Origin of the sequence: Cupriavidus agavae (genome assembly GCF_004217045.1) — a bacterium.
GTDB lineage: Bacteria > Pseudomonadota > Gammaproteobacteria > Burkholderiales > Burkholderiaceae > Cupriavidus > Cupriavidus agavae.
In genome coordinates, this window is record NZ_SGXM01000001.1 from 1,371,785 (window position 1) to 1,429,455 (window position 57,671).

At 65.4% G+C, this 57,671-nt stretch carries 44 protein-coding genes and 2 tRNA genes (1 of these 46 cut by a window edge); 18 read left to right on the forward strand and 28 right to left on the reverse strand.

Features of this window, described 5'->3' with window-relative positions; genetic code table 11:
- From EV147_RS06225 to EV147_RS06250, 6 genes are all read right to left on the reverse strand, one after another.
- Positions 1–611, reverse strand: partial view of an NADP-dependent oxidoreductase gene (locus EV147_RS06225; RefSeq protein WP_130390217.1) — the 5' portion only. The gene continues 403 nt to the left of window position 1, outside the view; the window shows 611 of its 1,014 coding nt (coding positions 1–611); it begins with the start codon at positions 609–611; the stop codon falls past the left edge of the window.
- Between the two features lie 51 nt (positions 612–662).
- Positions 663–1,094, reverse strand: a complete 432-nt coding sequence (locus EV147_RS06230) for a PaaI family thioesterase (protein WP_130390218.1) — start codon at positions 1,092–1,094, stop codon at positions 663–665.
- A 47-nt stretch (positions 1,095–1,141) separates the two neighbouring features.
- Complete coding sequence (locus EV147_RS06235; RefSeq protein ID WP_130390219.1) at positions 1,142–1,924, reverse strand: SDR family oxidoreductase; 783 nt, start codon at positions 1,922–1,924, stop codon at positions 1,142–1,144.
- Between the two features lie 26 nt (positions 1,925–1,950).
- Positions 1,951–3,810: an acyl-CoA dehydrogenase gene (locus tag EV147_RS06240; RefSeq protein WP_130390220.1), complete on the reverse strand. Its 1,860-nt coding sequence runs from the start codon at positions 3,808–3,810 to the stop codon at positions 1,951–1,953.
- 191 nt (positions 3,811–4,001) lie between these two features.
- Positions 4,002–5,180 (reverse strand): acetyl-CoA C-acyltransferase, encoded by a 1,179-nt coding sequence (locus tag EV147_RS06245; RefSeq protein WP_130390221.1) that lies wholly within the window; start codon positions 5,178–5,180, stop codon positions 4,002–4,004.
- 109 nt (positions 5,181–5,289) lie between these two features.
- Entirely contained in the window at positions 5,290–7,371 is a 2,082-nt protein-coding gene (locus tag EV147_RS06250; RefSeq protein WP_130390222.1) for a 3-hydroxyacyl-CoA dehydrogenase NAD-binding domain-containing protein, read from the reverse strand.
- A 509-nt stretch (positions 7,372–7,880) separates the two neighbouring features.
- On the opposite strand from EV147_RS06250, the gene EV147_RS06255 reads away from it, so the two are divergent.
- Positions 7,881–9,365: an amino acid permease gene (locus EV147_RS06255; protein ID WP_130390223.1), complete on the forward strand. Its 1,485-nt coding sequence runs from the start codon at positions 7,881–7,883 to the stop codon at positions 9,363–9,365.
- Positions 9,366–9,402: 37 nt separating this feature from the next.
- Here EV147_RS06255 and EV147_RS25900 read toward each other — a convergent pair whose 3' ends face one another.
- The gene (locus EV147_RS25900; protein WP_157994668.1) at positions 9,403–9,543 is read right to left on the reverse strand and encodes a hypothetical protein; all 141 of its coding nucleotides are present in this window, start codon (positions 9,541–9,543) and stop codon (positions 9,403–9,405) included.
- Between the two features lie 50 nt (positions 9,544–9,593).
- Positions 9,594–10,055, reverse strand: a complete 462-nt coding sequence (locus tag EV147_RS06260) for a hypothetical protein (RefSeq protein WP_130390224.1) — start codon at positions 10,053–10,055, stop codon at positions 9,594–9,596.
- A gap of 321 nt (positions 10,056–10,376) precedes the next feature.
- On the opposite strand from EV147_RS06260, the gene EV147_RS06265 reads away from it, so the two are divergent.
- Positions 10,377–11,018, forward strand: a complete 642-nt coding sequence (locus EV147_RS06265) for a DUF2778 domain-containing protein (protein ID WP_130390225.1) — start codon at positions 10,377–10,379, stop codon at positions 11,016–11,018.
- 315 nt (positions 11,019–11,333) lie between these two features.
- Here the strand turns inward: EV147_RS06265 and EV147_RS06270 are convergent, their stop codons facing one another.
- From EV147_RS06270 to EV147_RS06295, 6 genes are all read right to left on the reverse strand, one after another.
- The gene (locus EV147_RS06270) at positions 11,334–12,047 is read right to left on the reverse strand and encodes an ABC transporter ATP-binding protein (protein ID WP_130390226.1); all 714 of its coding nucleotides are present in this window, start codon (positions 12,045–12,047) and stop codon (positions 11,334–11,336) included.
- Entirely contained in the window at positions 12,044–12,823 is a 780-nt protein-coding gene (locus tag EV147_RS06275) for an ABC transporter ATP-binding protein (protein ID WP_130390227.1), read from the reverse strand. Before EV147_RS06275 ends, EV147_RS06270 begins: the two co-directional genes overlap by 4 nt.
- Positions 12,820–14,133, reverse strand: coding sequence for a branched-chain amino acid ABC transporter permease (locus EV147_RS06280; protein ID WP_130390228.1), 1,314 nt, complete (start codon positions 14,131–14,133; stop codon positions 12,820–12,822). Before EV147_RS06280 ends, EV147_RS06275 begins: the two co-directional genes overlap by 4 nt.
- Positions 14,134–14,136: 3 nt before the next feature.
- On the reverse strand, positions 14,137–15,084 hold the full coding sequence (locus EV147_RS06285) for a branched-chain amino acid ABC transporter permease (RefSeq protein WP_130390229.1): 948 nt from the start codon (positions 15,082–15,084) through the stop codon (positions 14,137–14,139).
- 153 nt (positions 15,085–15,237) lie between these two features.
- Entirely contained in the window at positions 15,238–16,497 is a 1,260-nt protein-coding gene (locus tag EV147_RS06290; protein ID WP_130390230.1) for a branched-chain amino acid ABC transporter substrate-binding protein, read from the reverse strand.
- A gap of 157 nt (positions 16,498–16,654) precedes the next feature.
- Entirely contained in the window at positions 16,655–18,280 is a 1,626-nt protein-coding gene (locus EV147_RS06295) for a 3-(methylthio)propionyl-CoA ligase (protein ID WP_130390231.1), read from the reverse strand.
- Between the two features lie 290 nt (positions 18,281–18,570).
- Here EV147_RS06295 and EV147_RS06300 point away from each other — a divergent pair, with 290 nt between their 5' ends.
- The 8 genes from EV147_RS06300 to EV147_RS25905 all read left to right on the forward strand — a co-directional run bounded on the left by EV147_RS06300 (position 18,571) and on the right by EV147_RS25905 (position 23,519).
- Positions 18,571–20,184: a protein adenylyltransferase SelO gene (locus EV147_RS06300; RefSeq protein ID WP_130390232.1), complete on the forward strand. Its 1,614-nt coding sequence runs from the start codon at positions 18,571–18,573 to the stop codon at positions 20,182–20,184.
- 67 nt (positions 20,185–20,251) lie between these two features.
- On the forward strand, positions 20,252–20,659 hold the full coding sequence (msrB, locus tag EV147_RS06305) for a peptide-methionine (R)-S-oxide reductase MsrB (protein WP_130390233.1): 408 nt from the start codon (positions 20,252–20,254) through the stop codon (positions 20,657–20,659).
- Positions 20,660–20,753: 94 nt separating this feature from the next.
- Complete coding sequence (locus EV147_RS06310) at positions 20,754–21,308, forward strand: septation protein A (protein ID WP_130390234.1); 555 nt, start codon at positions 20,754–20,756, stop codon at positions 21,306–21,308.
- A 37-nt stretch (positions 21,309–21,345) separates the two neighbouring features.
- On the forward strand, positions 21,346–21,660 hold the full coding sequence (locus EV147_RS06315) for a BolA family protein (protein WP_130390235.1): 315 nt from the start codon (positions 21,346–21,348) through the stop codon (positions 21,658–21,660).
- Between the two features lie 4 nt (positions 21,661–21,664).
- A complete protein-coding gene (locus tag EV147_RS06320; RefSeq protein WP_130390236.1) occupies positions 21,665–22,459 on the forward strand; it encodes a peptidylprolyl isomerase in 795 nt (264 codons plus the stop codon).
- 202 nt (positions 22,460–22,661) lie between these two features.
- Positions 22,662–23,003 (forward strand): hypothetical protein, encoded by a 342-nt coding sequence (locus tag EV147_RS06325; protein WP_130390237.1) that lies wholly within the window; start codon positions 22,662–22,664, stop codon positions 23,001–23,003.
- 124 nt (positions 23,004–23,127) lie between these two features.
- Complete coding sequence (locus EV147_RS06330; RefSeq protein ID WP_130390238.1) at positions 23,128–23,337, forward strand: hypothetical protein; 210 nt, start codon at positions 23,128–23,130, stop codon at positions 23,335–23,337.
- Between the two features lie 44 nt (positions 23,338–23,381).
- Positions 23,382–23,519 carry a hypothetical protein gene (locus EV147_RS25905; RefSeq protein WP_157994669.1) on the forward strand — a complete coding sequence of 46 codons (138 nt, stop codon included), beginning with the start codon at positions 23,382–23,384 and terminating at the stop codon, positions 23,517–23,519.
- Between the two features lie 65 nt (positions 23,520–23,584).
- On the opposite strand, the gene purL is transcribed toward EV147_RS25905, so the two are convergent.
- The 3 genes from purL to EV147_RS06345 form a co-directional block, all read right to left on the reverse strand.
- A complete protein-coding gene (gene purL / locus EV147_RS06335) occupies positions 23,585–27,631 on the reverse strand; it encodes a phosphoribosylformylglycinamidine synthase (RefSeq protein WP_130390239.1) in 4,047 nt (1,348 codons plus the stop codon).
- Between the two features lie 121 nt (positions 27,632–27,752).
- A complete protein-coding gene (locus EV147_RS06340; protein ID WP_130390240.1) occupies positions 27,753–28,337 on the reverse strand; it encodes a winged helix DNA-binding protein in 585 nt (194 codons plus the stop codon).
- A gap of 184 nt (positions 28,338–28,521) precedes the next feature.
- Complete coding sequence (locus tag EV147_RS06345; RefSeq protein WP_198680178.1) at positions 28,522–29,226, reverse strand: 4'-phosphopantetheinyl transferase family protein; 705 nt, start codon at positions 29,224–29,226, stop codon at positions 28,522–28,524.
- Positions 29,227–29,579: 353 nt separating this feature from the next.
- Between EV147_RS06345 and EV147_RS06350 the strand changes: the two genes are divergently transcribed.
- From EV147_RS06350 to pgi, 5 genes are all read left to right on the forward strand, one after another.
- Positions 29,580–30,551, forward strand: a complete 972-nt coding sequence (locus EV147_RS06350; RefSeq protein WP_130390242.1) for a TRAP transporter substrate-binding protein — start codon at positions 29,580–29,582, stop codon at positions 30,549–30,551.
- Positions 30,552–30,695: 144 nt separating this feature from the next.
- Positions 30,696–31,247: a TRAP transporter small permease subunit gene (locus EV147_RS06355; RefSeq protein ID WP_130390243.1), complete on the forward strand. Its 552-nt coding sequence runs from the start codon at positions 30,696–30,698 to the stop codon at positions 31,245–31,247.
- Positions 31,247–32,557 (forward strand): TRAP transporter large permease, encoded by a 1,311-nt coding sequence (locus tag EV147_RS06360; RefSeq protein WP_130390244.1) that lies wholly within the window; start codon positions 31,247–31,249, stop codon positions 32,555–32,557. The genes EV147_RS06355 and EV147_RS06360 overlap by 1 nt, the downstream gene beginning before the upstream one ends.
- 68 nt (positions 32,558–32,625) lie before the next feature.
- Positions 32,626–34,227 carry an NAD(P)H-hydrate dehydratase gene (locus EV147_RS06365; protein ID WP_130390245.1) on the forward strand — a complete coding sequence of 534 codons (1,602 nt, stop codon included), beginning with the start codon at positions 32,626–32,628 and terminating at the stop codon, positions 34,225–34,227.
- Positions 34,228–34,439: 212 nt separating this feature from the next.
- Positions 34,440–36,068 carry a glucose-6-phosphate isomerase gene (gene pgi / locus EV147_RS06370; RefSeq protein WP_130390246.1) on the forward strand — a complete coding sequence of 543 codons (1,629 nt, stop codon included), beginning with the start codon at positions 34,440–34,442 and terminating at the stop codon, positions 36,066–36,068.
- Positions 36,069–36,086: 18 nt separating this feature from the next.
- Here pgi and EV147_RS06375 read toward each other — a convergent pair whose 3' ends face one another.
- On the reverse strand, positions 36,087–36,785 hold the full coding sequence (locus tag EV147_RS06375; protein ID WP_130390247.1) for an ABC transporter ATP-binding protein: 699 nt from the start codon (positions 36,783–36,785) through the stop codon (positions 36,087–36,089).
- On the opposite strand from EV147_RS06375, the gene EV147_RS06380 reads away from it, so the two are divergent.
- Positions 36,784–37,494 (forward strand): arylesterase, encoded by a 711-nt coding sequence (locus EV147_RS06380; RefSeq protein WP_407923198.1) that lies wholly within the window; start codon positions 36,784–36,786, stop codon positions 37,492–37,494. The genes EV147_RS06375 and EV147_RS06380 overlap by 2 nt on opposite strands.
- Positions 37,495–37,581: 87 nt before the next feature.
- On the opposite strand, the gene EV147_RS06385 is transcribed toward EV147_RS06380, so the two are convergent.
- The 8 genes from EV147_RS06385 to mnmC form a co-directional block, all read right to left on the reverse strand.
- Entirely contained in the window at positions 37,582–39,528 is a 1,947-nt protein-coding gene (locus EV147_RS06385; RefSeq protein ID WP_130390249.1) for a SurA N-terminal domain-containing protein, read from the reverse strand.
- 306 nt (positions 39,529–39,834) lie between these two features.
- Positions 39,835–39,911, reverse strand: a tRNA-Asp gene (locus EV147_RS06390).
- A gap of 41 nt (positions 39,912–39,952) precedes the next feature.
- Positions 39,953–40,028: transfer RNA gene (locus EV147_RS06395), tRNA-Val, on the reverse strand.
- 209 nt (positions 40,029–40,237) lie between these two features.
- Positions 40,238–42,649, reverse strand: coding sequence for an endopeptidase La (gene lon / locus EV147_RS06400; protein WP_130390250.1), 2,412 nt, complete (start codon positions 42,647–42,649; stop codon positions 40,238–40,240).
- A gap of 265 nt (positions 42,650–42,914) precedes the next feature.
- A complete protein-coding gene (clpX, locus tag EV147_RS06405; protein ID WP_130390251.1) occupies positions 42,915–44,192 on the reverse strand; it encodes an ATP-dependent Clp protease ATP-binding subunit ClpX in 1,278 nt (425 codons plus the stop codon).
- A 267-nt stretch (positions 44,193–44,459) separates the two neighbouring features.
- Entirely contained in the window at positions 44,460–45,110 is a 651-nt protein-coding gene (clpP, locus tag EV147_RS06410) for an ATP-dependent Clp endopeptidase proteolytic subunit ClpP (RefSeq protein WP_130390252.1), read from the reverse strand.
- 108 nt (positions 45,111–45,218) lie between these two features.
- The gene (tig, locus tag EV147_RS06415; protein ID WP_130390253.1) at positions 45,219–46,568 is read right to left on the reverse strand and encodes a trigger factor; all 1,350 of its coding nucleotides are present in this window, start codon (positions 46,566–46,568) and stop codon (positions 45,219–45,221) included.
- Positions 46,569–46,722: 154 nt separating this feature from the next.
- A complete protein-coding gene (mnmC, locus tag EV147_RS06420; protein WP_130391207.1) occupies positions 46,723–48,729 on the reverse strand; it encodes a bifunctional tRNA (5-methylaminomethyl-2-thiouridine)(34)-methyltransferase MnmD/FAD-dependent 5-carboxymethylaminomethyl-2-thiouridine(34) oxidoreductase MnmC in 2,007 nt (668 codons plus the stop codon).
- Positions 48,730–48,864: 135 nt separating this feature from the next.
- On the opposite strand from mnmC, the gene EV147_RS06425 reads away from it, so the two are divergent.
- Positions 48,865–49,722, forward strand: a complete 858-nt coding sequence (locus EV147_RS06425; protein WP_130390254.1) for a 23S rRNA (adenine(2030)-N(6))-methyltransferase RlmJ — start codon at positions 48,865–48,867, stop codon at positions 49,720–49,722.
- Here EV147_RS06425 and EV147_RS06430 read toward each other — a convergent pair.
- Positions 49,697–50,035: a VanZ family protein gene (locus EV147_RS06430; RefSeq protein WP_130390255.1), complete on the reverse strand. Its 339-nt coding sequence runs from the start codon at positions 50,033–50,035 to the stop codon at positions 49,697–49,699. The genes EV147_RS06425 and EV147_RS06430 overlap by 26 nt on opposite strands.
- A 257-nt stretch (positions 50,036–50,292) precedes the next feature.
- Between EV147_RS06430 and EV147_RS06435 the strand changes: the two genes are divergently transcribed.
- The gene (locus tag EV147_RS06435) at positions 50,293–56,529 is read left to right on the forward strand and encodes an autotransporter domain-containing protein (protein WP_130390256.1); all 6,237 of its coding nucleotides are present in this window, start codon (positions 50,293–50,295) and stop codon (positions 56,527–56,529) included.
- A gap of 27 nt (positions 56,530–56,556) precedes the next feature.
- On the opposite strand, the gene waaC is transcribed toward EV147_RS06435, so the two are convergent.
- Positions 56,557–57,558 (reverse strand): lipopolysaccharide heptosyltransferase I, encoded by a 1,002-nt coding sequence (gene waaC / locus EV147_RS06440; RefSeq protein WP_130390257.1) that lies wholly within the window; start codon positions 57,556–57,558, stop codon positions 56,557–56,559.
- Positions 57,559–57,671: the final 113 nt, after the last annotated feature.

Below are 57,671 nucleotides of genomic sequence, written 5' to 3' on the forward strand. Positions count from 1 at the left end.
TTGGCGGCCTTGTAGTCGATGCAGGCGTCGAAGCCCAGCTCTCCGGTCACGTAGTCGCACTTGTCCTTGCCACCGGCCACGCCCACCACGTAGCAGCCGGCCAGCTTGGCCAACTGGCCCACCACGCTGCCGACCGCGCCCGAGGCGGCGCTGACGACGATGGTCTCGCCGGCCTTCGGCGCGATGATCTTGTTCAGGCCGTACCAGGCCGTGACGCCGGGCATGCCCACCGAGCCGAGGTAGGCCGACAGCGGGATGTGCGTGGTATCCACCTTCTGCATGCCGCTGCCGTCCGTGACGCCGAGTTCCTGCCAGCCGAACATGCCCACGACCTTGTCGCCCACGTTCCACTTGGCGTTCTTGCTGGCGATGACCTCGCCCACCGTGCCGCCGATCATGACTTCGCCCAGCGGCTGAGGATCGGCGTAGGACTTGCCTTCGCTCATGCGGCCACGCATGTACGGGTCCAGCGACAGGAAATGGTTGCGCACCAGCACCTGGCCATCGGCCAGTTCGGGCACGGGTACTTCTTCCAGGCGGAAGTTGTCGGGCGTGACGGCTGCGGTGGGGCGCGAGGCCAGGACGATACGCTTGTAGGTTTGGTTCGACATATGCGGTTCCTTCACTCGGTGGGAGGTAAGTCTGGACAGGGCGCGCCGGGATCAGCCGTCCGCGCCCGAATCGGCCGCCCCGCTTTCGCGCTTGGGCGGCATACGCTTGATGAACTTGAACGTGCCGGAGGCCTTCGAGACGATCTTGCCGTCGGCGTCGACAATCTCGCCTTCGCAGAACGCCATCGTCGACGTCCGGTGCACGGTCTGGCCGCGTGCGGTCAGCTTGCCGCGCCCGGGCGCCATGAAGCTGGTCTTCATCTCGATGGTGACCACGCCGCGCCCGTCGGGGTCCGACGAGCGGCCGGCGATGGCCATGGCCACATCGAGCAGCGTCATGATGACGCCGCCGTGGGCCATGTCCCAGCTGTTCTGGTGCCGCTGCTGGAGGTCAAGCTCGATCTCGCTGCGGCCGCCCTCCATGTAGTTGCAGAGGACGCCGAGATCGGCGAGGAATGGGATGTTGAGGGGGCGTTGGGACATAAGGGGACGAAAGTAGCGTGACCGGGATTATGCGCCTTGTCTGGCACTCAGACCGCGCTGACCCCGCCATCCACCGCCAGCACCTGCCCCGTAATGTGCTTGCCGGCATCCGACGCGAACAGCAGCGCGGCGCCCTTCAGGTCTTCATCGTCGCCCAGCCGGCGCAGCGGCACGCCTTCGCACATCTTGTCCACGCCGATCCGCTCCAGCGAGCCGCGCGTCATCTTCGACGGGAAGAAGCCCGGCGCCAGCGCGTTGACCGTGATGTTGTGCTCGCCCCATTCCGCGGCCAGCGTGCGCGTGAAATTGATCACCGCACCCTTGGACGTGTTGTAGGCAATGGTTTCCATCGAGCCCGGCGGGTTGCCGGCCAGGCCGGCGATCGACGCCACGTTGATGATGCGGCCATGGCGGCGCGGGATCATCGACAGCTTGCCGATCTTCTGTGACAGCAGGAACAGGCCCCGGATATTGAGGTTCATCACCTTGTCCCAGGCCTCGACCGGATGGTCTTCCGCCGGGGCGCCCCACGTGGCGCCGGCGTTGTTGACGAGGATATCCACATGGCCGAGCCGGGCCAGTGCCTCGTCGGCCAGCCGGGCGATCTCGTCGTCGCGTGCGGCATCGGCAGCGATGAACGAGGCGTCGATACCGCGCGCCTTCAGGTGCGCCTGCGCGGACTCCAGTTCATCGGCCTTGCGCGCCGACAGCACCACGCGGGCGCCCTGCTCGCCCAGCGCCTCGGCAATCTGCAGCCCCAGGCCGCGCGAACCGCCGGTGAGCAGCGCGGTGCGGCCCTTGAGATCGAACAGTTGCTGGATGGTCTTCATGGTTGTCTCCCCCTTTCTCTGTCTTGTCAGAACCAGCTGTCCTGCATGTCGAGCGTGGTGCGGTCCAGCGAGCCCAGCAGGTCAAACTGCGGGTACACCTTCGGCAGCTCGAACCGGAAGAAGTATGCCGCCGCCGCCAGCTTGCCGCGATAGAAGTCGGCGTCGTCACCGGCGGCCGAGGGCAGTGCCGCCTGCGCGACCAGCGCCTGTTCGAGCCAGATCCACGCCACCACCACATGCCCGAACGCTTCGAGGTACACCGACGCATTGGCCAGCGTCACGTTCGGATCGCCCGCCGCCCAAAGCGCCTGCGTGACCTCGGCCAGCCGGCCGGCTGCTGCGCCCAGCGCACGGGCCTGTTCGCCCAGCGTGGCGTCGCCAGCGGCCCGCGCCCGCGCACAGGTGTCCTGCACGCGCTTGCCGAGCAACTGGAAGGCCGCGCCGTCCTGCATCACGACCTTGCGGCCCAGCAGGTCCAGGCCCTGGATGCCGTGCGTGCCCTCATGGATCGGGTTGAGCCGGTTGTCGCGGTAGAACTGTTCGACGTTGTACTCGCGCGTGTAGCCATATCCGCCGTGCACCTGGATGGCCAGGCTGTTGGCTTCGAGGCACCACTGCGACGGCCAGCTCTTGGCGATCGGCGTCAGGATATCGAGCAGCAGCGATAGTTCGCGGTGCTTCGCGGCGTCCCCGGTGGCCTTGGCCGCATGTTCTTCGTCCACCAGCCGCGCGCAGTACAGGTTCAGCGCCAGGCCGCCCTCGACATAGCTTTTCTGCGCCAGCAGCATGCGGCGAACGTCGGCATGTTCGACCAGCCTGACCTGCGCCGAAGCCGGGTCCTTGCCCTGCGGCCCCACCGGACGGCCCTGCGGCCGGCTGCGCGCATAGTCGAGCGCATGAAGGTAACCGGTGTAGCCGAGCGCCACGGCGCCCAGCCCCACGCCGATCCGGGCCTCGTTCATCATGTGGAACATGCAGGCCAGGCCCTTGTGCGGCTCGCCGACCAGATAGCCGATGGCGCCGGCCTTGCCGCCCGGCTGGTACTTCATGCCCTCGCCGAAGTTCAGCAGGCAGTTGGTGGTGCCGCGATAGCCCATCTTGTGGTTCAGGCCGGCCAGCACCACGTCATTGTGCTCGCCGAGCGAGCCGTCCGGATTGACGAGGTACTTCGGCACGATGAAAAGCGAGATCCCCTTCACGCCGGGAATCAGCTTGCCATCCGGGCCCGGGATCTTGGCCAGCACGAGGTGGACGATGTTCTCCGACAGCTCATGCTCGCCGGCCGAGATCCACATCTTGTTGCCGCGCAGGCGGTACTGCTGGCCCAGCGGGGACTCGCCCTCGTAGTCGGCCCGCGTGGCCACGTCTGACAGCGACGAGCCCGCCTGCGGCTCCGACAGGCACATCGTGCCGAAGAAGCGGCCTTCCAGTTCGGGACGCACGAAGGTATCGACCTGCGCCGGCGTGCCGTGCGTCAACAGCAGATTCGAGTTGCCGATGGTCAGGAACGGGTAGGAGCTGGTGCCGACGTTGGCTGCCTTGAAATAGGCAAACGCAGCCTTTTCCAGCGTAACGGGCAGTTGCATGCCGCCGTAGTCGTAGTCCTGGCCGGCAGCCATCAGGCCGGCTTCGCAGAACGCCTTCAGCGCAGCCTTGACCTCGGGGATGATCGTGACGGTTTCGCCATCGAAATGCGGTTCGTGCGCATCGCTTTTCTTGTTGTGCGGCGCGAACAGGTCGGTGGCGATTTTCTCGCAGGTATCCAGCGCGGCGTCGAACGTCTCGCGCGAATGGTCTGCAAAGCGGGGAATCTGGGTCAGCGACTCGGCATCGAGCCATTCGTACAGGACGAAGTTGAGATCGCGTCGGGAAAGGATCAGCGACATGGAATGCGAGGCTCCGGGCTGAATCGAAAGGAAGTGGTTTGACTCCCCTCTCCCGCAAACAGGAGAGGGGTTGGGGGAGAGGGCCAGCGGTTCAATTTGCCATGACCGGCAAGCAGAACCCCCTTCCCTCTCCCCCTGCCCCTCTCCCAGAGGGAGAGGGGAAACTACATACAGGCAGTAAGAAAAAACGCTTACAGCACCTCGAACAGCCCGGCAGCACCCTGGCCGCCGCCGATGCACATCGTCACCACGACGTACTTGACGCCACGGCGCTTGCCTTCGATCAGCGCATGGCCGACCAGGCGCGCGCCCGACACACCGTACGGATGGCCCACGGCGATCGCGCCGCCGTTGACGTTCAGGCGATCCATCGGGATGCCGAGCTTGTCGGCGCAGTACAGCACCTGCACGGCGAACGCCTCGTTCAGCTCCCACAGGCCGATGTCGTCGACCTTGAGGCCAGCCTTCTTGAGCAGCTTCGGCACCGCAAAGACCGGGCCGATACCCATTTCGTCCGGCTCGCAGCCCGCCACGGCAAAGCCGCGGAACACGCCCAGCGGCTGCAGGCCGCGGGCAGCGGCCACGCGGGCATTCATCACCACGGCAGCCGAGGCGCCATCCGAGAACTGCGACGCGTTGCCGGCCGTGATCACGCCGCCGGGCATGGCCGTGCGGATCTTCGACACGCCTTCCAGCGTGGTGTCGGCGCGGATGCCTTCGTCGGCGTCGATCGTGACTTCCTTCGTCAGCAGCTGGCCGGTAGCCTTGTCGGCCACGCCGGCGAGCACCGTCATCGGTACGATCTCGTCCTTGAACTTGCCGGCCTCCAGCGCGGCCGCGGCACGCTGCTGGCTCTGCACGCCGTACTCGTCCTGGCGTTCCTTCGAGATGTTGTAGCGCTTGGCCACGTTCTCGGCGGTCTGCAGCATGCTCCAGTAGATTTCCGGCTTGTTCTTGTTCAGCCAGCTTTCCTGGATCATGTGGCGGTTCATCTCCTGCTGCACGCACGAAATGGATTCCACGCCACCTGCCACGAAGATGTCGCCTTCATCGGCGATCACGCGCTGCGCGGCCATGGCGATGGTCTGCAGGCCCGACGAGCAGAAGCGGTTGACGGTGGCGCCAGGCACGGTGACCGGGCAGCCGGCGCGCAGGGCAATCTGGCGCGCGATGTTGGCGCCGGTGGCGCCTTCGGGGTTGGCACAGCCCATCAGCACGTCTTCCACTTCACCGGCCTCGATCTTCGCGCGGGAAATGGCGTGCTGCACCGCATGGCCGCCCAACGTGGCGCCGTGCGTCATGTTGAAAGCGCCCTTCCAGCTCTTGGCCAGCGCGGTGCGCGCGGTGGATACGATGACTGCCTCGTTCATGTGTTGCTCCTCGGATTCTTTGTGTCTCTGCGTCTAGCGGAGGGATGTTCGGTGTCTGCGAACGGACGGTTCGGTATGCCCGTCATGCGTCCGTTCGCGTGGCGGCCAATCAGCCGTTGAAGCCCTTGCCTTCGTCGGCCAGCTTCTGCAGCAGCGGCGCAACGGTCCAGGCTTCGCCGTGGTAACCCTTGGCGTAGCGCTTCATCGACTGGGCCACGTTGAACAGGCCAACCTGGTCCGCGTAGAGCATCGGGCCACCGCGGAACAGCGGGAAGCCGTAGCCGGTCAGGTAGACCATGTCGATGTCAGACGCCTTCGAGGCAATGCCCTCCTCCAGGATCTTCGCGCCTTCGTTCACGAGGGCGAACACCAGGCGCTCGACGATTTCGTCGTCCGAGATCTTGCGGCGCGTGATGCCGAGCGACTTCGAGTGCTCGACGATCATGTCGTTGACCTGCTGGTTCGGGTACGGCTTGCGGTCTCCCGCCTTGTAGTCGTACCAGCCCGCGCCGGTCTTCTGGCCGAAGCGGCCCATCTCGCACAGCAGGTCGGCGGTCTTCGAGTACTGGATGTCCGGCTTGTCCACGGCGCGGCGCTTACGGATGGCCCAACCGATGTCGTTACCAGCCAGGTCGCCCATACGGAACGGACCCATGGCGAAACCGAACTTCTCGATGGCGCGGTCCACTTGCTCCGGCAGCGCGCCTTCGTCCAGCAGGTAGCCAGCCTGGCGGCTGTACTGCTCGATCATGCGATTGCCGATGAAGCCGTCGCACACGCCCGACACCACGGCCGTCTTCTTGATCTTCTTGCCAATCTGCATCACCGTGGCCAGCACGTCCTTGCCGGTCTTCTCGCCGCGCACCACTTCCAGCAGCTTCATCACGTTGGCCGGGCTGAAGAAGTGCATGCCAACCACATCCTGCGGACGGCGCGTGAACGAGGCAATCTTGTTCACGTCGAGCGTGGAGGTGTTGGAGGCCAGGATGGCACCGTCCTTCATCACTTCGTCCAGCTTCTTGAAGACGGTTTCCTTGACGCCCATCTCCTCGAACACGGCTTCGATCACCATGTCCGCATCCTTGATGTCGTCGTACGACAGCGTGGTGCTCAGCAGGCCCATGCGCTGCTCGACCTTCTCGGCCGTCAGCTTGCCCTTCTTGGCGCTGTTGTCGTAGTTCTTGCGGATGATGCCGACGCCACGATCGAGCGCTTCCTGCTTGGTTTCCAGCATGATCACGGGGATGCCCGCGTTCAGGAAGTTCATCGTGATGCCGCCGCCCATCGTGCCGGCGCCGATCACGGCCACCTTCTCGATCTTGCGGACCGGCGTGCCTTCCGGCACATCGGGAATCTTGCTCGCGGCACGCTCGCCGAAGAACGCATGGCGCAGCGCGCGCGATTCCGGCGTGCCCACCAGGTACATGAAGCCTTCGCGCTCTTCCTTCAGGCCCTGCTCGAACGGCTTCAGCGAGGCCGCCACGGCATCCACGCACTTCGACGGGGCCGGGAAGTTCTTGGCCACGGCCGCCACGGTGTTGCGGGCGAACGCGATGAAGCCCTCGGCGTTTTCATGACGCACCTTCAGGTCGCGCACCTTCGGGTGCGGGCCGCTGGCGGCGCCCACGTTCTGCGCGAACTTGATGGCGGCCGGCAGCACGTCACCGTCGACAACCTCGTCGAACAGCTTCGAACCGGCAAACTTCTCCGAAGGAATGGCCGTGCCCGACACGATCATGTTCAGTGCGTGCTCCAGCCCGATCAGGCGCGGCAGGCGCTGCGTGCCACCGGCGCCCGGCAGCAGGCCCAGCTTGACTTCGGGCAGTGCGATCTGCGCGCCCTTGGCGGCCACACGGTAGTTGCAGCCCAGCGCCAGTTCCAGGCCGCCGCCCATGGCGACGGAGTGAATCGCGGCCACGACCGGCTTGGCCGAGGCTTCCAGCACCCGGATCACCGAGTGGAGCGTCGGCTCCTGGGTGGCCTTGGGCGTATTGAATTCGCGGATGTCGGCGCCGCCCGAGAATGCCTTGCCAGCGCCGGTGATGACGACGGCCTTGACGGCTGCATCGTCCAGCGCACGGGTCATGCCTTCGACGATGCCGAGCCGGGTGCTGTGACCCAGGCCATTGACGGGGGGATTGTCGAGCGTGATGACGGCTACGCCGTCCTGAACCTGATACTGCGCTGTCATACAAGTTCCTTTGGTGTGTGCGAGCCCTCGGTTGGTCTCGGGCATCAGTTGTCTCGGGATTCGAATTCTCGAATAAAGGTTGCTGCCAGGATTGCGGCGCTATGGTCTTGTTCCCGCAATCCCTTGCTCCACAAGCCCCTCCGGCTCGAAAGCGGGTCAAGCATACACAAAATAGCACGGTCGTTCAATTTCATTTTTCGGCCATGGAATTTGCGTCATGCGTCCGCTTCATGCACGCATTTGCCGGCGTTCATGGTGAGCCGCCCGACCAGGCAAATCCCTCAGGGGGAACCCGTAGACGGCAACTTCCAACCGGGAGCGTTATGGCGAAAGATGCACTTTATTAATATGAACTCCGGCTTAAACACATTCATTTGACGCCGGCCTCCAATCCACTAAAAAAGAGACGGTAGACTCGCGCCTTTCGTTTTTCCGGGTGGCCACCGGAGACTGTCGCCCACAAGGCTTTGGTTCCGTGGCCCCTTCCCCCCGACGATCCAGCGACCCTGATGTCTTCCGACTCCCAACCTCACCAGCACCCTGTCGTCGAGCACGACGACCTGCGCCGCAAGCTCAAGGCGCGCCACCTGACCATGATCGCCCTGGGCGGTGCCATCGGTACCGGCCTCTTCATTGCTTCGGGCGGATCGATCGCGCAGTCCGGGCCGGGCGGCGCCCTGCTGGCCTACTGCCTGATCGGCCTGATGGTCTACTGCCTCATGACGAGCCTTGGCGAACTGGCTGTGCACATGCCGGTGGCGGGGTCGTTCGTCACCTACAGCGCACTCTACGTCGATGAAGGGTTCGGCTTTGCGCTGGGCTGGAACTACTGGTTCAGCCTCGCCGTGACCATCGCCGTGGAACTGACGGCGGCTCAACTCGTGATGCAGTACTGGTTCCCCGAGGTGCCGGGCGTGTACTGGAGCGCCGGGTTCCTGTGCCTGATGTTCGCACTCAACGCGTTCTCCGTCCGGGGCTTCGGGGAGGCCGAATACTGGTTCGCGCTGATCAAGATCGTGACGGTGGTGGTCTTCCTCGGCGTCGGATTGCTGATGATCTTCGGCATTCTCTCGGGCGGTCCGCAATCCGGCTGGGGCAACTTCACGGTCGGTGAAGCGCCATTTGTCGGCGGCCTGCCCGGCATGTTCGCGGTGGCGATGATCGCCGGGTTCTCGTTCCAGGGCACCGAGACAGTCGGCGTGGCGGCAGGCGAGGCCGAAAATCCTTCACGCACCATTCCCCGCGCCATCCGCCAGACCTTCTGGCGCATCCTGCTGTTCTACGTGCTGGCGATCCTGATCATCGGCGTACTGATTCCCTACACCGACCCCAACCTGCTCCGCAATGACGTGACCGACGTGGGCGTCAGCCCTTTCACCCTCGTCTTCCGCCACGCCGGCCTGGCGTTTGCCGCAGGACTGATGAACGCCGTGGTACTGACCGCCCTGCTCTCGGCGGGCACCTCCAGCATGTACGTGTCGACCCGCATCCTGTACGGCCTGGCGATAAGCGGCCGCGCGCCGCGCGCACTGGCAAGGCTGACCGCCGGCGGGGTGCCGTTCAATGCCTTGCTGGTCAGCACCGCCATCGGCGCGCTGTGCTTCTTCAGCTCGTTGTTCGGTGACAAGGCGGTCTATCTCTGGCTGCTCAACACCTCCGCCATGACCGGCTTCTTCGCCTGGATCGGCATCGCCGTCAGCCACTACCGCTTCCGCCGGGGCCTGGTCGCGCAGGGCTACAAGGTCTCGGACCTGTCCTACCGCTCGCCGCTCTATCCGTTCGGCCCGATCTTCGCCGGCGTGCTCTGCCTGGCCATCGTGGCCGGGCAGAACTATGAAGCGTTCGGCGACATTCCCGGACGCTGGCACGAGATCGTCGGCACCTACATCGGTGTACCGGTCTTCCTGGCGCTGTGGCTCGGATACCGGATCGTGCGCAAGAGCCGGATCATCGCGTACGAGGATATGCCGTTCGAGATACGGCGGCGGGGGTGAGCACCGGAGCGTGGAGCGCCACGGCGGTCCACCTCTCTCAACCAAGTTTTCCGGTAAGCCCCGCATAGGCAAGATAGAACATGAACGCGTAACCGAAAACGAGCATTACGCCGACTGCGCGCAATACGGCTGCGCGCGTCTGCTCGAAATTCTCGTCCGACAGGCATGCCAGTTTCATTTGAATCTCCAGGTTCGAGTCGATAAATCAACGCTGCTGTAACGATGGGTTCATCCCGCGGTCACCACGGGCCGAATCAGAAACACGTAGCCAAGGAAGTGCATTCCTCCACTGAGCACCGACAGAAAGACGCACGTGCGCAACATCGGGCCATCATCCGTGTCCCTCGACAACCAAAGCGCATCGCGCAGGCAGGCAGTCCTGGTAGCAAGCATCACCAGCACAGAGGACACCACGATAACCAGGACATGGGCCGTCATCACGCCCCACATGACCTGTCTCAGCGCCCATGCCTCTTCCAACGCAGACGCCAGCATGTAGCACGCACTGGCGCTCAGTGGAATGACGGCCCAGAGCAATTGCCCATCCTTGATGGCAAGTCTGACTGAACTCCCATGGCGGCCGGCGGGCACGTTGGCGAATTGCATCAACGGCAGCAACGCCAGCGGCGCCAGCAAGGGAATGGCGACGTTGAACACGAACCAGCCGAGCAGTTCCAGAACACTTTGCATGGCACCTCACGCTGAAGACGACGCAGGCAATGCTAGGCCCGAGATTCGCGCTCGCCAAGGGTCCATGTGTCAAATCGACGGGAAGACCGCCCACGGCGTGGCGCGGCACCAACTGAGTCCTGCGGAAGTGTTAAAGATGTAGTCGTTCTACGAGAAAAGGAGTCCTACTGGCCATCGGATGGCTTGCGCTATCGTTCCTCGTGTCAGACGCCAGGCGCCTGAGAGAGTTGGGAAGAAGCGCCGAGAATTGACGCCTCGCAACGACTCGGCGCCACGCATTGGCTATGGTCGGCAGACTTGGAACTGTGGGGAATCTGCACCATGGCTGTCGTGACGCACTCGTTGGTCCGTGAGATAGAGGGAGATCCGATCCTCAGGCGAGCCCTTGCCGAAGCCCATCGGGCCAAGTTCGGGTTGGTCGCGCGTACGACTGATGTCCGGCTGATGGTCGAGATGCTTGGGCTCGAGGAAACCGCGCGGCGCATAGAGAGCCGTTACGCCAGGCTCGACTTTGATGGCAAGGTCCTTCGCTGGATCGAGAATGGCATGGCCTCACGATCATGGCTTGCAGTTTCGGGAGCGCTGGGTTATCAACACAAAAGGTATCAGGACGTGCCAAACAAAGGGCCAATTCCAGAAGGCTTTTACGTTGCCAGACAGGCCGAATTGCAGAGGCGAGAGGATTACGCCGCGTTCAATCGAGTGATATGCCACTTGGGTGGGGTGCCTTATCTGAAGAAATTCTCCGGTGCGTGGCCGGGTTGTGGTTTTGCGTGGGGGGATCGTCGCATCTGGCTCGAACCGTTGGGCGGGAGCTCGATGCTCGGCCGCAACAACTTCTCTATCCACGGAGGAAGCTTCCCTGCATCTGCCGGTTGCATCGATCTCACGTCCGACATGCCCGACTTTGTGGATAAATTTCTCAAGTATGGCAAAGACCTCGAACTTCGCGTTAGGTATTGAGATAGTCATCCGAATAGGCATCTCCGCCCTATCGGCCTTAGTTGCGGTAGGCATGAACGAACATCTGATGTCCGGCCTCTATCCACACTTCACCGGCGCCATAGTGTCGTACCTGTTCAGCGCGCTCCTGAGTCTTGGATCGATGGCGTGGCCAACTCGACTGAATTCCACGCGATGGTATCTAGGCGGGCCGTTCTTCGCGCTGACGGTGCTTGGAATAATATTCTCCGACTGCTCCACCTGCTGGACGGGAATGTTCAAGGTCCATGGATGGCTGGGAATTGACCCATTCTCTTAGTGCTCGTTCCCGCCCCCTCACACCTCCAGCCACTCCTTCCTCACCTGCGCATTCGCCTTCAGATCCCTCGGCGTGCCCTCGAACACGATATGGCCGTGGCCCATCACGTAGACCCGCTGCGAGATATCCAGAGCAATGGCCAGTTTCTGTTCGATCAGCAGCACCGAGACGCCGCGCTCCTTCAGCGTCTTCAGGAAATCTCCGACCAGCGTGACGATCATCGGGGCCAGGCCCTCGGTGGGCTCGTCGATCAGGATCAGGTCGGGGTCGCCCATCAGCGTGCGGCACAGCGTCAGCATCTGCTGCTCCCCGCCCGAGAGCACGCCGGCCGCGGTGTTCTCGCGTTCCTTCAGGCGCGGAAACATGCGGTACATGTCCTCCACTGACCAGCGCGGAGTCTGCTGGCGAGGGTTGCGCTTCTCGCCTAGCAGCAGGTTCTGGCGCACCGTGAGCGTGGGGAAGATGTCGCGGTTCTCGGGCACATAGCCGATGCCGGCGTGGGCAATTTCGAACGTACGGCGCCCGAGGATCTCCTGGCCCCGGAACTTGACCGAGCCCTCCGCGCGAACCATGCCAAGAATGGCCTTGGCCATGGTGGAGCGGCCCACGCCATTGCGGCCTAGCAGCGCGACGATCTCGCCGTCGTCGATGTGGGCGTCCACGCCATGCAGGATGTGGCTCTTGCCGTAGTAGGCGTGCAGACCCGCGACTTCTAGCATGGGCTGGCTCATCCGATGGCTCCTTCCTCGGCATGTTCGTCGAGCGTGGTTCCCAGGTAGGCTTCCTTGACGCGACGGTTGTTGCGGATCGCTTCCGGCGTGTCGGTGGCGATGACTTCGCCGTAGACCAGCACCGAGATGCGGTCCGCCAGGCCGAATACCACGCTCATGTCGTGCTCCACCATCACCAGCGTCTTGCCCACGGTCACCTTGCGGATCAGTTCCACGGCATGATCCGATTCCGAGCGGCTCATGCCGGCGGTGGGCTCATCGAGCAGGATCACGTCGGCGCCGCCGGCAATCGTGATGCCGATTTCGAGCGCGCGCTGTTCGGCATAGGTCAGCAGCCCGGCCTGGCTGTTGCGCCGGTGTTGCATGCCGATCAGCTCCAGCACCTCGTCCGCACGCTCCTTCGCGTCGCGCAGTGCCGATAGCCTGTGCCAGAACGAGTACTTGTAGCCGAGAGACCAGAGCACCGCGCAACGCAGGTTCTCGAACACCGAAAGCCGGTGGAAAATATTGGTGATCTGGAAGCTGCGCGACAGCCCCATCCGGTTGATCTCGAACGGCCGCAGGCCCGCGATGCTCTGCCCGTTCAGCTTCACCGCACCCGACGTCGGCGCGAAGCGGCCCGAGATCAGGTTGAACGTGGTCGACTTGCCTGCGCCGTTCGGGCCGATCAGCGCGTGGCGCTCGCCCTTGCCAATCGTCAGGGTGACACCGCGGATGATCTCGGTCTGGCCGAACTTCTTGCGTACGTCGGAAAGTTCCAGTGCGGCGGCGGTCATGCCAGTCCTCCCGTTTCGGCCTGGATGGCATCGAGTTCCGCGCGGACCTTGGCGCCGGCCCAGCGCCAGGCGGCGCAGCCGACGGCCCAGAGTACGGCCGCAACGATCCATGGCGGCAGCGTCCCGGCGTTGAAGGCGATGCCAAACAGGCTCATGTCGGTGCCGTTGGCGCTGTCCACCTGCACCTTGTAGATCAGTTCGACGGTCAGGATCGCAGCGACCAGCAGGATCAACCCGGCCACGGCGCCCTGCGCATACGAAGGCAGCATCCGGCCGAACTGCTTTTTCGCCACGAGCGGCAGTTGCATCAGCAGCAGGCTGGCGATGCCACCCGGCACGAACATCACCATCATCACGAAGAACAGGCCCAGATACAGCAACCAGGCCTTGGTCAGGTCAGACAATGCCACCGCGAACAGCATGAACACGATGGCGCCGATCACGGGTCCGAAGAACACCCCGGCGCCGCCGATGAACGCCGCCAGCAGCACGCCACCCGAGCGCACCGCGCTGACGTTCTCGGCCGAGACGATCTCGAAATTGATCGCTGACAAAGCGCCGGAAATGCCCGCGAAGAATGCGGAGAGGATCAGCACCAGGTAGCGCACGCGCTGGGTGTTGTAGCCGATGAACTCGACCCGCTCGGGGTTGTCGCGCACGGCGTTGGCGATGCGGCCCAGCGGCGTCTGCGTCCAGGCGTACATGGCCACCATCGACAGGAAGCACCAGATCGCGATCAGGTAGTAGACCTGCCGCCCCGGCCCGAACGTGATGCCGAGGAACGGGTCGCCTACCACCCGGTTGGTGGAGATGCCGCCTTCGCCGCCGAAGAAATCTGGGAACATCAGCGAGCTGGCAAACACCATCTCGCCAATGCCCATCGTGATCATTGCGAACGTCGTGCCTGACTTCTTGGTGGTCACGTACCCGAACAGCACGCCAAAGAACGCGCCGGCGAGCCCGCCCACCAGCGGCAGCATCGACACCGGCAGCCATACCTTGCCGGCCCCGACCATGTTCAGCACGTGCACCGCGATGAAGGCGCCCAGCCCCGAGTAGACCGCATGCCCGAACGAGAGCATGCCGGTCTGGCCCAGCAGCATGTTGTACGACAGCGCGAAGATGATCATGATGCCCATCTGCGACATCAGCGTCACCGCGAAACCGCCCGTGAAGATCAGCGGCATGGCGATCATCAGCAACGCCGTGAGCGACCAGATGACCCACCGCGCCAGGTTCAGGGGCCGGTAGCGCAAGGTGCGGCCCGTCACCACAGGCCGGGAGCTTTGTTGCATCGTCGTGGTTTCCATGGCTCAGCTCTCCCGGGTGCCCATCAGCCCGCGCGGGCGGAAGATCAGCATCACCACGAGCAGCAGGTATGGCAGCACTGGCGCCACCTGGGCCACGGTGAGCTTCCAGAGCGAGCTGAACGGCGTGGCATCGGTGACGGCGAGCCCGAAACTGCCGAACAGCCCGGCCAGCGAGGCATCGATGGTGACCGCGAAGGTCTGCAGCACGCCGATCAGGATCGACGCAATGAACGCCCCCACCAGTGATCCCATGCCCCCCACCACCGCCACCACGAAGACGATGGACCCCACCGCCGCCGCCATCGAAGGCTCGGTGACGAACGCATTGCCGCCGATCACCCCGGCCAGCCCTGCCAGCGCCGCGCCGCCGCCGAATACCATCATGAACACGCGCGGCACATTGTGACCCAGTGCCTCGACCATTTCAGGGTGCGTCAACGCTGCCTGGATGACCAGGCCGATACGGGTACGCGTCAGCACCAGGTAGATAGCCACCAGCATGCCCAGCGACACCAGCATCATGAATGCGCGGTACTTGGGGAACGAGGACGTGAAGACCGTGAAGAGCGGGCCGTCAAGTTCTGCCGGCACCCGGTACGGTACGGCGGCGAGGCCCCAGACGAGCTTGACGCCCTCCTCGATCAGGTACGCCAAGCCGAAAGTAAATAGTAATTCGGCCACATGGCCGTACTTGTGGACCGTGCGCAGCCCGAAGCGCTCCACCAGCGCCCCGGCGGCCGCCACCAGCAGCGGCGCGAGGATCAGCGCGGGCCAGAAGCCGACCTTGGTGGCAATGGTGTAGGCAAAGTAGGCACCCAGCATGTAGAAGCTGGCGTGCGCGAAATTCAGCACACCCATCATGCTGAAGATCAGCGTGAGCCCCGACGAGAGCATGAACAGCAGCAGCCCGTAGCTGAGCCCGTTCAGCAGCGAGATGACAAAGAATTCCACGGCAAGTCCCCGATCCGGAGCCTGATTCGACAAAGGCCATATTGTCAGCGGTTCCCGCGCTGGCGGGAACCCTTCGCGCGCATCAACTTGCGGCTATGGCGCCGAGGGGTGGCCGGGCCAGCGGCGCCCGGCCGCTGGCTACCGGCTTTCCGGCTACTGCGACGAGCCGGGGCGCTTCATCTGGCACGAGGTGGGCTGTGCGGCCACGAACTGGTCGAGCGCGGCGTCGGTCTTCCAGCCGTACCCGGTGTTCTCCTGGTCGTACTTGACGTCCTTGCCGTTGACCTTGGTCCAGGTGGCCACCACCAGCGGCTGCTGGGCCTGGTGGTCGGACGGACGCATTTCCACGGTGCCGTTCAGGCTTTCCACCTTGATGCCTTCGAGCGCCTTGGCCACCTTGACCGGATCGGTCGAGCCGGTGTCCTTCATGGCCTTCGACAGCATGGCGATGCCGGTATACGAAGCCATCACGTAGAAGTCGTCGTTGTACTTCTTCTTGTAGCCTTCGATGACGTCGGCGCCCTTGAACCCGGCGTTGTTGGGGTTGTAGTAGCCCACGTACTTGACGTGCTCCGCGCCGGCCGCGCCCATGGCCGTAGGCACGCCAGTGGTGCCGGCGTAGTAGGTATAGTAGTCCACCGGCAGGCCGGCATCCTTGCCTGCCTTGATCAGCAGTGCCAGGTCGCTGCCCCAGTTGCCGGTGATGACCGTGTCGGCCCCGGCCGCCTTGATCTTGGCCGCGTACGGCGCGAAGTCCTTGACCTGTGCCAGCGGGTGCAGGTCCTCGCCCACGATCTGGATGTCAGGACGCTTGCGCTTGAGGTAATCCTTGGCGGCACGGGCCACCTGGTGGCCAAACGAGTAGTTCTGGTTGATCAGGTAGACCTTCTTGACCTTGGGGTCCTTGGCCAGGAACGTGGTCAGCGCCTCCATCTTCATGTCGGAGTTGGCGTCGAGCCGGAAATGCCAGTAGTTGCACTTGCTGTTGGTCATGTCCGGGTCCACCGCCGCGTAGTTCAGGTAGACGATTTCCTTGCCCGGATTGCGCTCGTTGTGCTTGGCCACGGCGTCTTCGAGCGCCAGGCCCACCGACGAACCATTGCCCTGGACGATGTAGCGGATGTTCTGGTCGACCGCCTGCTTGAGAATGGTCAGGCTCTCCTGGGGGCTCAGCTTGTTGTCGAAGCCCACCACCTCGAACTTGTGCGCACCGGCCCAGTTCTTCTGGTTGGCCAGTTCCGCCACGTACTGCCAGCTCTTGAGCTGATTCTGACCCACCGGGGCCATCAGGCCCGACAGCGGATCGATGAAGGCGATCTTCACCGTATCGGCCGCCGCCACGCCAGACGCCAGCGCGGAACCCAGCATCACGACTGCAGCCACTCCGGTAACCAGCGGACGCAACTTGGTCATACCTGTCTCCTTGGGATTATTGTCGTTGGCGAATGGCAACGGCCGCCGCCCTCCTGTGCGCGGACGGCCGTCCTCGCGAAGCCCCCGCCCACGCGGAGCGGGATGTCGCAAAACGGTTGACGGGATGGACGACACCCGGCGCGGTGCGATACGGCGTTCAGGCGCCCGGCAGCCGGTAGTCCTTGAACTGCTCGCGCAGCTTGAGCTTCTGCATCTTTCCGGTGGCCGTCAGCGGAATCTCGGTCACGAACGCCACGTCGTCGGGAATCCACCACTTGGCGACCTTGCCCTCGAAGAAGGCCAGCAGTTCCTCGCGGCTGATCTCCGTGCCGGGACGCTTGACCACCACCAGCAGCGGCCGCTCGTCCCATTTCGGGTGGTAGGCGGAGATGCAGGCGGCCATGTGCACGGCCGGATGGGCAGCCGCCACGTTCTCGACATCGATCGACGAAATCCACTCGCCGCCAGACTTGATCACGTCCTTGCTGCGGTCCGTGATCTGCATGTAGCCCTCTTCGTTGATCGTGGCCACGTCGCCGGTGGGGAACCAGCCGTCCACGAGGGGGCTGCCCTCGGCGCGGAAGTAGCGGTCGATCACCCACGGCCCGCGCACCAGCAGATCGCCGAATGCCTTGCCGTCCCACGGCAGTTCCTGACCCTCGCCGTCGACGATCTTCATGTCCACGCCGTAGATCACGCGGCCCTGGGTTTCCAGGATCTTGTGGCGCGCATCCTCCGGCAGGTCCTTGTGCCGCGCCAGCAGCTTGCACGACGTGCCGAGCGGCGACATCTCGGTCATGCCCCAGGCATGGATCACCTCGACATCAAGCGCCTCCAGCGCGCGGATCATCGCCGGCGGCGCCGCAGAGCCACCAATCACGGTGCGCCGGAAGGTCGAGAACTTCAGCTTGTTGGCCTGCACATGCTGCAGCAGCCCCAGCCAGACCGTGGGCACGCCGGCGGAGAATGTCACGCCCTCCTGTTCGAAGAGTTCGTACAGCGACGCCCCGTCGAGCTTGGCCCCCGGGAACACCAGCTTGGCGCCGACCAGCGGCACCGAATACGGCAGCCCCCACGCATTGACGTGGAACATCGGCACCACCGGCAGGATCACGTCCTTGGCCGAGCAGCCGAGCGCGTCGGGCAGCGCCGAGGCATACGAATGCAGCACCGTCGAACGATGCGAGTACAGGGCCCCCTTGGGATTGCCCGTGGTGCCCGAGGTGTAGCACAGGCTCGAGGCCAGGTTTTCGTCGAACTGTGGCCAGTCGTAGTTGCCGTCCTGCTGGCTGATCAGGTCTTCGTAACAGATCAGCTCGACCTTGGCGTCGGCCGGCATGTGGGCGCGGTCGCTCATCAGCACCCAGCCCTTCACGTTCGGGCAGTGCGGCGCCACGCCTTCCACCAGCGGCAGGAAGGTGGCGTCGAAGAATACGTAGCGGTCGTCGGCGTGATTGACGATGTAGGCGATCTGTTCGGGGAACAGCCGCGGATTGATGGTATGGCACACGGCGCCCATGCCGGACACGCCATAGTAGATTTCGAGGTGCCGGTAGCCGTTCCAGGCCAGCGTCCCCACGCGCTCGCCCTCGGCCACGCCCAGCGCGCCCAGCGCCTGCGCCACCTTGCGGGCGCGCAACTCGCACTCGGCGTAGGTATAGCGGTGCAGGTCGCCTTCGGTGCGGCGCGAGACGATTTCCGTGCTGCCGTAGTAGCGCGCAGCGTGCTTGATGATGGAGGAAATGAGCAGCGGCGCGCTCATCATTTGACCCATCAATGCCATGAAACGGTCTCCTTGTTCTATGTTCAAGCACGAAAAACGAACAACCGTTCTTATTTTTGACCGATTGTTCCCTCGCGCTGCAAAAGCGTCGACACAATGCGACTAGCGGATGAGGTGATGGGACTGACGCGCAAGAGGCTCTCTCCAACCGCTTGCGGACCCTGTCATGCATGGGATTGATGTCCGCCATGTGCAGCGCTTTTCGAGTGGTCTGCGATGCGGCGGAAACCCTCGGCCAACAGGGGAAAACCGGTGCAAGTACAATACTGCGAGCCCCGATGCGTCTCAATATGTCGTTTTCCCCTAGCGCCGCGTCCGCCGCCCGGCGCGCCCGCCCAACACTCGCCAGCCCCATGCCTACCGACCTCCCCGAAGTCCTGCAGCGCCTGCCCTACGCCGTCCCCTTCGGCACCGCACCCGGCATCGCCGCGCTCGGCGAGCGGTTTTTCACGCGCCTGGCGCCGACGCCGCTGCCCTCGCCCTACCTCGTCAGCGTGGCGCCGGCCGCGGCCGCGCTGCTGGGATGGGACGAGGCCGGACTCGGCAAGGCGGTGGAGGATCCGGCCTTCCTCGACACCTTCGTCGGCAATGCCGTGCCGGACTGGGCCGATCCGCTGGCCACGGTCTATTCGGGCCACCAGTTCGGGGTATGGGCTGGCCAGCTTGGCGACGGACGCGCGATCCGGCTTGCCGAAGCGCAGCGACCTGACGGGCCGTGGGAAATCCAGCTCAAGGGCGCCGGGCTGACCCCGTATTCCCGCATGGCCGATGGCCGCGCGGTGTTGCGCTCGTCGATCCGCGAGTACCTGTGCTCCGAAGCCATGTACGCGCTGGGCGTGCCGACCACCCGGGCGATGTCGATCATCGGCTCCGATGCGCCAGTGCGGCGCGAGACGCTGGAAACATCCGCCGTGGTGACCCGCCTCGCGCCGAGCTTCATCCGATTCGGTCATTTCGAGCATTTCGCCGCCCGCGAGGACCACGCCAGCCTCAGGCAACTGGCCGACTTCGTCATCGACCGCTTCTACCCGGCCTGCCGCGATGCCGCCAGCCCCTACCAGGCGCTGCTGCGCGAAGTGTCGCTGCTGACCGCCGACATGGTGGCGCATTGGCAGGCCGTCGGTTTCTGCCACGGCGTGATGAACACCGACAACATGTCGATCCTCGGCCTGACGATCGACTACGGCCCGTTCGGCTTCCTGGACGCCTTCGACGCCAACCATATCTGCAACCATTCCGACCAGCAGGGCCGCTATGCCTACAGCCAGCAGCCCCAGATTGCGTTCTGGAACCTGCATTGCCTGGCCCAGGCGCTGCTGCCGCTGTGGCGCGACACCGATGCCGCCGACCCGGAAGCCGCCAAGCAGGCCGCCATCGACCTGGCCCACGAGGCGCTGGACCCGTTCCGCGACCGCTACGCCGAGGCGTTCTTCCGGCATTACCGCGCCAAGCTCGGCCTGCGCGCCGCACAGGACAACGACGAGGCACTGATGACCGACCTGTTCCGCGTACTGCATGCCAACCGGGTTGACTACACGCTTTTCTGGCGCCACCTCGGGGACATCAGCGCCCAGGACGCCGGACGCGACGCCCCCGTGCGCGACCTGTTCCTCGACCGCGCCGCCTGGGACGCCTGGGCCGCCGGCTACCGTGCGCGGCTGCAGCAGGAACAGTCGGACGACGCCGTGCGCGCGGCTGCGATGCGCCAGGTCAATCCGAAGTACGTGCTGCGCAACCACCTGGCAGAGACCGCCATCCGCGCCGCCCGGGACAAGGATTTTTCCGAGGTGAACCGTCTGCTGGCCGTGCTGTCGAAGCCGTTCGACGAGCAGCCCGAAGCGGCGCATTACGCCGCGCTGCCGCCGGATTGGGCTTCGGGGCTGGAAGTGAGCTGCTCCTCGTAATCGGCGCGTTCGTCCCCATATCCCCGGGGCAGGCCTTCCCGGGGCCACAACAACGAGAGGAAACAAGATGACCACGACCAAGACCGACGCCGAATGGCGTGAGCAGCTTTCCGACATCGAATACCGTGTGGCGCGCCAATCGGCCACCGAACGGCCGTTCACGGGCAAGTACTGGGACCACTGGGACCAGGGCATCTACCACTGCGTGGGCTGCGGCACGCCGCTGTTCGAATCGGGCACCAAGTTCGACGCCGGTTGCGGCTGGCCGAGCTACTTCAAGCCGATCAACGGCGAGGTGATTGCCGAGCACGCGGACCACACCCATGGCATGACGCGCGTGGAAGTCCGCTGCAAGGAATGCGGCAGCCACCTGGGCCATGTCTTCGAGGACGGCCCCGCGCCGACCGGCCTGCGCTATTGCATCAACTCGGCTGCGCTAAAATTCGACGATCGCGATCCGGACGAGCGCGGGTGACTCTGCCCGCACACCCGGACGCCCGTCCGATCCGCCGCGCGGGTCGCCAGCGGGCCGGCCCTGCCGGCTGGCCCGTCCACCTGATCTCAAACGCATGAAATTTCTCTTCGACCTGTTCCCGGTCATCCTGTTTTTTGTCGCGTTCAAGCTGTTCGGCATCTACCCGGCCACCGCGGTCGCCATTGCCGCCACGGTGCTGCAGATTGCCTGGGTCCGTATCCGGCACGGCAAGGTGGAACCGATGCAATGGGTCAGCCTGCTGATCATCGGCGTGTTTGGCGGCGCAACGATCGTGCTGCACAACGAGACCTTCATCAAGTGGAAGCCCACCGTGCTGTACTGGCTGTTCGCGGTCACGCTGATCGGCTCGGTCATCGGCTGGCGCAAGAACCTGATCCGCGCCATGATGGAGAAGCAGGTCACGCTGCCGGACCCGATGTGGGGCAAGCTCAATACCGCCTGGGCCGGGTTCTTCGCCGTGATGGGCGTGCTGAACCTCTACGTGGCCTACCAGTTCTCGACCGATACCTGGGTCAACTTCAAGCTGTTTGGCGGCATGGGGCTGATGGCTGTGTTCATCGTGGTGCAGAGCATCTGGCTGTCGCGCCATATCCAGGAAACGCCCTCCCGCGAAGGCCGGCCCGAGTAACGGCCGCCCCGCTTCCCGCCCAATTCAAGGAATTCCGATGGCAGCCGATCCCGCCCGCATCGAGGAGTTGCTGCGCGCATCCCTCGACCCCTCCCATGTACACGTGCACGACGACAGCGCGGCCCACGCCGGGCACGCTGGCGCGGCCTCCGGCGGAGGCCACTACAACGTGCTGATCGTCAGCGAGCGCTTTGCCGGCCAATCGCGCGTGGCGCGCCACCGTATGGTGTATGATGCGCTGCGCGAGCTGTTCCCGGCGCAAATCCATGCGCTGGCCGTCAGCGCCTACACCGAACAAGAAAATCAATCCCGCGAAGCATCACGCGACGCGACCCGCAACTCTCAGAACTGATTCCATGAAGACCACCGTCCTCTCGTTCAGCCTGGCGGCTGTGCTCGCTGCAGGCAGCCTGCCCGCATTCGCCCAGAACGCCGCCGTTGTGAATGGCAAGCCCATCCCGTCGGCAAAAGTGGACAAGCTGATCGCCGGCACGGGCCAGCCCGGCTCGCCGGAACTGCGCGACCGTGCCCGCAACATGCTGATCGATCGGGAACTGCTGCTGCAGGAAGCCAACAAGCGCGGCATCACCCAGCGCGAAGACATTCAGGAACAGCTGGAACAGGCCCGCCTGAACGTGCTGGCCGGCGCGGTGTTCGAGGACTATGTCCGTACCCATGGCGCCAACGACGACGAATTGCGCAAGCAGTACGACAAGATCAAGTCGCAGTTCGGTAACGGCAAGGAATACCACGCCCGCCACATCCTCGTGGAGAAGGAAGCCGACGCCAAGGCGATCATCGCCAAGATCAAGGGCGGCGCCAAGTTCGAGGACCTGGCCAAGACGTCGTCGAAGGACACTGGCTCGGCAGCCAACGGCGGCGACCTGGACTGGGCCAACAGCAGCAGCTACGTGCCGGAATTCTCGGCCGCCATGACTGGCCTGAAGAAGGGCCAGATGACCGATACGCCGGTCAAGACGCAATTCGGCTGGCACATCATCGAGCTGGTGGACGTACGCGATGCCAAGGTCCCGACCTTCGAGGAAGTGAAGCCGCAGCTGCAGCAGATGCTGATGGGCGACCAGGCATGGCAGCGCGAGCAGTTCCAGGCGATGATGAAGTCGCTCAAGGACAAGGCCAAGATCCAGTAACTCCGCTCAGGGGCACTGCGATGACAGGAAACCGGCGCTGAGGCGCCGGTTTTTTTATGCGCCGCCCGAGTTATGCGTGATCTGGAACATTCGCGGCCGCTGCGGCGGTTCCCTCGCCCTGCCGGGATCAGTAATATCTCTACGATCGCCGCCGGCACCGTGCGCGGGCGGCCCGGCTGAAGCGCGAAGGAGGCTGTCGTTCATGGCGGTGATGAGCGGGTACTGGAACATGTGGCACCTCTTTTCGAGCGGCGTCGTCTACTGCGCACTGGGCATGCCGCACATTGCCTGCACCGGCGACCGCTGGCGCGAACTCCACCCTCACCTGCCCATCCGCGATCGCTACGCGCAATCCAAGGCATTGCAGGCCACCATCGCCTACATGGAAGTCTGTGGAGAAATTCCGGTGCCGCCCGGCTCGGACCGCATGCGGCTGCTGTATTCCCGCTACGTACCCTGGAGCGCGAGGGGCCAGACCGCCGTCCCGGCTCACGACCAGGGCACGGGCGGAGAGCCCGAGTATCCCCAGTCAGCCGTCGCTTGAGAGTTTTCTCATGATCAGACGCAAACCACACTGCAACTGACACTAAAAGTTAACAAAAACACTCTTGGCGCGCCGTTCCGTGGCGCTTAGCATGGCTGCGTCCATTTCATCTTCAAGGAGCGCCATGACCCATGCCATCGAGATGTTCGGCTGGTTCGTGTTCCATGTCGCCATCCCCCTGCTCGCCCCGCTGGCGCTGTTGCCGCTGGCGCGCCTGCCGGAGTTCTCGCGTTCGCGCAGCGGCGGCATCGTCCGGCGTTCCCTCATCGTAAGCTTTCTAAGTGCTTTTGCGACCTCGGTCGCACATGCCACGCTGTTTGTCGAACTCCCCTGACTGTGGCTTTCTCAGTCCATCAGTAAAAACGAAAGGAAACGAGTATGAGCAATTTTCTCGAGCGCATGGTCACCGACATCGATTTTCAGGAAAAGGTCATCTATCGCACCCTCGCTGCCATTTCCGCCTATGCCGTCTTTGTCGGCTTCTATGCGGTGTACTACGTCTTCACCCGCGAGTAGCCGTTCCCGAAAAGAAAAAACGCCCGCACGTGCGGGCGTCTTCCACTGCCAGCCAGACCGGCCGATCAGCCGACCCACTTCCGCGCGTTGCGGAACATGCGCATCCACGGGCTGCCGCCGTCGGCGATGTCCTTCCAGGCGTCGGGGGCCCAGCTCATGGTCGCGGTGCGGAACACGCGTTCCGGGTGCGGCATCAGGGCCGTGAAGCGCCCATCGACGGTCGTGACCGACGTGATACCGTCCGGCGAGCCGTTCGGGTTCAGCGGATAGGTCTGCGTGACCGCACCCTGGTTGTCGACATAGCGCAGCGCCACGTTCACCTTGCCGATCTCGCCCTGCTGCGAGAAGTCGGCGAAGCCTTCCCCGTGCGCCACGGCGATCGGGATCCGGCTGCCTTCCATGCCCGCGAAGAAGATCGACGGCGATTGCTGGACTTCCACGGTCACGAAGCGGGCCTCGTACTGCTCCGACTGGTTGCGCGTGAACTTGGGCCAGGCACCGGCACCCGGAATGATCGGGGCCAGGTTGCTCATCATCTGGCAGCCATTGCAGACGCCCAGCGCGAACGTGTCCTGACGGTTGAAGAAGGCAGCAAACTGCTCGGCCATCTGGCCATTGAACAGGATGGTCTTGGCCCAGCCCTCGCCGGCGCCGAGCACGTCGCCGTAGCTGAAGCCGCCGCAAGCCACGAAGCCCTTGAAGTCGGCCAGGCTGGCACGGCCGGCGATCAGGTCGCTCATATGGACGTCGACCGTCTCGAAGCCGGCCTTGTCCATGCTGTAGGCCATTTCGATCTGCGAGTTCACGCCCTGCTCGCGCAGGATGGCCACGCGCGGACGGTTACCGGTGGCGATGAACGGTGCGGCGATGTCCTCGGCCGGGTCGAACGTCAGCACCGGGCTGATGCCGGGATCGGCAGCGTCGAGCACGCGGTCGTACTCGCTGTCGGCGCAGGCAGGATTGTCACGCAGGCGTGCAATGCGCCAGCTGACTTCGGTCCAGATGCGCTGCAGCTCGGCGCGCGGCGCACCGAATACCTTCTTGGCGTCGCGGTAGATCTCGATCTGGTCGCTCGCGTTCGGCTTGCCGATCACGTGGCTGCAAGCAGACAGGCCTGCCTCGCGCAGCACGGCGAACACGGCGTCGCGCTCTTCCTGGCGCACCTGGATCACGGCACCCAGCTCTTCCGAGAACAGCGCGCGCAGCGTCTGGTCATTGCGGCGCTCGGCAATCTGCTGCGCCCAGTTCTTGGCGTCGCCGTAGTCCTGCTCCTGGGTCGGGTCGAGCGCCAGCATGTCGACGTTCAGCGAGACCCCGGTGCGGCCCGCGAAGGCCATTTCAGCCACGGCCGCCATGAAGCCGCCGTCGGAACGGTCGTGGTAGGCCAGCAGCTTGCCCTCGCGGTTCAGGCGCTGGATCACGTTGAAGAAGTTCTTCAGGTCCTCGGGGTTGTCGACGTCCGGCACCGTGTCGCCAACCTGCTGCGACACCAGCGCCAGGATGCTGCCACCCAGGCGGTTCCGGGCGCGCCCCAGATCGATGGCGATCAGCGTGGTATCGCCAAGATCGGTACGCAGTTGCGGTGTCAGCGTGCGGTTGACGTCATCGACGGCAGCAAACGCCGAGATGATCAGCGAGACCGGCGCGACCACTTCCTTGTCGCCATCGGCGTCGGACCACTTGGTGCGCATCGACAGCGAATCCTTGCCGACCGGAATGCTGATGCCAAGCGCCGGGCACAGCTCCATGCCCACGGCATGCACCGTGTCGTACAGCCTGGCGTCCTCGCCTTCCACACCGCAGGCGGCCATCCAGTTGGCCGACAGCTTGACCTTGTTCAGGTCCTTCACCGGGGCGGCCGCCAGGTTGGTCAGCGCCTCGCCGATCGCCATGCGGCCCGAGGCGGCGGCGTCGATCACGGCCAGCGGCGTGCGCTCGCCCATCGTCATTGCCTCGCCGGCCCGGCCCTTGTAGTCGAGCGTGGTCACGGCCACGTCGGCCACCGGCACCTGCCACGGGCCAACCATCTGGTCACGGGCGTTCATGCCGCCCACGGTACGGTCGCCAATCGTGATCAGGAACGACTTGCTGGCGACGGTCGGATGGCGCAGCACGTCACGCACGGCCTGCTCCAGCGAGAGGCCCGTCACGTCCACCGGAGGCAGCGACTGCTGCGAACGGCGCACGTCACGATGCATGCGCGGCGGCTTGCCGAGCAGCACGTCCATCGGCATGTCGACCGTGAAGTGCTCCTTCAGCGCAGCGTCGACGCTGGCGTCCACCAGTTGCAACTGCTTCTCTTCGGTGGCGACGCCGACCACGGCGAACGGCGAACGCTCGCGCTCGCACATGGCCTGGAAGCGCGGCAGGTCGTTCGGCGCGATGGCCAGTACGTAGCGTTCCTGCGACTCATTGCACCAGATCTCGGCCGGCGACAGGCCCGACTCCTCCAGGTGCACCTGGCGCAGCTCGAAGCGCGCGCCACGGTCGGCGCCGTCCACCAGTTCGGGGAAGGCGTTCGAGATGCCGCCCGCGCCCACGTCGTGGATCGACAGGATCGGGTTGTCCTCGCCAAGCTGCCAGCACGCATTGATCACTTCCTGCGCGCGGCGCTCCATTTCCGGGTTGCCGCGCTGGACCGAGTCAAAGTCCAGATCGGCGGTATTGGTGCCGGTCGCCATCGAGCTGGCGGCGCCGCCGCCCATGCCGATGCGCATGCCCGGGCCACCAAGCTGGATCAGCAGCGTGCCGGCCGGCAGCGGGTTCTTGTGCGTGTGGTTGGCGTCGATGCTGCCGATGCCGCCGGCGATCATGATCGGCTTGTGATAGCCGCGCACGGTGCCGCCCACGTTCTGCTCGTAGACGCGGAAGTAGCCGCCCAGGTTGGCGCGGCCGAATTCGTTGTTGAACGCGGCGCCGCCGAGCGGGCCGTCGATCATGATCTGCAGCGGCGAAGCGATGCGGTCCGGCTTGCCGGTCACGCCGGGCTTGTCGTCCGGGTTCCGGTGGGCCATCGGCTGGGCCGCGTCACGCGCGTTTTCCCACGATTCGATGGCATCGGGCAGCATCAGGTTCGAGACCGTGAAGCCGGTCAGGCCGGCCTTCGGCTTGGCGCCGCGGCCGGTGGCGCCCTCGTCGCGGATTTCACCACCGGCGCCGGTCGACGCGCCCGGGAACGGCGAGATCGCGGTCGGGTGGTTGTGCGTCTCCACCTTCATCAGCGTATGGGTCAGCGCCTCGTGGCGGCCATACTTCTGGTCCACGCCGCGCGGGAACCAGCGTTCGGCCACGTCGCCTTCCATCACGGCGGAATTGTCCGAATACGCCACGATCGAGCCCTGCGGGTTCAACTGGTGCGTATTGCGGATCATCGCGAACAGCGACTTGTCCTGCGCCACGCCGTCGATCGTCCAGGTGGCGTTGAAAATCTTGTGGCGGCAGTGCTCGCTGTTGGCCTGCGCGAACATCATCAGTTCGACGTCGGTCGGGTTGCGGCCCAGCTTGCCGTAGTTCTCCAGCAGGTAGTCGATTTCGTCATCGGACAGCGCCAGGCCCATGGCCGTGTTGGCCTCCACCAGCGCGCTGCGTCCGCCCGAAATGTCGATGAACTGCAACGGCTTGGCCGGCAGTTCCTGGAACAGGCCGGCGGCCTCGTCGCGCGTGGCGATGACCGTTTCGGTCATGCGGTCGAACAGGTGGGCAGCCACGGCGGCACGGGTGCCGGCGTCGAGCGACTTGCGGCCGCGCAGCAGACCCTTCTTGCAGACCACGGTGATCTCGATACCGCGTTCAATGCGGTGCACGTGCGTGAGGCCGCAGTTGTGTGCGATATCGGTGGCCTTGCTGGCCCACGGCGAAATGGTGCCGAAACGCGGGATCACCACGAAGCGGTCGCCCTCGGCCGGTGCCGTGAACGGCGCGCCATAGGTCAGCATGGCGCCGATGCGCGTCTGGTCCTCGGCGGAAAGCGGCGTGTCGGCATCGACAAAGTGCACGAACTGGCCGTGCACCGACTCGATATCACTGTCGATTTGCTGGAGAGCGGCAAGCAGGCGTTGCTGACGGAAGGCGGAAAGCGCCAAAGCGCCGGGGAAGCACGAAAAATGCGCCATGATCGGTACGGGCAGGAGGCTGGAGGGTCGGGGCTCGCGGCCGCCGGCACTGCTGAATGGAATGCCGGCTGGCGGAAAACCGGTATTGTACCTTGTTACACCGTCCCGAACGCGGGCAATCTCACAGCGAGGTCGCCGAGCGCGCCGCCTGCTCGTAAAGCCCGGTCAGCACGCGCAGCAGCCGCGCCAGTTCGCCGATTTCCACGTTCTCGTCGCTGCCCTCGGTGAAATTGCTCGTCAGGCACTGCTCGCGGATCTCCCGGTAGCGGGCGCAGGCCTCGGTACCGGCCGTGGTCGTGGCGTAGGTAGCCTCCTTGCCGACCCGCTCGCCCGCCACCAGACCCAGCCCCACCAGCTTCTTGAGCGAATACGTCACGAGGTGGGTGTCCTCCACGTTCAGCACGAAGCAGATATCGGCCAGCCGCTTGGCGCGCCCGCGGTGGTTGACGTGGTGCAGCACCAGCACGTCAAGGAAGGTCAGGTCCCGCACACCGGCGGCGCCCATGCAGCGCACCACCCAGCGGCTGTAGGCGTTGTAGGCGGTGTTCAGGCCAAATTCGAACTCGGAAAGCTCCGGACTGCGCACGGAGACCAGATGTGACGAGGAAACAATATTGACACCGGCGGCGCGGGTCAGGGGCGCTGGTCGGGCGGCAGGCGTGGAATCGTCGAGAACGGGAGTTTCCGGGACGGACTTGCGGGGCATCGAGTAGGTTTTCCGGCGTTAATGCTCGGGATTTTATCGGTAAATTCCTGCAAAACCGTGATTTTCGTATGCCGTTGCCACAGTCTCCAATGGCCGGGAGATCCGCAGACGCACGACTGAGGCAGTCCCCGCGCGCCCGCGCAGCCGATAGTCGCGCGGCGACATGCCGTAGGTTCGGTCCCGGTCAGCCCAGGCACACGGCCGTCACCACTTCATCGGGCGTCAACGCGTACTGGACCTCGAACACGGTGCCAGCCGGCCAGCGTTCGTGCCAGTCGCAGGTCAACGCCAGGCTCAGCGTGCCCGGTGCCGAGCCGGCCAGCCGGGCGGCGCTGAAATCGAAGAAACGGCACACGGTGGGATAGAGCGCCTTGTAGAGCGATTCCTTCGCCGAGAACAGCAGGGTCACGGCGTCGGCACGCGGCCGGCAAAGACTGGCGGCCAGTACCGCGATGTCGTCCGGCAGGGCCACCATGTCGGCAATCTCGTCGGCGCGATCGGGCGCCAGCCACTGCTCGACATCGACACCCAGCGCGAACATGGCACCTGATCCGTCCTGGCGCGCCGCCACGGCCACGGCCCGGTCCGACGTATGGCTGATCGACCCCGTCCACCCGTCGGGCCACACCGGCAGGCCATCGGGGCCGCGTGCAGGCGCCATGAGACCGGCGACGGCCTGCGCCAGCGCATGGCGCGCACAGTAACGTCCCGCGCGGAACTGGGCCTGACGGCGCGGCGAGGCGCCATACAGGTCCACGGGAAGCGGCTCGCCCGCAAAGGGTTCCGCGCCCCCGGCCCGCCATGCCACCGCGTGGAGCCACACGGCCTGCGGCAGGCCCAGGGCGGCCCGGAGCGCTTCCGTGTCGAACCGGCTGGCTTCATCGCTCATCGCATCCTCAGGTCGAAAATCGGGTAGGCGTGGCCGGGTTGGTCCCGCCGCAACATACAGAGCATCCCTATCTGTCGGGCCGGGCCGCTTCTTGCTAGGCTCAGGAATCCCCAAGCCCGGTTTCCCGCCCACCGGCAGACGGCCAGTGTAGCGTGCCGGGCACGGGGCTTGCATCAGCATCGAAGCGTTCGACCGTTGCGGCGGGTGGCCGAGCCCCCACCATGCCGGACCGCGCAGTACGTCGTGCAACGCGCCATGTAGCAGACAACCACCACATGGTGCATCGGCAGTTCCAGGTAGTCCAACCCGCGCAGTCGGGCAGGCGCCCACGCGCAACACCAGGAGAGATCGAGATGCGAGTCAAGGCATTGGCAGTCGCGGCGGCGGCATTGATGCTGGCCGCCACGGCAGCACGGGCGGACACCAAATGGGACCTGCCCACGGGCTACCCGGCCACCAACCTCCACACCGAGAACCTGCAGCAGATGGCCGCCGACGTGGAGAAGGCCACGGGCGGCAAGCTCAAGATCGTGATCCATCCGAACGGCTCGCTGCTCAAGGCCAACGAGATCAAGCGCGGCGTGCAGACCGGCCAGGTGCAGATGGGCGAGATCCTGATGTCGCTGCTGGCCAACGAGAATCCGGTCTTCGGCGTGGACGCGGTGCCGTTCCTGGCCACCAGCTACGCTGACTCGTACAGGCTCTGGCAGGCCTCGAAGACCACTACCGACAAGGTGCTGGACCGCCAGGGCATGAAGCTGCTCTACGCCGTGGCCTGGCCGCCGCAGGGCATCTACGCCAACAAGCCGATCAACAGCGCCGCCGACATGAAGGGGCTCAAGTGGCGCGCCTACAATCCGGCGACATCGAAGATCGCCGAGATCGTGGGTGCCCAGCCCGTGACGATCCAGGCCGCCGACCTGGCCCAGGCGCTGGCTACCGGTACCGTCAACTCGTTCATGTCGTCCGGCGCCACCGGCGTGGACACCAAGGTCTGGGAATCGGTCAAGTATTTCTACACGGTGGACGCCTGGCTGCCCAAGAACATGCTGGTGGTCAGCAAGAAGGCGTTCAATGCGCTCGACAAGCCCACGCAGGACGCGCTGCTCAAGGCCGTGGCCGACGCCGAGAAACGCGGCTGGCAGGTCTCGGAGCAGAAGACGAAGGAATACCTGGCCACGCTGGCGAAGAACGGCATGACCGTAGCCCCGCCCTCGGCCCAGCTCAAGTCCGACATGCAGAAGGTGGGCGAGACCATGGTCAACGAATGGGCCAAAAGCGCCGGGGACGATGGCAAGGCCATCCTCGACGCCTACCGGAAGTAGGTCCCGGCGCTGTATCGACTGTATCGCCTGTATTGCCTGCGTTGCCCTGCCTTCCCGCAGCGCACCCTGGCCCGGCGGGCATGCTCCGCGCAGCCCGCCGGGTTCCCTTTTCCGCCCCTGCCTCACAGGTAGCCCGTCATATCCATGGAAGCCCCCTATCCCACCCGACGATGGCTCGACCGCCTGCTTGACCTGTTCGCCGCGCTCGGCGCGCTCTGCATCCTGGCCGTCTGCATCGTGATGATTGCCATGTCGATCTCGCGCGAGACCCAGATCGTGCTCAAGGGCGGCGACGATATCGTCTCCTGGCTGTGCGCGGCCTCGGCCTTCCTCGTGCTGGGCCAGACGTTCCAGCACGGCGGCATCGTCCGCGTGGAAATGCTGCTCGACGCCGTGGGCCCCCGGCGGCGCTGGTTCCTCGAAGCCCTGTCCCTGTCGATCTGCCTGGCATTCGCCGCCTACGCGGCCTGGGCGCTCGGCACCTTTGCCTGGCAGAGCTGGGAGATCGGCGATGTCTCGCAGGGCCAGATCGTGATCCCGCTCTGGATACCGCAGAGCTTCGCGGTACTTGGCACGATCGGTTTCCTGCTGGCCGTGGCCGACGAATGGCTGCGCGTGATGCGCCGCCAGAAGCCGCGCTACCAGCTGGCGCAGGAGGCCAAGCTGGCCGCCGGCGATTTCGGGGAGACCGTCTGATGAGCACGGTACTGGTTGCGCTGATCCTGCTGCTCGTGATGATCGTGTTCCTGGCGATCGGCGCGTGGATTCCGGTGGCCATCGCGGTCACCTCGTGGGTGGGGCTCGTGGTGTTCTCCGACCGCGAGGCGCTGGTCAACCTGGCCAACGCGTGGTGGTCGTCGAGCGCGTCATATACGCTGGCCTCGCTGCCGCTGTTCGTGTGGATGGGCGAGATCCTGTTTCGGACGAAACTGTCCGAGCAGATGTTCAATGGCCTGTCGCCGTGGCTGAACTGGCTGCCGGGCCGGCTGATGCACGTGAACATCCTGGGCTGCGGCATCTTCGGTTCGGTGTCGGGGTCGTCGGCAGCCACCTGCGCGACGATCGCCAAGTCCGCGCTGCCCGAACTGACCCGGCGCGGCTACGACGAGCGCATCACGCTCGGTTCGCTGTCGTGCGCCGGCACGCTGGGCATCCTGATTCCGCCATCGATCACGATGGTCGTGTATGCGGTGTCCGCCGATGTGTCGATCATCCGCGTATTCCTGGCCGGCTTCCTGCCGGGGCTGCTGCTGATGCTGCTCTTCTCGGGCTACATCGTGGTCTGGGCGCTGATGAACCCGTCGCGCACGCCGAAGGCCGAGACGTTCGGCTGGCGCGCCCGGCTGGCGTCTATCCGGCAGTTGATGCCCTGCATCATCCTGATCGCGTTCATCACGTGGATCATGATCACGGGCTACTCCACCGCCACCGAGGCTGCCGCCTACGGCGTGGTGGCGTCGCTGGGGCTGGCCTGGGCCGGCGGCTCGCTGACGCGCAAGGCGTTCTGGGAGAGCCTGATGTCGGCCACGCGGCTGACGGCGATGATCATGTTCGTGCTCGGCGCCACATCGTTCCTGTCCGTGACCATGAGCTTCACGGGCATTCCGCGCGCGCTGGCCGAATGGGTGGCGGCGCTGAACCTCTCGCCATGGGCGCTGATCGCGGTGCTGACCGTGATCTACATCATCCTCGGCACCGCGCTCGACGGCATCTCGATGATCGCGCTGACCACGGCCACCGTGCTGCCGATGGTCCAGGCGGCCGGCTTCGACCTGGTCTGGTTCGGCATTTTCATCGTGCTGCTCGTGGAGATTGCCGAGGTGACGCCGCCAGTCGGCTTCAACCTGTTCGTGCTGCAGAGCATGACCGGCAAGGACAGCAACTACATCGCCCGGGGCTCGCTGCCGTTCTTCATGATGATGGTCGTGGCCATCGGCATCATCACGATCTGGCCCACGTTCGTCACGTGGCTGCCGGACCTCGTCATGGCGAAGGAGCTGAAGTAGCGCCGGGGGCGGGCTGGAGCACGGGCGGCGGATCGGGCAGAATCGTGGCAAGCCCACGAGACCACGACATGACCAGCGCAGCGCCACCCTCCCCGGCCCCCGAACCCGCCCCGGCGTGGTTCCCGCTCGACGCCGCCGGCAACGGCAATCCCACGCCGCTGTACGACCTTGCCGCCGTGCGCCAGATCGAGCAGGCGGGGCTGGCCGCCACGCCGCCGTTCACGCTGATGTCGCGGGCGGGCGCCGCGGCAGCCGACTGGGTTGCCGGGCACGTGCCGGAGGGCCGCATCCTGTTCCTGGCCGGCCGGGGCAACAACGGCGGCGATGCACTCGTGGCCGCCACGCGCCTGCACCAGGCTGGCCGGCTCGTGGAGGCGTGGCTGATCGCCGAGGCCGACCAGTTGCCCGCCGACGCCGCCCGCGCGTGGCTCGACGCCCGCACGGCCGGCGTGCCGCTGCTGGCGATGCACCCGGCACCCGATGCCCCGCTGCCGCCCTGGCCCGCCCACTGCGCCGCCGTGGTCGATGGCCTGCTCGGCATCGGCCTGAACCGCCCCGCCGACGGCAACATGGCCCGCTGGATCGAACACCTCAACGCCGCTCACCTGCCGGTGTACGCACTCGACGTGCCAAGCGGCCTGTTTGCCGATACCGGCGCAGGGCAGCCCGCCGTGCGCGCGCGCCGCACGCTGACCTTCCTGGCGGCCAAACCGGGCCTGCTGACACTGGACGGACGCGATTGCGCCGGCCCCGTCGATATCGCGCCGCTCGGACTTGAACCCGACGCCCCGGCGCCCGCGGCGATGGTCAACCAGCCGGGCGGCTTCGCCCACGCACTGCCGCGCCGCGAGCACGCCGGCAACAAGGGCCGCTACGGCAGCGTGGCGGTCATTGGCGGCAACCATGGCATGACCGGCGCGCCGCTGCTGGGCGCCCGGGCCGCGCTGTACCTCGGCGCCGGCCGCGTCCATGTGGGGTTTCTGGCCGATCCAGCCCCCGCCGTCGATCCGGTCCACCCCGAACTGATGCTGCATCGCCATGCCGAGTTGGCGCTGCAAGGCATGTCCGCGATCGTCGCCGGGCCAGGGATGGGCAGTGACGCCGCCGCGCGCACGCATTTGTCTGCCCTGATCGACGTGTGCGCCGCCGCCCGCCCCGCCATGCCGCTGGTGCTCGACGCCGACGCCCTGAACCTGCTCTCCGCCGACCCGGCGCTGGCCGCGCGGCTGCGCAACTGCGGCGTCCACCTCGTGATGACGCCGCACCCGCTCGAAGCGGCGCGGCTGCTCGGCAGCACGGTCGGCGAGGTCCAGCGCGACCGTCTGGCCGCCTCCCACGCGCTGGCACACCGATGGTGCGCCACGATCGTGCTCAAGGGCTCCGGCACGATCATCGCCACCCCGGGCAATGCCCCGCCAGCGATCAATCCCACCGGCAACGCGGGCCTGTCGACTGCCGGCACCGGCGACGTGCTGGCGGGCATGCTCGGCGCCCTGCTTGCCCAGGGCATGCCGCCGGCCGAGGCGGCGCGCGCAGCGGTCTGGATCCACGGCCGCGCCGCGGATCGGCTCGTCGAGGCCGGAACCGGCCCGGCCGGCATGACGGCCAGCGAACTCTACCTGCCGGCGCGCGCCATCCTCAACGCGCTGCTGGCGGGCCAGCCGGCCTGAAACCGCGCCGCCGCGTGCGGTGGCGCACACACCCACGGCAGCGTCGGACAACGCCCGATACGGCCGTTCGACCGACGCTGGTAAGGTTGCCGTTAGCGCAAGCGCCGTTACTTTTTGCAGCCACTTCGGGCTTTTGCCATCACATGGCGGCGATATACTTGCAGTCGCCCCCCGGCCCCGGCCGGGCTGTCTCCCGCTTTACAGAAGAACGCATGCCGACTGAACTCCACGCCTGGACCGCCCTTCGCCAACACTTCGACGCCATCCGCCACACGCCCATGCAGCAGTGGTTCGCCGAAGCCGAGGCCGCCCGCCGGGTCGAGGATTTCTCGCTGGAGGCCGCCGGGCTCTATCTCGATTACTCCAAGAACCGCATCACGTTCGAGACCTTTGCGCTGTTGATGAAGCTGGCCGAGGAAGCCGGCGTGACACAGCGCCGCGACGCGATGTTTGCCGGCGAACACATCAACACCACCGAGGACCGTGCCGCCCTTCACGTGGCGCTGCGTGCGCTGCCCGAGGCACCGTTCAAGGTGGATGGCCAGTCGGTGATGCCCGGCATCCACGATGTGCTGCACCGGATGCGCGATTTCGCGGACCGCGTGCGCACCGGCGCCTGGACCGGCTTCACGGGCCAGCCGATCTCGGACATCGTGAACATCGGCATCGGCGGCTCGGACCTCGGCCCGCGCATGGTCTGCCGGGCGCTGGCCCACCTGGCCGACCCGCGCGGCCCGCGCATGCACTTCGTGTCGAACGTCGACGGCACCGAACTGGCCGAGACGCTGGTCCGGCTCGATCCGGCCCGCACGCTCGTCATCGTCTGCTCCAAGACCTTCACCACGCTGGAAACGATGGCCAACGCGTGCAGCATGCGCGAGTGGTTCCTGAAGAACGGCGTGGCCGAGAACCAGTTGGCGCGCCATTTCGTGGCCGTCTCCACCAACCGCGAGGCGGTGGTGAAGTTCGGCATCGACCCGGCCAACATGTTCGAGTTCTGGGACTGGATCGGCGGGCGCTTCTCGCTGTGGTCGTCGGTGGGGCTGTCGATCGCGCTGGCCGTGGGCTTCGATGCGTTCGAAGACCTGCTGCTGGGCGGCCGCGCCATGGACGACCATTTCCGCACCGCGCCGCTGGCGCGCAACATGCCCGTGGTGCTCGGCATGCTCGGCATCTGGTACCGCAACTTCTTCGGCATGCCCACCAGTTGCATGGCGCCGTATTCCACGTCGCTGGAGCTGTTCCCCGCCTTCCTGCAGCAACTGGAGATGGAAAGCAACGGCAAGTCCGTCCAGCTCAACGGCGATCCGGCGCATGTGGACACCGCGCCGGTGGTCTGGGGCACGGCCGGCACCAATGGCCAGCACGCCTACTTCCAGATGATTCACCAGGGTTCGCAGATCGTGCCGGTTGACTTCGTGGCGCCGCTGGTCCCGCCGCGCGAACTGACCGGCCACCATGCCAAGCTGCTGGCCAACTGCTTCGCCCAGGCCGAGGCGCTGATGCGCGGCCGCAGCGCCGAGGAACTGCGCGCGGCCGGCGTGACCGACCCGGCGCGCATCCCCCACATGGTGTTCGACGGCAACCGCCCGAGCAACACGCTGCTGATGGAAGACCTGACCCCGCACGTGCTGGGCGCGCTGATCGCGCTCTACGAGCACCGCACCTTCGTGCAGGGCGTGGTCTGGAACATCAACTCGTTCGACCAGTGGGGCGTGGAACTCGGCAAGATCCTGGCCAAGCCGATCGAGGCCGAACTGACCGGCAAGGGCACGGCGACGCATGACGCGTCGACGGCCTCGCTGATCGCCCGCGCCCGCACCGTGCTGACCCGCGGCTGAAACTTCGGAGCGCAGCGCTCAGACTTCGGTGCCCATCAGTTCGTCGCTGGCCACGCGGCCGGCGTCGATGGTCAGGATGCGGCCACAGCGGGCCGCCACCGAGCGGTCGTGCGTCACGAGCACCAGCGTGGAGCCCGCGTCGCGGTTCAGCGCGAACATCAGGGCGATGACGGCCTCGCCCGTGGCGGTGTCGAGGCTGCCGGTAGGCTCATCGGCAAACAGGATGTCGGGACGTGCCACGAAGGCACGCGCCAGCGCCACGCGTTGTTGCTCGCCCCCGGACAACGTGCGCGGATAGTGCGTCAGGCGCTTGCCAAGGCCCACGCGCTCCAGCATCTCGGTGGCCCGCTCCCGCACAGCGTCCGTTTCGCCACGCAGCTCCAGCGGCAGCATCACGTTTTCCAGCGCGGTGAGGTGGCCAACCAGCTGGAACGACTGGAACACGAAGCCGACATGGCGGCCCCGCAATGCGGCGCGCTGGTCTTCGTCGAGTTGGAACAGGTCCTGGCCGTGCAGCCGGACAGCGCCCGTGCTCGGCAGGTCGAGCCCGGCCAGCAGGCCCAGCAGCGTGGATTTGCCCGAGCCCGACGCCCCGACGATGGCCAGCGTTTCGCCGGCCGTGACGGAAAACGAGACGTCATGCAAAATCGTCAGCGAACCCGTCGTGTCGGCTACGGTCTTTCCGAGTGACTCGACAGCGAGAATGGAAGAAGACATGCGCGAGAAGATTGGAAGTGTTGGACGCCGGCGGCTGCTGGCGGCTTGTATTGCGACAGCGGCCGGCGCGTTCGGTTCGCTGGCCACGCCCGCCATGGCCCAGCCCGCTACCGGAACCCCGGCCGCCCCGGGCGCGCCCGCCGTACTGGTGCTGGGCGACAGTCTTTCGGCCGAATACGGCATCGCGCGCGGCACCGGGTGGGTGCACCTGCTCCAGGAGCGCCTGCGGCGCGAGCGGTTCGATTATAGCGTCGTGAACGCAAGCATCAGCGGCGAGACCACCGTGGGTGGCAAGACCCGCCTGCCCGACCTGCTCAAGCGCCACAAGCCGGCGCTGGTGATCGTGGAACTGGGCGCCAACGACGCGCTGCGCGGCCTGTCGCTGCAGTCCACCGAAGCCAACCTGCGCGGCATCGTCGGCGACGCCCAGAAAGCCGGCGCGAAGGTGGTGCTCGTGGGCATGCGCATTCCGCCCAACTACGGGCCGGACTACACCGAGCGCTTCTTCGCGCTCTACGCGAAGCTGGCAAAGGAACTCGGCACCCAGCTGGTGCCGTTCTTCCTCGACAAGGTGGTGACGCGCCCCGACTGGTTCCAGGATGATCGCATCCACCCCAGCGCCGCCGCGCAGGCCACGCTGCTCGACAATGTCTGGCCGGCGCTCAAGCCGCTGCTGAAGGCACCGTCGCCGTCATCGAAGCCCCGCTGACGCCGTCCGCCTGCGCAAGAAACAAAAAACCCCTGCGACCGATCATCGCAGGGGTTTTTCTTGTGCTGCTGCCGGGATGGCGCCCGATCAGCCTTCGGCGTCGCTGGCGGCGGTGTTGCCGTCCGCCGGCTTGGCCGGGCGCAGGATCTTGACCTTCGCCTTGGCCTTGAGCATGTCGTAGTACGCCGCCAGTTCGGTCTGCCCGGCCAGTTGGCTCAGTTGCTGGGCGTCGGCGTCACGCTGACCCGGATTGGCCGGGGCCGGCGTGTCGACCTTCGTGATGCGGTAGATCGCATAGCCTTCGGCACCGAGGTCCACACCCACCACCGACGGCAGCTTGGTCGCGTCGGCGCGCATGATGGCCTCGACAGCCTTCGGCGGCAGTCCGTCGGTCTTGGTGCGCGATACGGCCAGCGTGGCGCCGAAGCCGTCGGCGTTGCCACCCTTCTTCAGCGCATCGAGACGCGCCTCGCCAGCCTTGCGGGCCAGTTCGGCCGCCTGCTGGGCGACATAGGCCTGGCGCACCTGGGCTTCCACGTCCTCGAACTTGCGTGCGGCAGCCGGACGATAGTCCACGACCCGCGCCGCCACCAGCGTGGTGGGGCCCACCTGGATGGCCTCGGTATTGCGCTTGTTCTTGAGCGCGTCATCGCTGAACAGCGCCTTGAGCACCTTCTCGTTGTTCAGCGGATTGTCCTTGCCCAGCGCCGGGTTCGGCTGGCGCGTCACGTTGTCGGCGGTCTGGATCGTCAGCTTGAACTTGTCGGCGGCCGGCTTCAGGCTGTCGGACTGCTCGTAGACCGTGTTGCCGAACGCGTCGGCCTGCTCCTGGTACTTCTTGCTGGCCAACTGCTTCTTCAGTTCAGCTTCCAGCTCCGGGCGCACCGTTTCGAGCGGTTGCGTCTCGGCCGGCTTGATGCCAGTCAGCTTGATGATGTGGTAGCCGTAGTCCGTTTCCACCAGGTCGCTGATCTGGCCGTCCTTGAGGCCATACATCGCGTCCTCGAACGGCTTGACCAGCGCGCCCCGGCCCATGAAGCCAAGATCGCCGCCCTTCTCCGCCGAACCCGGATCCTGCGAGTTCTTCTTCGCCACCTCGGCGAAGGTCTCCGGATGCTTTTTCACGTCGGCCAGCAGCTTCTCGGCCTTCTCCTTGGCAGCCTTGCGGTCGGCGTCCTTGCCGTCCTTGGGCGCGGCGATCAGGATGTGGCTGGCGCGGCGTTGCTCCTCGGTGCGGAAGCGCTGGATATTGCTGTCGTAGTAGGACTTCAGCTCTTCCGGCGTGACGGTCTGGCTGGCGGCCAGCGCATCGCCCGACAGCACCACGTACTCGACCTTGGCCTGCTCAGGCGTCGTGTAGGCCGACAGGTGGGCCTCGTAGTAAGCCTTGAGCGCCGCCGCATCGGGCGTGACCTTCGACGTGAAATCGGCCGACTTGATCGTCAGCGCCTGAACATCACGCTGCTGGTCGCGGATGGCGATCAGGCGGTCCAGCAGCGACTTCGGCACGAATGCGGTGGAACCCACGGCGGCGCCCAGCTGCTGCGTGGCCAGTTCGAAGCGCATGCGCGCATCGAGCTGCTCGGGCGTCATGCCCTGCTGCGCCAGCAATTGCACATAGGCCTTGTCGTCGAACTTGCCGTCCGGACCGCGCAGTTGGGCAACGGCGGGGATGGCCTGGATCGCGTCGCGCACCTGGGTGTCGGACACGGTCAGGTGGTTCTTCTGCGTGGCATCGGCCACCACACGCTGCAGGATCAACTGGTCCAGCACTGACTGGCGCGCGGCGGCACCCTCGAACATGCGCGGATCGTAGTTGTTGCCGAGCATCTGGCGCATGCGCTCGCTCTGGTCTCGCACCACGTTATCGACTTCCTGCACGGTAATGGCGCGGCCGTCCACCTTGGCCACGTCGTGCGAGCCGTCCATGAAGCGCGAGTAGCTCTCGACGCCGAAGAACACGAACGACGGGAAGACGAGCACCAGCAGCAGCAAAAGCATCAGGCGCCGGTTGTTGCGTACGAAATCAAGCATGCTGATCGGAAAAAGGGTTGAGGCCAGGGGCCGAGGGTCAAACCTCGCGATTCTAGCAGGAGCGGGGCTGGAGACTGGCGGAAAGTGCGGGGTGGCTTTCTGTACGGTCAAGAAATGCGCTCGCCCAAAACAAAAAGCCCGCTGGCGCGGGCATTGTGTTTTGGCGGAGTGGACGGGGCTCGCCCACATCCTGCAGGCCGCGGATTCGCTTGCAAGCGAATCCCTTCTCGCCCCGCCGGGCGCTGCGCAGGCAGCGCCCTCCACTCCGCCCAAAACAAAAAGCCCGCTGGCGCGGGCATTGTGTTTTGGCGGAGTGGACGGGGCTCGAACCCGCGACCCCCGGCGTGACAGGCCGGTATTCTAACCAACTGAACTACCACTCCAGAATCTGACCCTGCGGGACGGCTGCGGTGCGACGGGAAAGTGGTGGGTGCTGAGGGGCTCGAACCCCCGACCTACGCCTTGTAAGGGCGCCGCTCTACCAACTGAGCTAAGCACCCACTGGACCGTCGCAGGCCATCTGCCTGCTGGGTAATCTCGCTGCGCACGACTCGGCGGTTACTGCTTCGGTGCCGCTGTTTGCGTTGCGAGGCCGCGATTGTAATACGAGAGTTTTCGGTTTGCCAAGTGTTGTTTGCGCAATCGCGCCCAAACGAAAAACGCCGCAGGTTTGACCCTGCGGCGTTTTCGCTTGCTACGGCGTCACGGCTTAGTGATGGATGCGCTCCACCTGCGCGGCACCCTTGTCCGCCACTTCGGCGGGCTTGGCTTCCTCGTCAGGCAGCGACTCGGGCTTGCGCTCCAGCGCCAGCTCCAGCACCTTGTCGATCCAGCGCACCGGCACGATCTCGATGGCGTTCTTGACGTTGTCAGGAATGTCCGCGAGATCCTTGACGTTCTCCTCGGGGATCAGCGCCAGCTTGATGCCGCCACGGTGGGCCGCCAGCAGCTTCTCCTTGAGGCCGCCGATCGGCAGTACTTCGCCGCGCAGCGTGATCTCGCCGGTCATCGCCACGTCGGCACGCACCGGAATGCCGGTCAGCACCGACACCAGTACCGTCGTCATCGCAATACCGGCCGACGGACCGTCCTTGGGCGTGGCGCCCTCGGGAACGTGGATGTGGATGTCGCGCTTCTCGAACATCTCATCCGCGATACCCAGGCGGCGTGCCCGCGAACGCACCACCGAACGCGCAGCCTCGACCGATTCCTTCATCACATCGCCGAGCGAACCCGTGCGCGAGATGTTGCCCTTGCCCGGCATGATCGCGGCTTCGATCGTCAGCAGATCGCCACCCACTTCGGTCCATGCGAGGCCGGTCACCTGGCCCACCTGGTTTTCCTTGTTGGCCAGGCCGAAATCGTACTTGCGCACGCCGAGGAATTTGTCGAGGTTCTCGGAATCCACCTTGACCGCGCCCGATTCCTTCTTCAGCAGCAGCAGCTTGACCACCTTGCGGGCGATCTTCGACACCTCGCGTTCCAGCGAGCGCACACCGGCCTCACGCGTGTAGTAGCGGATGATGTCGCGGATCGCCGCTTCGGTGACCTCGATCTCGCCAGCCTTCAGGCCGTTGTTGCGAATCTGCTTCGGCAGCAGGTAGCGCGTGGCGATGTTGACCTTCTCGTCCTCGGTATAACCCGACAGGCGAATCACTTCCATCCGGTCCAGCAGCGGCGGCGGAATGTTCAGCGAGTTCGACGTGGCCACGAACATCACGTCCGACAGGTCGAAATCCACCTCGATGTAGTGATCCTGGAACGTGTGATTCTGTTCCGGGTCCAGCACTTCGAGCAGAGCCGACGACGGATCGCCGCGGAAATCCATGCCCATCTTGTCGATTTCATCGAGCAGGAAGAGCGGATTGCGCACGCCGACCTTCGACAGGCTCTGCAGGATCTTGCCCGGCATCGACCCGATGTAGGTACGGCGGTGACCACGGATCTCGGCCTCGTCACGCACGCCACCCAGCGCCATGCGCACGAACTTGCGGTTCGTGGCGCGCGCCACCGACTGGCCGAGCGAGGTCTTGCCCACGCCGGGAGGCCCGACCAGGCACAGGATCGGCGCCTTCACCTTGTCCACGCGCTGTTGCACGGCAAGATACTCAAGGATGCGTTCCTTGACCTTCTCCAGGCCGTAGTGGTCCTCGTCCAGCACGCGCTCGGCATTGGCGAGGTCGTTGTTGACCTTGCTCTTCTTGCGCCACGGCAGGTTCACCAGCGTGTCGATGTAGTTACGCACGACGGTGGCCTCGGCCGACATCGGCGACATCAGCTTGAGCTTCTTGAACTCGGCGTCGGCCTTCTTCTTGGCCTCCTTGGGCATCCGGGCAGCCTTGATGCGCTTGTCGAGTTCCTCGAGGTCGGCACCTTCCTCGCCCTCGCCCAGTTCCTTCTGGATCGCCTTGACCTGCTCGTTCAGGTAGTACTCGCGCTGGCTCTTCTCCATCTGGCGCTTGACGCGGCCACGGATGCGCTTTTCCACCTGCAGGATGTCGATCTCGCCTTCGAGTTGCGACAGCAGGCTCTCCAGGCGCTCGGTGACCTTCACCATTTCCAGGATCTTCTGCTTCTGCTCAAGCTTGATGGGCAGATGCGCGGCAATGGTGTCGGCCAGGCGGCCAGCCTCGTCGATACCCGACAGCGAGGTCAGGATCTCCGGCGGGATCTTCTTGTTCAGCTTCACATACTGGTCGAACTGCGACACGATGGCGCGGCGCAGGGCCTCCGTCTCGGCCGATTCAACCGCTGCGGGCGGCACGGGCACGGCTTCGCACATGAAGTGTGAATCGTCCTCGCTCACCTCGGTGATATTTGCGCGCTGCGTGCCTTCCACGAGCACCTTCACGGTGCCGTCGGGCAGCTTCAGCATTTGCAGGATATTGGCGATGCAGCCGACCTCGTAGAGGTCTTCAGCCGTAGGTTCGTCCTTGGCAGCCGTTTTCTGGGCCACGAGCATGATGCTCTTGCCCGACTCCATCGCAGTCTCAAGCGCCTTGATGGACTTCGGGCGACCCACGAACAGCGGGATCACCATGTGCGGAAACACCACCACGTCGCGCAGCGGCAACAGTGGGAGGCGAATCGGCTCAGCCGGGAGGAGTTGTGTTCCGGACATCATTTTCCCCAGTCAGTCATATAAGGCGTAAATAGGGTCGCGGGTTTCGATTGCAAGATACCCATCATCAATTCCCGGCACAGTCAAAAATGCTGCAAACTGCACATGCGACCCCCAGTGAAACAGCATACCCGCGTTTTCTCCGGTTCGTTTGTGGAATTGAAGAAAAAAAGCCGTTCGCTTCCTCGCGAACGGCCCCTTGAATTTCTGCCTGTGTGGTAGGGACCACGCGGGTCCTGCGCTTCGGCGTCAGATGAGCCTCGCGTCAGTTCGAACCGGCCACCTTGGGTTGCTGCTCCTCATACACCAGCAGCGGCGGCGCATCGCCGGTGATCGTGTTTTCGTCGATCACCACCTTCTGCACACCCTTGTAGTTCGGCAGGTCGTACATCACGTCCATCAGCGATTGTTCGAGGATCGAACGCAGGCCCCGGGCGCCGGTCTTGCGGCGGATCGCCTTGCGGGCGATGGCCGTCAGCGCAGCCGGACGGATCTCGAGCTCAACGCCTTCCATGGCCAGCAGCTTCTGGTACTGCTTGACCAGCGCGTTCTTCGGCTCCACGAGGATCTGCATCAGCGCGGCCTCGTCAAGCTTGGCCAGCGTTGCCACCACCGGCAGACGCCCGATGAGTTCCGGAATCAGGCCGAACTTGATCAGGTCTTCCGGCTCGGTCTGCGGCAGGACCTCGCTGACTTCGCGCTCTTCCTTGCTCTGGACCTGGGCGTCGAAGCCGATGCCGGTCTTGTCCGAACGCTGCATGATGACCTTTTCCAGGCCATCGAACGCACCGCCGCAGATGAACAGGATGTTCGTCGTGTCGACCTGCAGGAAATCCTGGTTCGGATGCTTGCGGCCGCCCTGCGGCGGCACCGAAGCCATCGTGCCTTCCACGAGCTTCAGCAGCGCCTGCTGGACGCCCTCGCCCGACACGTCGCGCGTGATCGACGGGTTGTCCGACTTGCGCGAAATCTTGTCGATTTCGTCGATATAGACGATGCCGCGCTGGGCCTTCTCGACCTCGTAGTTGCAGTTCTGCAGCAGCTTCTGGATGATGTTCTCGACGTCTTCGCCCACGTAGCCGGCTTCGGTCAGCGTGGTGGCGTCGGCAATCACGAACGGCACGTTCAGCAGGCGCGCCAGCGTCTGGGCGAGCAGCGTCTTGCCGGAACCGGTCGGGCCGATCAGCAGGATGTTGCTCTTCGACAGCTCGACTTCGTCCTTCTTGCCGAGGTGTTTCAGACGTTTGTAATGGTTGTAGACCGCAACGGCCAGAATCTTCTTGGCCTGCTCCTGACCGATCACGTACTGGTCGAGGCTTTCGCGGATTTCGTGGGGCGTCGGCAGATCCGAGCGCGTCGTGGCGGCGGCGTCCTTGTCGGTCGCGGCGGCCTCGTCACGGATGATCTCGTTGCACAGGTCGATGCATTCGTCGCAAATGAACACCGACGGGCCGGCGATCAGCTTCTTGACCTCGTGCTGGCTCTTGCCGCAAAACGAGCAGTACAGAAGCTTTTCGCTGGATGAACCTTTTTTGTCCGCCATAGGAATCGTCACATTAGCAGTGTGGTTCCCATCAGAAAGCGCCTGATGGGAAACGCATTAAACGCATCATACGCCAAAACAATTGGCACAGTCGGCGGCATCCCATCCGTGTGGGGCAAAACGCAAAAACGAGGCGCACGGCCTCGTTCCGGTGTAGCCTGCGTCATTCGACGGCAACCTTGCGGCTGGTGCCCGGCAAGCCGGACACTCCCGGACGGTTCCGAGCGCATCGCAACCGGACGGGCGTGCCGGCACACAGGCCGGACCTTAGCTGCGGCGGGTGATCACCTTGTCGATCAGACCGTAATCCACCGCCTGGTCGCCGCTCATGAAGTTGTCGCGGTCGGTGTCGCGCGCGATCTTCTCCACGGGCTGGCCCGTCACCTCGGACAGAATGCTGTTCAGGCGCTCGCGCAGATACAGGATTTCGCGGGCCTGGATCTCGATGTCCGACGCCTGGCCGCGTGCACCGCCGAGCGGCTGATGGATCATGATGCGCGAATTCGGCAGCGCGCTGCGCTTGCCCTTGGCGCCGGCGGCCAGCAGGAAGGCGCCCATGCTCGCGGCCATGCCCATGCACAGCGTCTGCACATCGGGCTTCACGAACTGCATCGTGTCGTAGATCGCCAGGCCGGCCGAAACCGAACCACCGGGCGAGTTGATGTACAGCGACACGTCCTTGTCCGGATTTTCGCTTTCCAGGAACAGCAGCTGGGCCACTACGAGGTTGGCAGTCTGGTCGTTGACTTCGCCGACCATGAAGATGACGCGTTCCTTGAGCAGGCGCGAGTAGATATCGTACGCGCGCTCGCCCCGGCCGGACTGCTCGACAACCATCGGCACCAGCCCGAGACCCTGGGTTTCCAGGGCGGAGGCCTGCGTGGTGGCCAGACGATCAAGCAAATCATTGCGGGTCATGCAGGTTCTCCAGATATTCAGGAATATCGCCGATCGGCCAGCGCGCGCGGCCGATCGGCGTTGGCCGGCGCCGTCCGGTTACCCGGCGGCTTCCGGCCATGCCCGACCTCAGGCTTGCTCGGGAGCGGCAGTCAGTTCTTCGAACGACACCGACTTGTCCGAAACCTTGGCCTTGTCGCACACGAAATTTACCACGTTGTTTTCGAGCACGTAGGCTTCCATCTCGGCCAGGCGTTGCTGGTCGCCGTAGTACCAGCGCATGACTTCCTTCGGGTCTTCGTAGCTCTTGGCGAAGTCCTCGATCTCGGCCTTGACCTGGTCCGGCTTGGCTTCCAGGCCGTTGGCCTTGACGATCTCGGCCAGGATCAGGCCCAGCTTCACGCGGCGCTCGGCCTGTTGCGCGAACATCTCGGCCGGAATCGGCATGTCTTTGGCGTTCGGCATGCCGCGCTGCTCCAGATCGCGACGAGCCATTTCCACCAGGCGCTCCTGGTCCTGTTCGATCAGGGCCTTCGGCACGTCCAGTTCGCTGACCTTCAGCAGCGCTTCCATGACCTGGTCCTTCAGCATGGAATGCGTGCGGCGCTTGACTTCGCGCTCCAGGTTCTCGCGGATGTCGGCGCGCATCTTCTCGACGCTGCCGTCAGCGATACCCAGCGACTTGGCGAACGCATCGTCCACTTCCGGCAGGTGCGCCCACTCGACCTTCTTCAGCGTGACCGTGAACTCGGCGGTCTTGCCGGCCACTTCCTTGCCGTGGTAGTCCTCGGGGAAGGTCAGCGGGAACGTCTTGCTCTCGCCTTCCTTCAGGCCCAGCGTGGCGGCCTCGAACTCGGGCAGCATGCGGCCTTCGCCGAGCACGTAGGCGAAGTCTTCAGCCTTGCCGCCGGCGAATTCCACGCCGTCGATCTTGCCCACGAAGTCGATCGTCACGCGGTCGCCGTTCTTGGCGGCCACATCGGCGCCACCGTCACCGTGCGCACCGGCTTCGCCGCGCGGGTGGTAGTGCACGCGCTGCTTGCGCAGGATGTCGACGGTCTTGTCGATCTCGGCGTCGCCGATCTCGGTCTTGGTACGCGTCACTTCGGCGGCCGTCAGGTCACCGATCTTGACTTCCGGGTACACCTCGAAGGTGGCCTCGAATGCCACTTCGTCGTCGGCGACGCCGTCGGTCTTGAGGTCGAACTTCGGCTGGCCGGCAACCTTGACGTCCTGCGCCTGGGTGATGTCGAAGAACTTGCGGGCAGCCTTGTCGAAGCGGACTTCGAACTCGACCTGCTGGCCATACTGCTTCTCGACCATCTTCATCGGCACCTTGCCGGGGCGGAAGCCGGACATCTTCACGGTCTTCGACAGGCGGACCAGGCGCTCCTGGGTTTCCTTCTGCACTTCAGCCTTGGGGATGGCCAGGGTTACCTTGCGGTCCAGCTTGCCGAGGTTTTCAATGACGTTCGACATGGTCGTTAATCCAATTCAGAAATGTTGTTGTCAGCGCAACCGTTCGCGCGCCTGCCGCCTGGCCGCGGCCAGTGCTCGCTGCGGAGCGCCCGCGCAAACGGAAAACGCGGATTATCGCACGATTTTCATTGGCTTCCGGCAGTTTTTACCCTAGTCAGCCTTGATCCTGATCTGGACGGCCGTCCGGCCTGCCCGGGGCCGGCCCGTGGCGCAGCGTCCGCAGCAGCAGCCGGGCGGGATCGATGGCATCGGCCAGATCGGCTTCGAGCGGCAGCGGTTCGCCTTCGAGCTGGCTGGCGATCAGTTCGGCACCGAGCGCCGCCCATGTCAGCCCGCGCGAGCCGTAGGCCAGTGCGGCGTAGAGGCCGGGCAGCCGGGGCAGATCGCGCAGGTGGGCGCCACGCAGCGCGGTGGATTGCGCCAATGCCTGTGCCGTGTCGGGCAGCCGGCCGATCAGCGGCAGGCGGTTGTGCGTGACCGTGCGCACGCCGACATAGCCACGCAGCGTCGCCGGGTCTACCCCGTCGAGCGCCGTAGCGCGGCCCGGCAGCAGCCCGGCCAGTCGCCCGAGGTTCTCGGCGTGGACGGCCGCGCTTTCGACGAGCGGCCCGTCGTCGGGCTCGTAGCTCGACCCGAAGCGGGCACTGCCGTGCTCGTCGCGCGGCAGCAGGTATCCGCCGCCGGTCACGACGCAGTCGGGCCAGGCGGCGGCGCCCACCTGCCCGGCGTCGAGATCGGTCAGTTGCCCGCGCACGCGGCGCAGTTCGAACAGTTGCTCCGGCACCAGGCGTGCGGCCTCGTGCGCGTTGGCCAGCACCAGTACCGGCGCGGCAGCGAGCACCCTGCCCGCATCGTCCAGCACCCGCCACTGGTCCCCGGCGTGTTCGAGCGCCGCCACGCGGGTCTGGAAGCGGGCGTCGACCGCTGCGCCGGCCTGCGCCAGTTGCGCGCGGCAGATATCGGGCGGCGCCACCCAGCCGCCTTGCGCAAACCACAGGCCGCCGCGCGGGACTGCCGCGGCGTGCTGTTCGGTGGCCTCTTCGGCACTCATCCAGCGCACGAAGGTGTGCGGGAAATCAAGCGCAGTCAGTGACGCACACTGCGCGGCGATATCGGCCTCGTCCTCGCCGATCTGCAGCACGCCGCAGCCGTGCCACCCCACCGGATGGCCGGACGATTCCAACGCGCGCCAGGCACGCAATGCGTGGAGGTTGCCGGCACGCGAGAGCCGGGACAGGTGGCTGTCGTCGGGCGACACATGGGCGTGCATGGCGGCCGCGCGATGACCCGAGGTCTCGCGCGCCGGACCATCGTGCGCGTCGAACAGCGTGACGCGCCAGCCGCGTGCGGCCAGCCGCTCGGTCACGGCGCAGCCCGCCAGCCCCGCACCGATCACGATGGCGTGGCGGTCCGGCCATTGCGCGGCATCGGGCGGCACGTAGCGCCGGTTCTTCCAGGCCGGGGCGAAGCGTGCCACGGTCATGTCGCGCTTGCCGCCGAAGCCAGGCGCCTTCTCGGCCACGAAGCCGGCGGTCTGCAGCCCGCGCCGGACAAAGCCGGCCGCCGTATAGGTGGCCAGCGTGGCGTCCGTCCGGGCCAGCCGCGCCAGGCCGCGAAAGACCATGTCGCTCCACATGTCCGCATTGCGTGACGGGGAGAACCCGTCGAGATAGAACGCGTCGGCGCCAGCGACGAGCCGGGGCAGCATCGCCTCGACCTCGCCGAAGGCCAGCGTCAGCACCACGGCGCCCTCGTCGAACGACAGCCGGTGCAGGCCCGGCAACGGGTCCGGCCACTGCTGCTGCAGCGCCCCGGCCAGCGGCAGCAGTTCGCCCAGGCTGGCGTGCAGTGTCGCCAGCCCTTCACGGGTGAAGGGGTGCTTTTCGATGGAAACGAAGTGAAGGCGCCGGCAGCGCTGCGGATCGCGGCGCCAGGCCTGCCAGGTGGCCAGAAAGTTCAGTCCTTGCCCGAAGCCGGTCTCGACGATGACGAATTGCTCGCGGCCGGCCCAGTTGCCCGGCAGCCCGTTACCGCCCAGGAATACGTGCCGGGCCTGCTCCAGGCCGCCGGCGGCGCTGTGGTAGACATCGTCATAGCGCGGCGAGTACGGAATGCCGTCATCGGACAGAATGGGGTCGGCGGGCTCGATCAGGCGCGGCATGGCAGGCAGGGAAATTGGCCGGGAATCGACCAGGAAACGGTCAGAAATGGCGGCGGATGGTAGCATAGCGCCCTTCCCGCAAACCGCCCCGGCAAGCCTTGTCTGGCCATTGTTTGCGCGCCGTCATACCCTGCCATGCTCAGCTATCGTCACGCCTTCCATGCCGGCAACCATGCCGATGTCCTCAAGCACGCCGTCGTCGTCCAGTTGCTGGACTATCTGACACAAAAGGACAAGCCGTTCTGGTACGTCGACACCCATGCGGGCGCCGGCCTTTATGCGCTGGATCATGCCTACGCGCAGAAGAAGTCCGAATTCGAGACCGGCATCGGACCGCTCTGGCGCGCCGCGCAGGCCGGGCAGGCATTGCCGGAGTTGCTCGAAGCCTATCTGGACCAGGTACGCGAGCTGAACCAGGACGGCACGCTGAAGCACTATCCCGGCTCGCCGTGGCTGGCCTGGCAGATGCTGCGCGAGCCGGACCGCCTGCGCCTGTTCGAGTTGCACAGCACCGAAATCCAGGTGCTGCGCGACAACTTCCGGGGTGCCGGCCGCAAGGTCATGCTGTACGACGGCGACGGCTTCAACGGCATCAAGGCGATCCTGCCGCCCCCGCCGCGCCGGGCGCTGGTACTGATCGATCCCTCGTATGAGGACAAGCAGGATTACGCGCGCACGCTCGACACGCTCAAGGCAGGTCTGGAGCGGTTTGCCACGGGCATGTATGCGATCTGGTATCCGCAGGTGCAGCGTCGGGAATCGACGCAATTGCCGTTTCAACTGACCCGTCTGCCGCTCAAGAGCTGGCTGCACGTGACGCTGACGGTCCGGCATCCGGTCGAAGGCGGGCTCGGGCTGCACGGCAGCGGCATGTTCATCGTCAACCCGCCCTGGACGCTGAAAGCCGCACTCGAAGAGGCGATGCCCAAACTCGTAGAAATGCTAGGTCAAGACGGCGGCGCCACGTTCACGCTCGAATCACTCGATAACTGAGCAACATCCCCACGCCGATGCCCACGGCATCGGCGCACAGATCGAACCATGACGCTTCCCGATAGCTGGTGAGCGCCTGCAGTACCTCGATCAGTCCCCCGTATCCCAGCAAACCCGCGACCACCGGCCACGGCCGGCCCGGCCATGCGCGTGCCGCGAGCGCCGTCAACACCCCGAAAGCCAATACGTGGTTGGACTTGTCCCAGCCCGTGGTGGGCCCCGGCACTTCGGGCGGCAGCAGCGAGAGCACCAGCACGGTGGCCGCGCAGACGCAGAACAGCACTCGGAACCGGGAGGGCGACGGAAGGCGCATCAGAAATCCGCTAGGTGGATGGCAATTCCCACATCCTACACGGCGCGCACTGCACCCCGCGCTGCCATGCAAGGGCAGACACTGCATCGGATTATATGAATATCTCCGAAGTTAATCCGTCACTGGATTAATTTGTCTCTCCGCCTACACTCGACCTGATTCTCCCGGACATTTATCTCTCCGCATTAACAATTAGCAAACTGGATATTTTCGCCCGGAGAAACCGACTGACACTGAAATCCGAGCCAGAGGAAATCATGTCCAATCACATCAGCGCCATCTGGAAACAACTCCCGGTCACCGGGACGATCTGCGCCATGACGGTACTGGGAATCGCCCCGGTCTACGTGGCTTCGGCGGCACGGGCGCAGACCGTCATTCCCGCCGGCACTGATATTGGCACCTACATTATCGGCAGTACCGCGGGCACGCCGCACTGGTCTTCCAGCAGTTATCAGTTCGCAATGGGGGCCGACGCCAACTGGAATACCGTGGTCAATTTGACCTCCTCATCGCCACTGCCATTTTCTCTCGATGGCCAGGGCCATACCGTGCGGCGCGGCAGCAATAGCCTGTTCAATTTCTCGGGTTCGGCCAAGGCCGGCACCGACATCTCGCTGTCGAATATCACGATCAGTGATTCCGGCGTGGCAAACCGGTCGGTCTTCGATTTTGGCAGCGCACAGACCGGCACGGTAAAGATCTCGCTGAACAACGTCAGGTTCGACGGCCTGAACGGCGCCTATGCCAGCGTGTTCGAGATGACCAGCGGCAACCGGCTTGCCGTCGAGGTAAACGCCGGCACCGGCGAGAACGGTGTGACGTTCTCGAACAACAAGACCTACGGCGACGGTGGCGGCATCATGTCCATCTACGCCGGCACCATGACGTTCAATGGCGACTACAACTTCATCAACAACCACACCGAAAACTACGGCGGCGCCATCGCCATGTACGAGGCGGCCGGCAACATTACCTTCAACGGCAAGACCACCTTCACCGGCAACTACGCCACCGATGCGTTTGGCGGCGCGGTGGACATCTGGGGCGGCGCCTCGACACTGACGTTCAACGGGCCCACCACGTTCACCGGCAACCATGTCGTGTCGGGTCTGACCGGCACCAACAACCCCCGGGGCGGCGCGGTCAACATCGGCTACACCAGCCCTGGATCGGGGGCCTCGGTGGTGCATTTCAACAATTCGGTCGTGTTCGATGGCAACTACATCGTCTCTACGGGCGCAGGGGGCAGTGCCTACGGCGGCGCGCTGAGCGCCTATGGCAATGGAGCGTCCTATAACTACCAGTACATTTTCGACGGCCCGGCGCTGTTCCAGAACAATTACGCGGCCAAGGTCGGCAGCGGTTCCGGCGGCGGCTATGGCGGCGCGATCTACTACGACAGTTCGGCCGCGCTGTTGCAGTTTCACTCCGGCACGCGCTTCCTGGACAACATGGCGTCTACCTACGGCGGCGCGATCTACCTGCAGTCCGGCCGGATCGTGCTCGACGCGCACTCCGGCGACATCGAATTCCGGGGCAACCGCCAGGGAGTGCAGTTCGATGAAGAGCGCCTGCCCATCTCGGGAACGGGAACGCCCAACGCCATCATGCTCGGCTCGGGCGGCACCCTGGAGCTCGACGCGGCGGCGGGCCACCAGATCCGCTTTCGCGACCCCATTGCGTCGCGGTCCTCGTCCAAGGCCCATTTGATCAAGGTTGGAGAAGGCGAAGTCATCTTCTATGGCGACAAAGGCGCCACATCGCTCTATGACTCGAACATCGCCATCGACACCACGGTATCGGGCGGGTACTTCACCCTGGCCGACAGCGTGAAATATGGCACCACGGACGCCGGCGATTTCATCGTCACGGCAGGCGCAAACGGTACCGCCGGCACCTTGAGGGGCGGAGACCAGGCTCAGTTGAACGCCCACGCCGTCACGATCGAGGACAAAGGCACGGTGACCATCGACGGCGGCACTTTCACGCTGGAGTCGCCAAACATCCACTTCCAGGGCGGCAGCCGGCTGACCGGCTCTGGCACCTTGGCCGCCAACAACCGCCTGACACTCGACGGCACCGTGGCCGCGGCAATCGATGCCGGCAAGACGCTCCAGATATCGCCCAGCGTGGTCGGCAACGGCGGGCTCGACGTGCAGAGCGGCACGCTGACCCTGGGCGGAGACGCCAACGCCTACACCGGCACCACCCGCATCGCCACCGGCGCAACGCTAGCAAGCACGCTACAAGCCAATGCCTTCGCGCAGAGCAGCGCGATGACGGTGGATGGCACGTTCGACATGAGCAACAACCTCTCCCAGACGGCCAACAACCTGTCGGGCTCCGGCACGATCAACCTCGGCACGCAGGCCAGCACGACGCTGACCGCCGCCAACAGCAGCGCCAGTGCATTCAGCGGCAAGATGTCTGGCGGCGGCAGCCTGGTCAAGACTGGCACGGGCACCCTCACGTTGTCGGGCATCAATACCTATACCGGCGGCACCACAATCAGCGCCGGACAGTTGACCGGCACCAACGCCGGCGCGTTCGGCACCGGTGCCATTGTCAACAACGGCGCGCTGAACCTGGACTTTGCTGCCAACAGCGCATTGGTCAACACGATCTCCGGCACCGGCGGCCTGACCAAGACCGGCTCCGGCGTGACCACGCTGACCAGCACCGGCACACAGGGATCGACCACCGTCACGGCGGGCGAGCTCCGTTTTGGCCAGACCGGCGTGTTCAACACCGGCGCCCACAGCACCGCCTCGGGCGCCACCACATCCCTGCTCGGCCACAGCCAGCTGGCGGTGACCGACACATTCACGCAGGCTTCAGGCGCCACGCTCAATGTGGAATTTGCCGACAATCTCCCGGTAATCACCGCCAAGAGCGCCACCATCGACGGCAGTCTGAACATCACCGGCTTCACCTCACCGGCGCCGGACACCGCCTCCGAGCTGATCGGCACCCAGTTCAACGTGTTGGAGACCACCGACGGCATCACGGGCGATTTCTCGTCGCTGAACCTCGGCGGCGCCTCCAGCGCGCTGGACTTCCTGATCGTGTCAGGCGCCAAGAGCGAGGACCAGTTGAGCTACAGCATCGGCCTGGCCCTGACCTGGTTCGGCGGCCCCACGGTGGGCAACGGCAACTTCACGCTGACCGGCGCGAGCGAGCGTTTCAACGTCGACCTCGTGCTGTCCGACCAGGAGGCATCGGGCACCGGCTGGTCCGGCACCACGCTGAACAAGAACGGCGCCGGCAACCTGGTGCTCTCCGCCGCCAACACCTACACCGGCGCCACCGTGGTCAACGGCGGCACGCTGACGATGGGAATCGCCGACGCGATTGCCACGAGCGAATCCGTGACGATCAACACCGGCTCGACTCTGGCGCTTGGCGATTTCGACCAAACCGTCCATGCACTGTCTGGCGCCGGCACCATCGAACTCGGCAGTTCGGCGGACACTGTTTTGACCACCGTCAATGCCACCGACACCACATTCAGGGGCACCATCCACGGCGCCGGCAGCCTGACCAAGACCGGCGACGGCACGCTGACGCTCTCGGGTGCCAGCACCTTTACCGGTGGCATCACAAACAGCAGCGGCACACTGGTTGGTGCCGGTGGTGGCGCCTTCGGCACCGGTACCGTGACGAACAACGCCGCGGTGCGGCTCGACTTTGCCAGCAGCGGCGTGCTGACCAACGTGTTCGCGGGCGCCGGCAGCCTGACCAAGACCGGCACCGGCACGGCCATGCTGACATCGCCGGGCGCGCAGGGCGCGGTATCGGTGGAAGCCGGCGCGCTGGTCTTCAACCAGACCGGCGTGTTCCAGGCCGACAGCCTGACCACGGCGACGGGCGCCGCCACCCTGGTCACCGGCGATGCCCGCCTGAACGTAACGAACGGCTTCGACATGGCCTCCGGCACCACGTTGGGCGTGGTGCTCGGCTCGAACCAGCCGGTCGTCGCGGCCGGGAGCGCCACGATCGACGGCGCACTCTATATTGTCGGTTTCGCGCCGAGCGGACCGAACACGGCTTCCGGCCTGACCGGTACCCGTTTCACGCTGCTTGAGACCACCGGCGGCATCACGGGCGAGTTCACCTCGAAGAACTTCGGCGGCGCCGCCACCGGGCTTGACTACCTGCTGCTGGACGCCCGCAAGAGCGAGGACAACCTCAGCTACATCGCCGGCCTCGGCCTGACCTGGCGCTCCGGCGCCGAGACCGGCGACGGCTCGTTCACGCTCGGCAATGCCGGGGACCTGTTCAACGTCGACGTGGTACTGGCCGACCAGGCCGCTTCGGCCACCGGCTGGGACGGCACCACGCTCACCAAGAACGGCGCCGGCACCCTGATGCTGTCGGCGGCCAACACCTACACCGGCCCGACCCTCGTCAACGAGGGCACCCTGTCGATGGGCGCGGCCGACGGCTTCGCCAGCAGCCGCGCGGTCACGCTGGCCGAGGGCACCACGCTCGCGCTGAACGACTTCAGCCAGACCGCCAACGACTTGTCCGGTGCCGGCAAGATCACGCTGGGTTCGTCCGCCGACACGGTACTGACCATTAACAATGCCGCCGACCGGACGCTTTCCGGCACGATCAGCGGCGCCGGCGCCCTGTTGAAAACGGGCGGCGGCACGCTGATCCTGGGCGACACGAACACCTATGCAGGGGGCACCACGATCTCGGCCGGCGGCGTGTACGCCTCGGCGGCCAGCCTCGGCACCGGCGACGTCGTGAACAACGGCGCGCTGACCATCGACCAACCCGCGGATGCAACCTTCGCCGCCGCCATCCACGGTACCGGCCACTTCACAAAGACCGGCGCTGGCGCGCTGAATCTCACGGGCAACGGCACGCTTTCCGGACCCACGACCGTCGCGGCCGGCATGCTGAGCGTGAACGGCTCCCTGGCGAACTCGGCCATGACCGTGCAGAGCGGCGCCACGCTGGCCGGCAGTGGCGCGGTGGGCGGCACCTCTGTCCTGGCCGGCGGCACCATGGCGCCCGGCAATTCGATCGGCACCCTCCAGGTCAAGGGCGCGTACTCGCAGGCGGCCGGCGCGACCTACCAGGCCGAGGTGGACGTCGACAGCAACGCCTCGGACCTGGTCCAGGTGGACGGCACGGCGACGCTCGAACCCGGCGCGGTGCTCAACGTGAACAGGGCCGGCGCCGGCGCCCTCACCCGCACTACCCGATACACGGTGCTGAGCACGACCGGGGGCCTGACTGGCACGTTCTCGCTGACCGGCGACCTGCTTTCCGGCTTCTACAAACTCGTGGGTGTCTATGACGCCTTCAACGCCTACCTGGAAACGGTGCGGGTGCGAGACTTCACCGACGCCGCCGTCACCCCGAACGAGATCGCCACGGCGGCCGGCGCCAACTCCCTGCCCGACGACAGCCCGATCAAGGTGGCCCTGAACAGCATCGACAACGACGCCGACGTGCGCCTGGGCCTGAACCAGTTGTCCGGCGAGATCCACGCCTCGCTGAAGACCGGCCTGCTCAACGACAGCCGGCAGGTACGCGACACCGCGGTGGCCCGTATCCGCCAGGCTGGCTGCTCGCCCGACGTGGGCCCCGGCATCGAGGCCGGCACCCCGCGCCCCACCCCCGGCACCGCCGATACCTGCACGGCCGGACGCTGGCAACCGGTAGGCTGGGTCCGCGTGTTCGGCGACTGGGGCACCACCGACAGCGACGGCAACGCCGCCGAGCTCAAGGCCAACACGGGCGGCATGCTGATCGGCACGGACGTCAACGTCTTCGACACCTGGCGTGTGGGTGCGCTGGCCGGCTACAGCCACGGCACGTTCAAGGCCAATGACCGCAGTTCGTCGGCCGATACCGACAGCTACCACGTAGGCATCTACGGCGGCACCCAGCGCGACCGCCTGGGCCTGCGGCTGGGATCGAGCTTCACGTGGCACGAGATCGACACCGATCGCTCGCCCACCTTCCCCGGCTTCAACGAGCACCACAAGAGCGGATACGATGGCCGGACGATGCAAGTCTTCGGCGACTTCGGCTACCAGCTGACTTTCAGCCAGGGAACGCTCGAACCGTTCCTGGGCGTCGCCTACGTCAATCTGCACAACGAGTCGTTCGACGAGACCGGCGGTGTCTCGGCCCTGATCGGCGATAGCGAGACCACCAGCACCACGTTCGGGACGGTTGGCGTGCGTGGCGCCCGAGCGGTCAACCTTGGCAGCCTGCAAGGCACGGTACGCGGCACCCTCGGCTGGCAACATGCGTTTGGCGACGTGGTGCCCACCTCCACCCTCGCCTTCCGCGGCGGCACCCCGTTCGTGATCGCCGCGGTGCCTGTCGCCCGCAATGCAGCGCTGATCGAACTTGGCCTCGATGCCAAAATTAAGAAGAATACGACGCTGAGCTTCTCGCTGGCAGGCCAGTTCGGCGGCGGGGCGAACAGTCAGACGGTGCAGGCCACGCTGCGGACGAGGTTCTGATTCAGAAGAAGTTGCTGGCCGGGGGCGTCACACACCGGCCGGCGGCTGGACGCCGCAAAGGGCCTGCCAGACGCCATCCGGCGTCGGACACTGGCCGGCTCCGCCCAGATTGACGGCCCGGGGCGTCTCCACGACACCGGTCCGGGCGGCGTCCGTATCGGTGTAGACGGCAACCAGCGGCACGTCCAGCGCATTCGCCATATGCGTCAGGCCAGTGTCCACGCCGACGACAGCGGACGCATTCCCGATCAGGCGGGCTGCATCGTGAAGCCCGATGCGCGGCGCCACGATGGCCTCCGGGATCGCGCGCGCCAGCCGAACGGCACGCGCCTTTTCGGCCTCGTTCCCCCAGGGCAACACGGCCGCCAGCCCTTGCACGGCATGGAGCCGATTGCCCAGCGCAACCCAGTTCGCCTCCGGCCACTCCTTCGACGCCCGACTGGTGGCGTGCAACAGCACGGCATAACGCCCCGTGCGCAACCAGGCCGGCAGCAACCCCGCCCTGAGCCCGAAAACCGGCGCACCCTCCACCTGATAACCGAACGTCTCCGCAAACAGCCGCCGGTTCCGCTCCACGGCGGACAACTCCCGGCTCACCGGATGCACCTCGCTGTAGAACAGACAGGCCGCCGCTTCCCGGGCACTTCTGCGGTCATAGCCAATGACCGGCGCCCTGGCGAGCGACGCAAAGACCGCGCTTTTCAGCAATCCCTGGCAGTCGAGCACCAGCGACCACGGTGTAGTCTGCAGCCGCCGCCGGAATTGCCCGAGTTCCCGCCAAGTCGCCCGACTCGCCAGCGACTTCCGCCACCGCCGCCAGGCCATCGGCAACACATCGCTGATCCCGGCATGCAGGCGGGGAATCTCGGCAAACCCCTCCTCCGCCATCCAACTGATACGAAGCTCCGGCCGATGCACCTGAAGATCGGAAATGGCGGGCAAGGTGTGAATGAGATCGCCCATGGAAGACGTGCGGACAATCAGGACGTCCTGTGCGGGCTTGCTGACGAGACTGCGGCTGCGATGCATTTCCTGAAGCGTGTGCGGCGGAAGGGAATGCGGGGGAATCTACAGAAAGCGGCGGGCGGGGATGCCGCGAATCGGGGAGTTTGTGAGGTGGGTCAAACCAGACGCGGAACCAA

Coding starts and splice junctions, on each gene's coding strand:
- EV147_RS06230 (WP_130390218.1), bottom strand. CDS start 1,094: ATGTCCCAACGCCCCCTCAACATCCCATTCCTCGCCGATCTCGGCGTC.
- EV147_RS06235 (WP_130390219.1), bottom strand. CDS start 1,924: ATGAAGACCATCCAGCAACTGTTCGATCTCAAGGGCCGCACCGCGCTG.
- EV147_RS06240 (WP_130390220.1), bottom strand. CDS start 3,810: ATGTCGCTGATCCTTTCCCGACGCGATCTCAACTTCGTCCTGTACGAA.
- EV147_RS06245 (WP_130390221.1), bottom strand. CDS start 5,180: ATGAACGAGGCAGTCATCGTATCCACCGCGCGCACCGCGCTGGCCAAG.
- EV147_RS06250 (WP_130390222.1), bottom strand. CDS start 7,371: ATGACAGCGCAGTATCAGGTTCAGGACGGCGTAGCCGTCATCACGCTC.
- EV147_RS06255 (WP_130390223.1), top strand. CDS start 7,881: ATGTCTTCCGACTCCCAACCTCACCAGCACCCTGTCGTCGAGCACGAC.
- EV147_RS25900 (WP_157994668.1), bottom strand. CDS start 9,543: ATGAAACTGGCATGCCTGTCGGACGAGAATTTCGAGCAGACGCGCGCA.
- EV147_RS06260 (WP_130390224.1), bottom strand. CDS start 10,055: ATGCAAAGTGTTCTGGAACTGCTCGGCTGGTTCGTGTTCAACGTCGCC.
- EV147_RS06265 (WP_130390225.1), top strand. CDS start 10,377: ATGGCTGTCGTGACGCACTCGTTGGTCCGTGAGATAGAGGGAGATCCG.
- EV147_RS06270 (WP_130390226.1), bottom strand. CDS start 12,047: ATGAGCCAGCCCATGCTAGAAGTCGCGGGTCTGCACGCCTACTACGGC.
- EV147_RS06275 (WP_130390227.1), bottom strand. CDS start 12,823: ATGACCGCCGCCGCACTGGAACTTTCCGACGTACGCAAGAAGTTCGGC.
- EV147_RS06280 (WP_130390228.1), bottom strand. CDS start 14,133: ATGGAAACCACGACGATGCAACAAAGCTCCCGGCCTGTGGTGACGGGC.
- EV147_RS06290 (WP_130390230.1), bottom strand. CDS start 16,497: ATGACCAAGTTGCGTCCGCTGGTTACCGGAGTGGCTGCAGTCGTGATG.
- EV147_RS06295 (WP_130390231.1), bottom strand. CDS start 18,280: ATGGCATTGATGGGTCAAATGATGAGCGCGCCGCTGCTCATTTCCTCC.
- EV147_RS06300 (WP_130390232.1), top strand. CDS start 18,571: ATGTCGTTTTCCCCTAGCGCCGCGTCCGCCGCCCGGCGCGCCCGCCCA.
- msrB (WP_130390233.1), top strand. CDS start 20,252: ATGACCACGACCAAGACCGACGCCGAATGGCGTGAGCAGCTTTCCGAC.
- EV147_RS06310 (WP_130390234.1), top strand. CDS start 20,754: ATGAAATTTCTCTTCGACCTGTTCCCGGTCATCCTGTTTTTTGTCGCG.
- EV147_RS06315 (WP_130390235.1), top strand. CDS start 21,346: ATGGCAGCCGATCCCGCCCGCATCGAGGAGTTGCTGCGCGCATCCCTC.
- EV147_RS06320 (WP_130390236.1), top strand. CDS start 21,665: ATGAAGACCACCGTCCTCTCGTTCAGCCTGGCGGCTGTGCTCGCTGCA.
- EV147_RS06325 (WP_130390237.1), top strand. CDS start 22,662: ATGGCGGTGATGAGCGGGTACTGGAACATGTGGCACCTCTTTTCGAGC.
- EV147_RS06330 (WP_130390238.1), top strand. CDS start 23,128: ATGACCCATGCCATCGAGATGTTCGGCTGGTTCGTGTTCCATGTCGCC.
- EV147_RS25905 (WP_157994669.1), top strand. CDS start 23,382: ATGAGCAATTTTCTCGAGCGCATGGTCACCGACATCGATTTTCAGGAA.
- purL (WP_130390239.1), bottom strand. CDS start 27,631: ATGGCGCATTTTTCGTGCTTCCCCGGCGCTTTGGCGCTTTCCGCCTTC.
- EV147_RS06340 (WP_130390240.1), bottom strand. CDS start 28,337: ATGCCCCGCAAGTCCGTCCCGGAAACTCCCGTTCTCGACGATTCCACG.
- EV147_RS06345 (WP_198680178.1), bottom strand. CDS start 29,226: ATGAGCGATGAAGCCAGCCGGTTCGACACGGAAGCGCTCCGGGCCGCC.
- EV147_RS06350 (WP_130390242.1), top strand. CDS start 29,580: ATGCGAGTCAAGGCATTGGCAGTCGCGGCGGCGGCATTGATGCTGGCC.
- EV147_RS06355 (WP_130390243.1), top strand. CDS start 30,696: ATGGAAGCCCCCTATCCCACCCGACGATGGCTCGACCGCCTGCTTGAC.
- EV147_RS06360 (WP_130390244.1), top strand. CDS start 31,247: ATGAGCACGGTACTGGTTGCGCTGATCCTGCTGCTCGTGATGATCGTG.
- EV147_RS06365 (WP_130390245.1), top strand. CDS start 32,626: ATGACCAGCGCAGCGCCACCCTCCCCGGCCCCCGAACCCGCCCCGGCG.
- pgi (WP_130390246.1), top strand. CDS start 34,440: ATGCCGACTGAACTCCACGCCTGGACCGCCCTTCGCCAACACTTCGAC.
- EV147_RS06380 (WP_407923198.1), top strand. CDS start 36,784: ATGCGCGAGAAGATTGGAAGTGTTGGACGCCGGCGGCTGCTGGCGGCT.
- EV147_RS06375 (WP_130390247.1), bottom strand. CDS start 36,785: ATGTCTTCTTCCATTCTCGCTGTCGAGTCACTCGGAAAGACCGTAGCC.
- EV147_RS06385 (WP_130390249.1), bottom strand. CDS start 39,528: ATGCTTGATTTCGTACGCAACAACCGGCGCCTGATGCTTTTGCTGCTG.
- lon (WP_130390250.1), bottom strand. CDS start 42,649: ATGTCCGGAACACAACTCCTCCCGGCTGAGCCGATTCGCCTCCCACTG.
- clpX (WP_130390251.1), bottom strand. CDS start 44,192: ATGGCGGACAAAAAAGGTTCATCCAGCGAAAAGCTTCTGTACTGCTCG.
- clpP (WP_130390252.1), bottom strand. CDS start 45,110: ATGACCCGCAATGATTTGCTTGATCGTCTGGCCACCACGCAGGCCTCC.
- tig (WP_130390253.1), bottom strand. CDS start 46,568: ATGTCGAACGTCATTGAAAACCTCGGCAAGCTGGACCGCAAGGTAACC.
- mnmC (WP_130391207.1), bottom strand. CDS start 48,729: ATGCCGCGCCTGATCGAGCCCGCCGACCCCATTCTGTCCGATGACGGC.
- EV147_RS06425 (WP_130390254.1), top strand. CDS start 48,865: ATGCTCAGCTATCGTCACGCCTTCCATGCCGGCAACCATGCCGATGTC.
- EV147_RS06430 (WP_130390255.1), bottom strand. CDS start 50,035: ATGCGCCTTCCGTCGCCCTCCCGGTTCCGAGTGCTGTTCTGCGTCTGC.
- EV147_RS06435 (WP_130390256.1), top strand. CDS start 50,293: ATGTCCAATCACATCAGCGCCATCTGGAAACAACTCCCGGTCACCGGG.
- waaC (WP_130390257.1), bottom strand. CDS start 57,558: ATGCATCGCAGCCGCAGTCTCGTCAGCAAGCCCGCACAGGACGTCCTG.